This is a genomic window from Labrys miyagiensis (genome assembly GCF_030160835.1).
Lineage (GTDB): Bacteria > Pseudomonadota > Alphaproteobacteria > Rhizobiales > Labraceae > Labrys > Labrys miyagiensis.
Genome location: NZ_BSPC01000058.1, coordinates 169,630 through 213,680, shown reverse-complemented (window position 1 = coordinate 213,680; position 44,051 = coordinate 169,630). Strand labels below are relative to the sequence as shown.

Annotated in this window: 36 protein-coding genes and 2 pseudogenes (1 of these 38 running past the window's edge); 21 read left to right on the top strand and 17 right to left on the bottom strand. The window is 60.2% G+C overall.

What is annotated here, in order from left to right:
- Window positions 1-5,368 (top strand): beta strand repeat-containing protein (locus tag QQL24_RS26180; RefSeq protein WP_284315237.1); only part of this gene is annotated, 5,368 nt, incomplete at its 5' end.
- 155 nt (window positions 5,369-5,523) lie between these two features.
- On the opposite strand, the gene QQL24_RS26175 is transcribed toward QQL24_RS26180, so the two are convergent.
- Window positions 5,524-5,892, bottom strand: coding sequence for a hypothetical protein (locus tag QQL24_RS26175; RefSeq protein WP_284315236.1), 369 nt, complete (start codon window positions 5,890-5,892; stop codon window positions 5,524-5,526).
- A 396-nt stretch (window positions 5,893-6,288) separates the two neighbouring features.
- Here QQL24_RS26175 and QQL24_RS26170 point away from each other — a divergent pair, with 396 nt between their 5' ends.
- Window positions 6,289-7,011 carry a haloacid dehalogenase type II gene (locus tag QQL24_RS26170; protein WP_284315235.1) on the top strand — a complete coding sequence of 241 codons (723 nt, stop codon included), beginning with the start codon at window positions 6,289-6,291 and terminating at the stop codon, window positions 7,009-7,011.
- Between the two features lie 28 nt (window positions 7,012-7,039).
- Window positions 7,040-7,531: an Lrp/AsnC family transcriptional regulator gene (locus QQL24_RS26165; RefSeq protein ID WP_284315234.1), complete on the top strand. Its 492-nt coding sequence runs from the start codon at window positions 7,040-7,042 to the stop codon at window positions 7,529-7,531.
- A gap of 166 nt (window positions 7,532-7,697) precedes the next feature.
- Here QQL24_RS26165 and QQL24_RS26160 read toward each other — a convergent pair.
- Window positions 7,698-9,169: pseudogene (locus QQL24_RS26160) on the bottom strand (NAD-dependent succinate-semialdehyde dehydrogenase).
- Between the two features lie 111 nt (window positions 9,170-9,280).
- Between QQL24_RS26160 and QQL24_RS26155 the strand changes: the two are divergent.
- The 4 genes from QQL24_RS26155 to QQL24_RS26140 all read left to right on the top strand — a co-directional run bounded on the left by QQL24_RS26155 (window position 9,281) and on the right by QQL24_RS26140 (window position 13,417).
- Window positions 9,281-9,673 carry a tRNA-binding protein gene (locus tag QQL24_RS26155; protein ID WP_348536502.1) on the top strand — a complete coding sequence of 131 codons (393 nt, stop codon included), beginning with the start codon at window positions 9,281-9,283 and terminating at the stop codon, window positions 9,671-9,673.
- A 345-nt stretch (window positions 9,674-10,018) separates the two neighbouring features.
- Complete coding sequence (locus QQL24_RS26150; protein WP_284315233.1) at window positions 10,019-11,215, top strand: NAD(P)/FAD-dependent oxidoreductase; 1,197 nt, start codon at window positions 10,019-10,021, stop codon at window positions 11,213-11,215.
- A 111-nt stretch (window positions 11,216-11,326) separates the two neighbouring features.
- Window positions 11,327-12,631 carry a 4-aminobutyrate--2-oxoglutarate transaminase gene (gene gabT / locus QQL24_RS26145; protein WP_284315232.1) on the top strand — a complete coding sequence of 435 codons (1,305 nt, stop codon included), beginning with the start codon at window positions 11,327-11,329 and terminating at the stop codon, window positions 12,629-12,631.
- Between the two features lie 60 nt (window positions 12,632-12,691).
- A complete protein-coding gene (locus tag QQL24_RS26140) occupies window positions 12,692-13,417 on the top strand; it encodes a haloacid dehalogenase type II (RefSeq protein ID WP_284315231.1) in 726 nt (241 codons plus the stop codon).
- 333 nt (window positions 13,418-13,750) lie between these two features.
- On the opposite strand, the gene QQL24_RS26135 is transcribed toward QQL24_RS26140, so the two are convergent.
- Together QQL24_RS26135 and QQL24_RS26130 are read right to left on the bottom strand one after the other, a co-directional pair.
- Complete coding sequence (locus QQL24_RS26135) at window positions 13,751-14,464, bottom strand: SDR family oxidoreductase (protein ID WP_284315230.1); 714 nt, start codon at window positions 14,462-14,464, stop codon at window positions 13,751-13,753.
- A gap of 67 nt (window positions 14,465-14,531) precedes the next feature.
- Window positions 14,532-15,401 (bottom strand): SDR family NAD(P)-dependent oxidoreductase, encoded by an 870-nt coding sequence (locus tag QQL24_RS26130; protein WP_284315229.1) that lies wholly within the window; start codon window positions 15,399-15,401, stop codon window positions 14,532-14,534.
- Window positions 15,402-15,474: 73 nt separating this feature from the next.
- On the opposite strand from QQL24_RS26130, the gene QQL24_RS26125 reads away from it, so the two are divergent.
- Window positions 15,475-16,329, top strand: coding sequence for a helix-turn-helix transcriptional regulator (locus QQL24_RS26125; protein ID WP_284315228.1), 855 nt, complete (start codon window positions 15,475-15,477; stop codon window positions 16,327-16,329).
- A 352-nt stretch (window positions 16,330-16,681) separates the two neighbouring features.
- Here the strand turns inward: QQL24_RS26125 and QQL24_RS26120 are convergent, their stop codons facing one another.
- The gene (locus QQL24_RS26120; protein WP_284315227.1) at window positions 16,682-17,152 is read right to left on the bottom strand and encodes a winged helix-turn-helix transcriptional regulator; all 471 of its coding nucleotides are present in this window, start codon (window positions 17,150-17,152) and stop codon (window positions 16,682-16,684) included.
- A 340-nt stretch (window positions 17,153-17,492) separates the two neighbouring features.
- On the opposite strand from QQL24_RS26120, the gene QQL24_RS26115 reads away from it, so the two are divergent.
- The 6 genes from QQL24_RS26115 to QQL24_RS26090 are packed head-to-tail and all read left to right on the top strand — an operon-like array spanning window position 17,493 to window position 24,206.
- Window positions 17,493-19,166 carry a putative bifunctional diguanylate cyclase/phosphodiesterase gene (locus QQL24_RS26115; protein ID WP_284315226.1) on the top strand — a complete coding sequence of 558 codons (1,674 nt, stop codon included), beginning with the start codon at window positions 17,493-17,495 and terminating at the stop codon, window positions 19,164-19,166.
- Window positions 19,167-19,208: 42 nt separating this feature from the next.
- Window positions 19,209-19,733, top strand: a complete 525-nt coding sequence (locus tag QQL24_RS26110; protein WP_284315225.1) for a ubiquinone biosynthesis methyltransferase UbiE — start codon at window positions 19,209-19,211, stop codon at window positions 19,731-19,733.
- On the top strand, window positions 19,730-20,914 hold the full coding sequence (locus QQL24_RS26105) for a methyltransferase domain-containing protein (protein WP_284315224.1): 1,185 nt from the start codon (window positions 19,730-19,732) through the stop codon (window positions 20,912-20,914). Before QQL24_RS26110 ends, QQL24_RS26105 begins: the two co-directional genes overlap by 4 nt.
- Window positions 20,911-23,286: a SpoIIE family protein phosphatase gene (locus tag QQL24_RS26100; RefSeq protein WP_284315223.1), complete on the top strand. Its 2,376-nt coding sequence runs from the start codon at window positions 20,911-20,913 to the stop codon at window positions 23,284-23,286. The genes QQL24_RS26105 and QQL24_RS26100 overlap by 4 nt, the downstream gene beginning before the upstream one ends.
- Window positions 23,287-23,290: 4 nt before the next feature.
- A complete protein-coding gene (locus QQL24_RS26095; protein WP_284315222.1) occupies window positions 23,291-23,851 on the top strand; it encodes a slr1658 superfamily regulator in 561 nt (186 codons plus the stop codon).
- 4 nt (window positions 23,852-23,855) lie between these two features.
- A complete protein-coding gene (locus tag QQL24_RS26090; RefSeq protein WP_284315221.1) occupies window positions 23,856-24,206 on the top strand; it encodes a slr1659 superfamily regulator in 351 nt (116 codons plus the stop codon).
- A gap of 180 nt (window positions 24,207-24,386) precedes the next feature.
- Here the strand turns inward: QQL24_RS26090 and QQL24_RS26085 are convergent, their stop codons facing one another.
- Genes QQL24_RS26085 through QQL24_RS26070 form a run of 4 tightly spaced genes read right to left on the bottom strand, consistent with a single transcriptional unit; the run spans window position 24,387 to window position 28,054 of the window.
- The gene (locus tag QQL24_RS26085; protein WP_284315220.1) at window positions 24,387-24,917 is read right to left on the bottom strand and encodes a DUF4269 domain-containing protein; all 531 of its coding nucleotides are present in this window, start codon (window positions 24,915-24,917) and stop codon (window positions 24,387-24,389) included.
- Between the two features lie 34 nt (window positions 24,918-24,951).
- Complete coding sequence (locus QQL24_RS26080; protein WP_284315219.1) at window positions 24,952-25,962, bottom strand: aldo/keto reductase; 1,011 nt, start codon at window positions 25,960-25,962, stop codon at window positions 24,952-24,954.
- Between the two features lie 2 nt (window positions 25,963-25,964).
- Window positions 25,965-26,672 (bottom strand): GntR family transcriptional regulator, encoded by a 708-nt coding sequence (locus QQL24_RS26075; protein ID WP_284315218.1) that lies wholly within the window; start codon window positions 26,670-26,672, stop codon window positions 25,965-25,967.
- Complete coding sequence (locus QQL24_RS26070; protein ID WP_284315217.1) at window positions 26,669-28,054, bottom strand: aspartate aminotransferase family protein; 1,386 nt, start codon at window positions 28,052-28,054, stop codon at window positions 26,669-26,671. Before QQL24_RS26070 ends, QQL24_RS26075 begins: the two co-directional genes overlap by 4 nt.
- Before the next feature lie 295 nt (window positions 28,055-28,349).
- Between QQL24_RS26070 and QQL24_RS26065 the strand changes: the two genes are divergently transcribed.
- From QQL24_RS26065 to QQL24_RS26040, 6 genes and pseudogenes are all read left to right on the top strand, one after another.
- Window positions 28,350-29,348, top strand: coding sequence for a BMP family lipoprotein (locus QQL24_RS26065; RefSeq protein WP_284315216.1), 999 nt, complete (start codon window positions 28,350-28,352; stop codon window positions 29,346-29,348).
- 17 nt (window positions 29,349-29,365) lie between these two features.
- The gene (locus tag QQL24_RS26060) at window positions 29,366-30,913 is read left to right on the top strand and encodes an ABC transporter ATP-binding protein (RefSeq protein ID WP_284315215.1); all 1,548 of its coding nucleotides are present in this window, start codon (window positions 29,366-29,368) and stop codon (window positions 30,911-30,913) included.
- Window positions 30,913-32,064, top strand: coding sequence for an ABC transporter permease (locus QQL24_RS26055; RefSeq protein ID WP_284315214.1), 1,152 nt, complete (start codon window positions 30,913-30,915; stop codon window positions 32,062-32,064). The genes QQL24_RS26060 and QQL24_RS26055 overlap by 1 nt, the downstream gene beginning before the upstream one ends.
- Window positions 32,064-33,029, top strand: a complete 966-nt coding sequence (locus QQL24_RS26050; RefSeq protein WP_284315213.1) for an ABC transporter permease — start codon at window positions 32,064-32,066, stop codon at window positions 33,027-33,029. Before QQL24_RS26055 ends, QQL24_RS26050 begins: the two co-directional genes overlap by 1 nt.
- A gap of 53 nt (window positions 33,030-33,082) precedes the next feature.
- The gene (locus tag QQL24_RS26045; RefSeq protein ID WP_284315212.1) at window positions 33,083-34,042 is read left to right on the top strand and encodes a nucleoside hydrolase; all 960 of its coding nucleotides are present in this window, start codon (window positions 33,083-33,085) and stop codon (window positions 34,040-34,042) included.
- 29 nt (window positions 34,043-34,071) lie between these two features.
- Window positions 34,072-34,347 (top strand): annotated as a pseudogene (locus QQL24_RS26040) (alpha/beta fold hydrolase); the annotation flags it as partial.
- An 87-nt stretch (window positions 34,348-34,434) separates the two neighbouring features.
- On the opposite strand, the gene QQL24_RS26035 reads toward QQL24_RS26040, so the two are convergent.
- The 8 genes from QQL24_RS26035 to QQL24_RS26000 all read right to left on the bottom strand — a co-directional run bounded on the left by QQL24_RS26035 (window position 34,435) and on the right by QQL24_RS26000 (window position 42,965).
- Complete coding sequence (locus tag QQL24_RS26035; protein WP_284315211.1) at window positions 34,435-35,238, bottom strand: CPBP family intramembrane glutamic endopeptidase; 804 nt, start codon at window positions 35,236-35,238, stop codon at window positions 34,435-34,437.
- 751 nt (window positions 35,239-35,989) lie between these two features.
- The gene (locus QQL24_RS26030) at window positions 35,990-36,415 is read right to left on the bottom strand and encodes a cupin domain-containing protein (RefSeq protein ID WP_284315210.1); all 426 of its coding nucleotides are present in this window, start codon (window positions 36,413-36,415) and stop codon (window positions 35,990-35,992) included.
- Window positions 36,416-36,539: 124 nt separating this feature from the next.
- Window positions 36,540-36,872, bottom strand: a complete 333-nt coding sequence (locus QQL24_RS26025) for an NIPSNAP family protein (RefSeq protein WP_284315209.1) — start codon at window positions 36,870-36,872, stop codon at window positions 36,540-36,542.
- A gap of 20 nt (window positions 36,873-36,892) precedes the next feature.
- The gene (gene lhgO, locus QQL24_RS26020; RefSeq protein ID WP_284315208.1) at window positions 36,893-38,110 is read right to left on the bottom strand and encodes an L-2-hydroxyglutarate oxidase; all 1,218 of its coding nucleotides are present in this window, start codon (window positions 38,108-38,110) and stop codon (window positions 36,893-36,895) included.
- Window positions 38,111-38,163: 53 nt separating this feature from the next.
- Window positions 38,164-39,081, bottom strand: a complete 918-nt coding sequence (locus QQL24_RS26015) for a polysaccharide deacetylase family protein (RefSeq protein WP_284315207.1) — start codon at window positions 39,079-39,081, stop codon at window positions 38,164-38,166.
- A 67-nt stretch (window positions 39,082-39,148) separates the two neighbouring features.
- On the bottom strand, window positions 39,149-40,252 hold the full coding sequence (locus QQL24_RS26010) for a substrate-binding domain-containing protein (protein ID WP_431310762.1): 1,104 nt from the start codon (window positions 40,250-40,252) through the stop codon (window positions 39,149-39,151).
- Window positions 40,253-40,331: 79 nt separating this feature from the next.
- The gene (locus tag QQL24_RS26005; protein WP_284315205.1) at window positions 40,332-41,354 is read right to left on the bottom strand and encodes an ABC transporter permease; all 1,023 of its coding nucleotides are present in this window, start codon (window positions 41,352-41,354) and stop codon (window positions 40,332-40,334) included.
- A 69-nt stretch (window positions 41,355-41,423) separates the two neighbouring features.
- A complete protein-coding gene (locus QQL24_RS26000) occupies window positions 41,424-42,965 on the bottom strand; it encodes a sugar ABC transporter ATP-binding protein (RefSeq protein ID WP_284315204.1) in 1,542 nt (513 codons plus the stop codon).
- Window positions 42,966-43,117: 152 nt separating this feature from the next.
- On the opposite strand from QQL24_RS26000, the gene QQL24_RS25995 reads away from it, so the two are divergent.
- Window positions 43,118-44,051 carry the 5' portion of a helix-turn-helix domain-containing protein gene (locus QQL24_RS25995; protein ID WP_284315203.1) on the top strand. 5 nt of this gene lie beyond the right edge of the window, so 934 of the gene's 939 nt are visible here — the first part of the coding sequence; its start codon is at window positions 43,118-43,120; its stop codon lies off the right edge, out of view.

Genomic DNA, 44,051 nt, shown 5'->3' with positions numbered 1-44,051 from the left:
CTTCAGCCAGAACATCAGCGGCATCAGCACGACCGGTGCGGTGGGCGCCGCGACGGCACAGACCACGGTCGCCGGCGCGCTGACGGCGCTCGACGCCAACACCACGAACCTGGCCAACATCGCGGTCAAGTATGACGCCCCTGGCGGCAACAAGATCACGCTGGGCGCCACGGGCGGCGCCGGTGCCGGCGCGCCGGTGACCATCACCAACCTGGCCAATGGCGCGGTGACCTCGACCTCGACCGATGCGGTGAACGGCTCGCAGCTCAATGCGGTCGCGACGACGGCGAACAAGGGCTGGAACCTGTCGACCAACAAGGGTGCGACGACCAGCAACATCGCGCCTGGCGGCACGGTCGACCTGAGCAACACCGACAACAACATCGTGATCGGCCAGAGCGGACCGAACGCGACCTTCAACCTGGCGAGCACGGTGGCGATCGCCAGCAGCCTCACGGTCGGCGGCACCACCAAGCTGGACAACACCGGCCTGACCATCACCGGCGGCCCGAGCGTGACGACGGCCGGCATCGATGCCGCCAACACCAAGATCAGCAATCTGCAGGCCGGCACGGCGGCCACCGACGCGGTGAACCTCAGCCAGTTGAACGCGGTGGCCTCGTCCGCGACCACCAACCTCGACAATCTCGGCAATTCGACGGCCTCGACGCTGGGCGGCGGCACGACCTTCAACACCACGACGGGGACGCTCTCGGGCTTCAGCCAGAACATCAGCGGCATCAGCACCACCGGCGCGGTGGGCGCCGCGACGGCACAGACCACGGTCGCCGGCGCGCTGACGGCGCTCGACGCCAACACCACGAACCTGGCCAACATCGCGGTCAAGTATGACGCGCCCGGCGGCAACAAGATCACCCTGGGCGCCACGGGCGGCGCCGGTGCAGGCGCGCCGGTGACCATCACCAACCTCGCCAATGGCGCGGTGACCTCGACCTCGACGGACGCGGTGAACGGCTCGCAGCTGAACGCCGTCAACGTCACCGCGAACAAGGGCTGGAACGTCAGCTCGAACAACGGCACGACCACCAGCAAGGTGGCGCCGGGCGACACGGTCGACTTCAACAACTCCGACAACAACCTCGTGGTCAGCCAGACCGGCAACAGCCTGACCTTCAACCTGGCGAACACGGTGACGATCGGCAGCACCACGATCAACGCGGCCGGGGTGAGCATCGCCGGGGGCCCGAGCCTCACCACGGGCGGCGTCGATGCCGGCGGCAAGAAGATCACCAATCTGCAAGCCGGTACGGCTGCAACGGATGCGGTGAACGTCTCGCAGCTGAACGCGGTTGGTGGCAACACCAACAATCTGGGCAATTCGATTGCCACGAACCTGGGTGGCGGCTCGACCTACAACACCACGACAGGCACGGTGAGCGCACCGACCTATACGATTGGCGGCAACACCTACAACACGGTTGGCGACGCCTTCAGCGCGATCAACACCACTGGCATCAAGTATTTCCACGCCAATTCGACCAAGGGCGACAGCCAGGCCAATGGCACCGACAGCATCGCCGTCGGCCCCAACGCTGTCGCGACGGCGGCGGGCACGGGTGCCATCGCCATGGGCCTCGACAGCAACGCAAGCGCCGCGGGCGCCATGGCGATCGGCCAGGCTGCTGCGGCCAGCGGCACCAACGGCATCGCCATGGGTGTGAGCGCCGTCTCTGGCGCTACCGGCCAGAACGTCGCCATCGGTGCGGGCGCGAACGCCAATGCCGCTACGGCGGGCGGCGGGGCGGTGTCGATCGGTCTGGGCAACACGGCGCAGGGCGACGGCGCGGTCGCCATCGGCGATCCCAACTCTGCCATCGGCACGGGCGCCGTGGCGATGGGCGCCAACAACACCGCCAACGGCCAAGGCGCGATCGCACTGGGCAACACCAGCACCGCTACCGGCCAGGGCTCGTTCGCCGCCGGCAACAATTCGAAGGCCGGGGCAGCCGGCGCGGTCGCCCTCGGCGATACGGCGCTGGGCGCTGCCGCCAACACTGTCGCCCTCGGCTCGGGTGCCAAGGCCAACAATGCCAATGACGTGGCGCTCGGCTCCGGTTCCACCACAGCGGCGGTCGTCAACACCGCCGGCGCCACCATCGCCGGCACCGCCTATACCTTCGCCGGCACCAACGCGAACTCGACGGTCAGCGTCGGCACGGCAGGCGCCGAGCGTACGGTCACCAATGTGGCCGCCGGCCAGGTCACGGCGACCTCGACCGACGCCGTCAACGGCTCGCAGCTCTTCGCCACCAACCAGGCGGTGAATGCCGTGAGCACGTCGATCACCACGATCGGCGGCAACATCAACAATCTGGGCACGACCACGGCCTCCACCATGGGCGGCGGTGCGACCTTCGATCCGACCACCGGCAAGATTACCGGCTTTACCCAGAACATCGCACCGATCAGCACGACCGGCGGGGTCGGCGCTGCCGTGCCGCAGACCACTGTGGCGGATGCCCTCACGGCGCTCGACAGCAACTCTACCAATCTCGCCAACATCGCGGTCAAGTATGACGACCCGAGCCAGACCAAGATCACGCTGGGCGCCACGGGCGGTGCTGGCGCCGGTGCGCCGGTTTCCATCACCAACCTGGCCAACGGCACTGTGGCGGCGGGTTCGAGCGATGCGGTGAACGGCTCGCAGCTCTTTGCCGTGCAGCAGCAGGCGAGCGCGGGCTGGGATCTCGGTACCAATGGCGGCTTGGGGGTCAATGTCGCCCCGGGCTCCAAGGTCGACCTCAGCAGCACGCCCGATGGCAACATCGTCATCAGCCAGAACGGCACCAATGTGACCTTCGGCCTTGCCGCCAACCTTGCCGTCGCCGGCAGCTTGACGGTGGGCAACACCAAGGTCGACACCAATGGCCTGACCATCAATGGCGGGCCGAGCGTGACGACGAACGGCATCGATGGCGGTGGCAAGAAGATCACCAATGTCCAGGCCGGCACGGCTCCGACAGATGTGGCAACTGTCAGCCAGTTGCAGACGATAGGCAATGCCACCAGCAATCTCGGCAACTCTGTAGCGACCAATCTTGGTGGCGGCACGACCTACAACACCGCGACAGGCACGTTGTCGGGCTTCAGCCAGAGCATCGCGCCGGTCAGCACCACCGGCAAGGTCGGCGCCGCGGCGCCGCAGACCACGGTTGCCGGCGCTCTGGCGGCGCTCGACACCAATACCACCAACCTCGCCAACGTCGCGGTCAAATATGACGACCCGAGCCAGACCAAGATCACGCTGGGCGCCACGGGCGGTGCTGGGGCCGGTGCGCCGGTGACCATCACCAACCTCGCCAATGGCGCGGTGGCCTCGACCTCGACCGATGCGGTGAACGGCTCGCAGCTCTTTGCCACCAACACCACCATCAGCAATCTCGGCAACTCCACGGCCAACGGCCTTGGCGGTGGCTCGAGCTACGATCCCACGACCGGCACCCTCACCACGGCGCTGAATTATGGCGGCAGCACCTATAGTTCGGTGCAGGGCGTGATCGACCAGATCGGCGGTTCGCTCAATGGCGGCGGCATCAAGTACTTCCACGCCAATTCGACCAAGGGTGACAGCCAGGCCAACGGCACCGATAGCATCGCTGTCGGCCCCAACGCCGTCGCGACGGCTGCAGGCACAGGTGCCATCGCCATGGGCCTCGACAGCAATGCCAGCGCCGCGGGCGCCATGGCATTGGGCCAGTCGGCTTCGGCCAGCGGCGCCAACGGCATCGCCATGGGCGTGAGCGCCGTCTCCGGCGCCACCGGTCAGAATGTCGCCATCGGTGCGGGCGCCAACGCCAACGCCGCCACGGCGGGCGGCGGGGCGGTGTCGATCGGTGCGGGCAACATCGCACAGGGTGACGGCGCGGTTGCCATCGGTGATCCCAACTCTGCCATCGGCACGGGCGCCGTGGCGCTGGGGGCCAACAACACCGCCAACGGCCAGGGCGCGGTCGCACTGGGCAACACCAGCACGGCTAATGGACAGGGCGCTGTGGCGCTGGGCAACACCAGCAAGGCTACAGGCCAGGGCTCGTTCGCGGCCGGCAGCAATTCCAATGCCGCCGCAGCCGGCGCGGTCGCCCTCGGCGACACGGCGCTGGGCGCTGCCGCCAACACGGTCGCCCTCGGCTCGGGCGCCAAGGCCAACAATGCCAATGACGTGGCGCTTGGCTCCGGCTCCACCACGGCGGCGGTCGTCAACACCGCTGGCGCCACCATCGCCGGCACGGCCTATACCTTCGCCGGCACCAATGCGACCTCGACGGTCAGTGTCGGCACGGCAGGTGCCGAGCGCACGGTCACCAATGTCGCGGCTGGCCAGCTCTCAGCCGCCTCCACCGACGCAGTCAACGGCTCGCAGCTCTACGCTACAAACCAGGCCATCCAGGCCGTGGCCGACAACGCCGTCCAGTACGATACCTCGAACAAGAACACCATCACGCTCGGTGGCGCCAACGGTACCACCATCAGCAATGTCGCCAATGGCACGGTGAACGCGACCTCGACCCAAGCGGTGAACGGTTCGCAGCTTTATGCGGTGCAGCAGCAGATCAGCACCGCGGGCTGGAACCTTCTTACCCCCGACACGGCGAACAACCATGTCGGGCCGAATGGCACGGTTGAGATGACCAGCACCGACAACAACATGGTCATCAGCCAGACGCAGACAGCGACAGGCACCAAGGTCGATTACAAGCTGTCTAACACCGTAAATGTCGCCGACAAGCTCACCGTGGGAGGCGCAAACGGGACTTCGATCACCGCGACCGGCTTGACTATCGCAAACGGTGGCCCGAGCATCACCACCAGCGGAATCTACGCCGGCAAGCAGAAGATCACAGGTGTCGGCGCCGGGACGATCTCTGCGGCTTCAACGGACGCTGTGAATGGCTCGCAGCTCTACGGTACCGCCCAGTCCGTAGCGAATGCCTTGGGCGGTGGTTCGAAGGTTGACGGAAACGGTCAGATCACCGGCACGTCCTACACGGTTGGCGGCAAGGCCTACAACAATGTCGGTGGCGCCATCACTGCCCTAGACGCGCAGTTCAACGGTATCGGCAGCAGCATCTCCAACCTGCAGAGCCAGATCTCGCACAACCAGAACGAGGCTCGCAGCGGTATCGCCCAGGCGATGGCTGCCTCGGCCCTGCGCTATGACGACCGTCCGGGCAAGATCTCGGCTGCGGCCGGCATGTCGGTCTATCACAGCCAGGTCGGCATCGCCGCCGGTGTTGGCTGGACCTCCGAGGATGCCAAGTGGCGCGCCAACTTGGCCGGCACCTATTCGCCGAGCGCCCGCAAGCCCGATTTCGGTATCATGGGCGGCCTGTCCTACACTTTCAACTGACGCAGAAGATGTCAGAGCTCCTCAAACTGAAGAGCCCCGGGAAACCGGGGCTTTTCTTTTGAGCGATAGGCTCTCTTGTGGCCGCGATCATCAGTTCCAACAGCTCGATCTCAGCGGCGCAAAAACTTCGATCCCGTGGGCGCGCAGCAGGAACCTCAAGGTACCGCCGAACAAGCGCTCGATCCTTGGATTGGATCGGGAGGCAGCCAGTCTGTGGTCTCCTTGGGAGAAATCGTTCCCATCGGCAGAAAGCAGGCTTTGCCCAGCAACGATCGATCACCCTTGGCCAAACGGTCCTCAAATGCAGCACCCGGCGGTGCTCCTTGACGGAATTGAAGGCCGACGCCCGAAACAACGCTTTTACGCAGGTTGCGTGGCGAGGCGCCGATGTGATGAGTGGGGCATGCTGTGCCGATGCCCTCGTCCCATCCCTTCGTTCGCGGCGATGAATGAACCGCCACCGATCGGTTGAACAATAAAGCTAGCTGAAGGAATATTCTGCCGTATGGAATAGCCTTCATCATTTACTTGATTTAAATTCCGCTGCATCGGAAACACATTCTGATTGGTGAATTGCCCGCATATTCAGTAATCATCGACTCTCGGATGGCGTTCCTTTGAGTTATCGCGGTGTGTTTTGGGCGCAGCACATTCTGCCGTTGTGCAGCAATAATTGGCACAAATGGCCGTTTTGGTTGTCGTATTCGTGGCGACAGCGTCCTTTCCCAGGCACAGCATGTCGGCCCTGAAAAAAATGGATACTGCCTATGCTGTCCAATAGCCTTGTAGATGACGACCGTGCCCATCTTTTTCACCTCGTTTCCGGCTACCCCGTCAGCGCGACTATTGGCCTGGAGATCTGCCTCTCGACCGATTGAAAAGACGCTTCACCCGGTTCTCGATATCAAGGAACTCCGTTCATGAGATTGACCGACTTCAAGGTTCTGACATTCGACTGCTATGGTACGCTCATCGACTGGGAAACCGGCATGGTCGCAGCACTGGAGCCATTGACCAGCAGAGTGAAGCGTCCGCTATCCAGGAACGACATCCTGGAAGCCCATGCGCGCCATGAATCTTCCCAGCAATTACAGACTCCGGGCAAAATCTATCGCGATCTCCTGCCGATCGTTTATCGCCGCCTCGCTGAGGAGTGGGAGGTGCCTGTCGGCTGGAACGAATGCGTTGCCTATGGACGCTCTGTACGAAATTGGCCTGCATTTACAGATTCAGCCGGGGCACTCCAGTATCTGAAGCGATATTACAAACTGGCGATCCTCTCGAATGTCGACAACGAGAATTTCGCCGGCAGCAATGAAAGGCTGCAGGTGGATTTTGACGCCGTTTATACGGCCGAAGATGTTGGATCGTATAAACCTTCTGATCGAAATTTCGAATACATGATGGAAAAGCTGAAAGCGCTGGGCATCGAGAAGCATGAGATCTTGCATACGGCTGAAAGCATGTTTCACGATCATGGTCCTGCGAACCGGCACGGCCTCGCCTCCTGCTGGATTTTCCGGCGTTACGATCAAAAGGGTTTCGGAGCCACCATGGATCCAGGCGCGATGCCTAAATACAACTTTCGCTTCAACAGCATGGCCGATCTGGTGAAGGCGCACCAGGAGGATCTCAGGAGCTGATTTCAGGCCTGTGAAGGAACGCCGAGACATGGTTGGACTACCGAAATTAGACCGTATCGATATTAATATCCTGGCAAAGCTGCAGCAGAACAGCAGGCTGACGAATGTCGAGCTCGCCGGCGCGGTCGGCCTCTCGCCAAGTCCGTGCCTCTCTCGCGTGAAGCGGCTCGAGAAGGCGGGTTATATTTCCAGCTACAACGCCCGTCTCAACTTTTCCAAGTTGGTAGACCATATCACTGTCTTCACCGAGCTCACCCTGAAGGATCATCGGCGCGAGGATTTCATCAAGTTCGAAGCCGAGATCCGACGCTATGATGCACTCCAGGAATGCCACCTCGTTAGCGGCGGCTTCGACTACATGCTTAAATTCGTGACCCGCAGTGTCGCTCGCTACCAGGAACTGATGGAGAATGTCCTGGAGCGAAATATCGGTGTCGAAAAATACTTCAGCTATATTGTCATCAAGAATGTTTTCCAGCGCGACAGCGTGAATCTCAAGTCGCTCATGGCTGATGATTGATCCGTACAGAGGTCTTGCTCGCAGCGCTGCATTACCCTGGCCGAAAGATCTTGTCATCAGGTCGCCCGGAAGCGGTGACGACGGGTATAGGCGTCCGCCTCGTGTCGGGTGGCGACGGCATGTCGTTTTCAGGAAACGACATGCGGCTTTCCGCTTCGGCCTCCGATCAAATGCCTCCGATATGGAGTGTCTTCATCTCAAGGAATTCCTCCAAACCATGACGAGAGCCCTCGCGCCCAAGGCCTGATTCCTTGATGCCGCCAAACGGAGCAACCGCTGTGGAGACGGAGCCGCTGTTGATGCCGACCATGCCGAATTCGAGCGCCTCTGCCACGCGGAAGCTGCGAGAAAGATCGCGCGTGTAGAGATAGGCCGCCAGACCGTAGGGCGTATCGTTCGACATGGCGATTGCGTCCTCCTCGCTTGAGAAACGGAACAGAGGTGCGACCGGACCGAATGTTTCCTCGCCTGCGATCAGCATCGAGGCTGTCGCGTCGGTGAGCACGGTCGGTTCATAGAACAGGCCGAACCTGACCTTGCCTCCGGTCATGATGGTAGCGCCCTTCGATACCGCGTCGGCGACGTGCCCCTCGATCTTGCTGATGGCCGCCGGGTTGATCATTGGGCCAATCGTGGTGGTTTCCACGAGGCCATCGCCAACCTCGAGCCTGCCCGTCGCTTCACAGAGCTTCTGCGAGAAAGCTTCATAGATACCGTCCTGGACCAGGATCCGGTTCGCGCAGACACAGGTCTGGCCGCCATTGCGGAACTTGCTTGCCATGACGCCGGCAACGGCTGCGTCGATATCAGCGTCGTCAAAAATGATGAAAGGGGCATTGCCGCCAAGCTCCAGGCCCACTCTTTTTACCGTCCCGGCACACTGCTCCATCAGGAGTTTGCCCACGCGCGTCGAGCCCGTGAATGTCAGCTTGCGGACGACGGGACTTGCCGTGAGCGCCCTGCCGATTTCGGAGGGCGGACCGGTAACGATGTTGATGACACCAGCGGGAATGCCGGCGCGTTCGGCGAGTACGCCGAGGGCAAGAGCTGAGAATGGTGTCAGTTCCGCCGGCTTGATGATGATCGTGCAGCCGGCCGCCAGGGCGGGAGCGGCCTTGCGCGTGATCATCGCACTCGGAAAGTTCCATGGCGTAATGGCCGCTACGACACCGATGGGCTGCTTCTGGACGATGATCCGTGTGTCTGCGAGTGGAGAGGAAATCGTCTCGCCATAGATACGGCGCGCTTCCTCGGCGAACCATTTGACGAACGAGGCACCATGAACGAGGCACCATAGGTGATCTCGCCGCGGGATTCCGACAGAGGTTTTCCCTGCTCAAGGGTCATGATCAGAGCCAGATCCTCGCGATGCTCGATCATCAACGCATACCAGCGTTCCAGAAGAATGGCCCGTTCCGCTGGTGTCTTGCGGCGCCAGGAACGAAGGGCTTTCTCCGCCTCTCCAATCGCAGCCTCGGTTTCCGAGGCACCGCACTTAGGCACAGTCCCAACGATGGCGCCGGTAGCCGGGTTGTCGATCGCCATGACCTCGCCGGTGCTGGCGGCCTGCCAGGCACCACCAATAAGGCAGCGTTCGACGAAAAGGGATGGATCTGTCAGGTGACCGGCTGTCGACATGGCTCTCTCCAGATGACTGGAGAAGATCTTCGCCGATCGAACACGGCACGATATGCCGAATGCGGATAGGATCTTGGCAGCAAAAGGCGTTTCGAACCCCAGTTTGAATGGATGATTCCGGCCACCGCGCAGCACAATCTGCCGATTCTAACGCCGGGTGCCGAAATGGAAAAAGAACAGATTGTTTATGAGGACTTCGCCAAGATTGACATTCGCATTGGCCGGATCACGACGGTGCACCCTTTCGACCGCGCCCGAAACCCATCCTACAAAGTAGAGGTCGACTTCGGCGAGCTTGGCCGGAAATGGTCGAGTGCGCAGATAACCAAATATTCGCCCGTGGACCTGGTCGGTCGCCTTGTGGCCTGCGTCATCAATATGCCGCCGCGCAACATCGCGGGCTTTCAGTCACAGATTTTGATCCTCGGTGCCAAGGATGCTGGGGGTGAGGTGATCGTTTTGTCTCCGCTGAGCGAAGTCAAGATCGGCGAGGCCGTGTTCTAGACTTGGGCCAAGGATTCCAAGGCTTTGAGCGTTCTGATCCATAGTTCCGCGTAGGCGTCGTCGGTCATATAGGCTGGGTGAGCCGTCAAGGTGGCGTTCTCATAACGGATGCAGGGATTTTCCGCAGGCAACGGCTCAACAGGAAAGGCATCCAGTGCTGCGCGGCGGCATGATATGCCGTTTCGGGCGCTCACTCCAACGGCGACGCCATTTCGTCGGGCATACTTCAGTGCATTGTGCCGACATTCCAGGCCTACGCTCGCTGGCAAGCGAGCAGGGAAGTCGCGGCGATATCGCAAGATCTCACCCGCTCGCACATGAGGCACCTGCCAGGCGGAGTGGATGATGTCGTCGCAGAAAGTTGATTTCATCGTGGTCGGAGGAGGGATCGCCGGCGCTTCGGTGGCTTACGAGTTAAGTGCCAGGGCAAGGGTCATTCTCCTGGAGGCAGAGGGTGTGCCCGGCTACCATTCGACAGGCCGTTCCGCTGCCGTGATGTCCGAGAACTACGGGCCTGCGCTTTGGAGCGGTCTGGTCACAGCATCGCGTTCATTTTTGGAAAGCCCACCCCGTGGTTTTTCGGAAGTGCCCTTGGTATCGCCGCGCGGTGCCATGTTTCTTGCGCGAGAGAACGAGCAGGACAAGCTTCGAAGTCAGGGCGAGGAACTGGTCCGGCGTGGTGCCAGGGTCGACATAATGTCGGCAGAGGACGCTCTGTTTCATTGCCCCGTCCTGAAGGCGAGCGAGTTCGCTCTTGCCCTCTACGAGCCCGGTTGCAACGACATCGATACCGATGCCCTCATGAGCGGGTACCTCAAGGCATTCAAGGCTCGTGGCGGGCAGCTCGTAACCAACGCTCGCGTCGAGAAGCTCAATTATTCGTCGGGCCTGTGGACGGCAGAAACGCCCGCGGGCAATTTTGAGGCTCCGGTTGTCGTGAACGCGGCAGGCGGCTGGGTCCAGCAGGTCTCCAGGCTTGCCGGTTTGGCCAGTCGCAATGTCGTACCCTTCCGCCGCACCGCCGTGACGTTCGATCCGCCGGCGGGCAGCGATATCAGCCGCTGGCCGATGACCTTCGATGTTGCCGAGACCTTCTATTTCAAGCCGGAGGCGGGCCGTATCATGGTCTCGCCGATCGACATGGCGCCATCGGAGCCTTGCGACGCGCAGGCTGACGAACTGGAGGTCGCCATCGCCATCGATAGGATCCATACATACACGACCATGGATGTTCGCTCGGTGAAGCACAAATGGGGCGGATTGCGCACCTTCGCACCCGACCATGAGCCGGTAATCGGACCGGATCCCGAAGAGAAGAGCTTCATCTGGCTGGCAGGGCAGGGCGGCAACGGTGTCATGGCGGGCGCGGCCGCGGCGCGGCTGGCGGCAAGCTTCGCCCTGGGCGAGGGCGTTCCCGCCGACATTGCGGCTCTCGGTATCACGGAGGAGAACGTGTCTCCGGCCCGTGCATGCGTCGCCGGGGCGGAAGCGGGGCCGCCGGTTGTCGGCAGAATATGCTGCGGTTTCACACCCCTAGGATAAGCGAAAATTCCGAATTCGGCCGATCTTCGGCACCTTGCACTGGTCTTCCTCGACTACCGTCTGGTTCCAGATGGCGAGCGAAACGACGCTCGCAAAAGGGGAGAACTGCCGATGCCCGCCGCTTCCAGAACCACAGCACAGCTTTTGGCTGCCCGTAACGCCAGCGTTGCGCGAGGCGTTATGACGGCTCATCCGATCGTTGCTTCCCATGCCGAGGGTGCCTGCATGTGGGACGTCGAAGGTCGCCGCTATCTCGATTTCGTGGGTGGCATCGGCGTATTGAATGTCGGCCACAACCATCCGCGCGTGGTGGCGGCGGTAACCGAACAGCTCAAGAGCGTCAGCCACACGGCCTTCCAGGTGGTGGCCCATGAGCCTTACATTGCCCTGGCTGAGCGGTTGAACAGGCTGGTCGGCAAGGGCGCTGCCTATAAGAGCATCTTCCTGACCGCGGGTGCGGAAGCCGTCGAGAATGCCGTCAAGATCGCACGTGCACATACCAATCGTCCGGCGATCATCGCCTTCCGGGGCGGCTTTCATGGACGCACGCTTTTGGGCGTGAGCCTCACCGGTATGAGTCAGCCTTACAAGCAGAATTTCGGGCCGTTTGCTGGCGAGATCTTCCATGCCGCTTATCCCGACGACTATCGCAGCGTGACAACCGAAATGGCGCTCGCCGCGCTCGACGAGCTGTTTGCCACGGAGGTTGCCGCCGATCGCGTTGCCGCAATCATCATCGAACCAGTGCAAGGCGATGGTGGCTTCCTGGCGGCCCCGCCGGAATTCCTTCAGGCTTTGCGCGCGATCACGGAACGCCATGGCATTGTGTTGATCTGCGACGAGATCCAGACGGGATTTGGCAGAACCGGCAAGATGTTTGGCTTCGAACACGCCGGTATTCAGCCTGATCTCGTGACTGTCGCCAAAAGCCTTGCCGGTGGTCTCCCTCTTTCCGGCGTCGTCGGCAAGGCGGAAATCATGGATGCGCCCTTGCCGGGTGGGCTTGGCGGAACCTATGGCGGCAACGCGCTTGCCTGTGCCGCGGCACTCGCGGTGCTCGACGCCTTCGAACAGGATGGCCTCCTGGAGAAGGCCCAGAGTCTTGGCGATCAATTGAGTAGGGGGCTGGCCGAACTGCAGAGCAAGCATGAGGAGATCGGCACCGTGCGCGGTCGCGGCTTCATGCAGGCGATAGAGTTCGTGGCCGATCGCGAAACGAGGCAGCCGGACCCGGACCGGGCGCAGTTGGTGATCGATCGGGCTCGCGAAGGCGGACTGCTTGTCATCAAATGTGGCGTCCACCGCAACATCGTTCGCTTCCTGGCACCACTCGTGACTTCGGAGGCCGAGCTCCGCGAGGCCCTCGAAATCCTCGATGCCGCGCTGGGCTCCGAAAAGATATCCGCCGCCGCCTGACAGAGCCGGTACCGGAATAGGTCCCTTGCCCGAAATCAATCGCCATACAAGGAGCAGACAATGCGTCTCACCGATTTTGAAGCCCTGACCTTCGATTGCTACGGCACGCTCATCGACTGGGAATCGGGCATGGTCGAGGGCTTGAAACCCCTTACGACCAAAGTTTCCCGGGAGCTGACGCGGGATGCCATTCTTGAGGCCCATGCCCGGCACGAGTCCAGCCAGCAGCTCTACACCCCCGCCAAGCGCTACCAGGACCTGTTGCCGATCGTCTATAAAAGGCTCGCGGAAGAATGGGGCATCGCGGTCACGCACGAAGAGTGCGTCGAATATGGTCGGTCGGTCCAGAACTGGCCGGCATTCGCGGATTCCGCCGGAGCGCTGCAATATCTGAAGAGGCACTACAAACTCGTCATTCTCTCGAATGTCGACAACGACTCCTTCCGTCACAGCAACAAGAAGCTCGGAGTCGAGTTCGACGCGATTTATACGGCTGAGGATGTCGGCTCCTACAAACCCAATCCGCGCAATTTCGACTACTTGCTGGAAAAGCTGGACAGCCTCGGCGTCAAGCGGAACAAGATCCTCCATACCGCCGAAAGCATGTTCCACGATCACAAGCCGGCGAACGACTACAAGCTGGCCTCCTGCTGGATCTATCGCCGTCACGCACAGAAGGGGTTCGGCGCGACCATGAATCCCGGCCAGTTGCCGCACGTTGATTTCCGGTTCGACAGCATGGCAGACTTGGTCAAGGCACATCAGGAGCAGTTGTCGAAGGGATAAGCTGTTGACGTGTCTCCCTTTTCGAGCAGGTCCATGGCTCGATGCCGAGTTCTACTGGCCGTAGCGCCGCCACTCCGATCAGGAAATTTGGACGGCGGCGTTGATGCTTGACGAGGCGGATGCTCGATAGTCTGGACGTGATGGCAGAGCTGGAGCGTCGATATTCGCGCTTGATCGGGCCGGATCGCCTCGCTTCTGTTCTCGACCGGCTTTCAGTCTTCGTTGAGGGCAGCGAGCCGGATTGATGGGACACACCGCCGACATCCAGATTGCTCCGGGCTCGTGCGTTTGTCAGGAGCGGAACAGCCGCGACGTGGTAAGCGTCAGGACTATTTACGAGGCCCAGCGCAATCCGCCATCACAGAGGATGTTGTGGCCGCTCATGAAGCCGTTCTTGATTACAAACGTGATTGCCTGGGCAACATCCTCGGGTTTTCCAACCCGACCGACCGGCGTCTTGCCGGCATATTCGGCAAAGACACCCTTCCTTTGCTCGGGCGGCAGGAAATCCCACCACGGTGTATCGATTACGCCTGGTGACACGCTGTTCACCCGAAGCGGCCGCAGTTCTGCGGCGAGAATCGGTACGAGGGACGCGACCGCAGCATTCGCTGCGCTGATGCCCGCTGTTCCCGGCATGGCTGCGTGCGCCGATACAGATGAAATGAATGTGATGCTGCCATCCTTAGGCAGGAAAGGAAGGGCGGCCTGGGCGGCGGCAAATTGGGGATAGACCTTTTCCTCGAAGCCTTCGCGAACTTCTGAGAGACTGATCGAAGCGAACGGCCCAAGTCCCTTGCCGCTGCCGAAGGCGAGCACAAGATGATCGAAGCCGCCGATCCGTGAGAATGTTTCGGCGAGCTTATCTGTTGCGGCGGCGTCCAACACCACACACGTCCCACCTCCCAGCGATTGGCGAGCTTCGGCCAGCCGATGCTCGCTACGGCCGATGATCGTTACTTGCATGCCCGAGCCGAGCAACTGGCGTGCGGTGGCGAGGCCTATCCCGGAAGAGCCTCCAATAATGACGACATGTTGAGACGACATGGCTTTCTATCCTTCGTTGAGCTGTGAGGTGAAAGGGCGGATTACGTCTGCCGCGGCGTTCGCTGCTTCAGGGCACCCCGAGCGCCGGTGCGGACGGGCTGACGAGTTGAAAGCTAAGGGCGCGTAGACGCGCGCGGGCTGTCACGTCGTAGGCTTGTCCGTTAGCGCGCGAGGGCCGCATCCCATCGAAGTAAACCCCGCTTTTTCCGCTGGACTCGATGTTGTCGATGAGCTGCAGGACTGCGGTGGCACCTTCGTCGACGGACGTCATGGGCCGGATGCCATCCGAGCGCACCATGGCCGTATCCATGTAGGTGGCGGGGTGAAGGCAATTGGCGGTCACGCCCGATGCATGGAGTTCTTGCGCCAGATCGAAGGTGAACATGATCTGAGCGAGTTTGCTTTGGCAGTAGGCGCGCCGACCGTCGTAGCCGTGTGTCAGCATGACGTCGCCAAAGTCGATTCTCTCCTGTCCGGCGGAGGACACGTTGATAATTTTGCTACCGGGGCGTCTTGTCATGATCGGCAGCAGGAGCCGCGTCAGCAGAAAGCCGGACAGATAATTCACCGCGAAGCGCAGTTCGTAGCCATCCTGGCTCATCTGACGTTCGCCGCGATGCCGGCCAACACCAATTCCGGCATTGTTTATTAGGATATCCAGTGATGCGTGATCGCGTTTGATCGTCTCAGCAAGACCATGGACCTCAGACAGAGATGATAGGTCAGTGACGTAATGGCTCGCCGCGCCGCCAGCACGCCGAATGACCGCCGAGACTTGCTCGGCGCGATCCCGATCTCTGCCATGGACGAGAATGTGCGTGCCGCGACTGGCAAGGCGCTCGGCCAAGCGTCGTCCCAGCCCGTCTGTTGAGCCCGTAATGAGTATCGTCTTGTTATCTCTTGCCACGCCGTCACCGTTTCGAACCACGACTGCCATCAAGGATGTCTCAGATAAGAAGGGCCAAACAGTTTTAGCAGCATCCTAGTATTGATCCTGCTATGATCATGCGATGAGCGTGACCGTTGCCGACACCGAAGCCCGCCGCCGTCAGTCTGGCGCTTTCCTCCGTTCGCGCCGCGAGCGCCTAACACCGTCCGACGTCGGGTTGCCCGAGGGCTTCCGACGTCGCACGCCGGGGCTCAGGCGCGAGGAGGTGGCGCTCCTCGCAGGGGTTGGAGCCACCTGGTACACCTGGCTCGAGCAGGGGCGCGATGTTCGGCCTTCTCCGGAAGTCCTGTCGGCGCTGGCGGCTGCCTTGCGCCTCGATCCCGCCGAACGGCAGCACCTCTACATCTTGAACGATCGGCCACCGCCTGAGCCGCGTCCAATTGGACCAGAGAGGGTCGATGAGCCGCTGCGACGGATGCTTGACAGCCTGACGCGGCAACCCGCTTACGTCCTTGGCCGACGCTGGGACATCCTTGCTTGGAATAGGGCGGCCGCAATTCTCTTTGGGGACTACGAAAAGCTCGTGGGCGACGAGCGCAATATCATGCACCTTGTCTTCGCTGACAAAGCGCACAGGAAGCTGTTGACCGATTGGGACGATCTTGCTCCTACCGTGCTGGCGATGTTTCGAGCCGATAGTGCCCGATACGTCGGAGATCCGGAGTTCGAACGGCTTATCGCCAAGCTTACGAAGGTGAGCACCGAGTTTCGTCATTGGTGGTCGCGGCAAGATGTTCTGCGGTCTCTGACGGGGCTAAAGCGTATCAAGCACCCCAAAGCAGGGCGCATGACCTTCGAATACACCAGCTTGGCTGTAACCGATCAGGTTGGGCTCAAGCTGACGGTCTACACGCCGCTCACATCGGATCAGACGGCGGAGAAACTGAACAGTCTCCTGTCCGCCGAGGGACCCTAAAGCGTTTTGCGATTTGACGGACTCGGCAAGAATCGCAAAGACGCGTCGAAACAAAGAGTTAGAGCAAAGCGGCGTTTACGCTTAAACGCGCTTTGCTCTAGCAAGAGCCGATAGTTAGGAGATGAAGTCGGCCACTGACGCCGAGATTTCTGCCCCGCTGATCAGCAACTGCCGTACCCCGCTTGGCGCGCGCGAGGAGAATAGGGTTCCGGCAGGGGTGAACTGAGCAAGCAACAGATGCTCAGACTCATCCGTGACGGTTAGCACGCGAGATCAGCGGGTGCCTTTGCATCGCGCGATCCACTGTTCAGGACAGCCCGTGCAACAAGTGCTGTCGTGGTTGGAACCACTCTCATCGAGAGATTGCGGTCACCATTGCATCTTCTGGTCCAAGCACGCGCCCGTCCTGGGACCGAAGTTCCAGCCTTCGCACCGGCATGCCCTTTTTCTTGTCGACAAGGAGCACATGCGACTCGTCGGGTGCAAAAAAGAAATCCTCACCCCATTGCCTCAGCGCGACCAGCAGCGGAAACATCCCTCGCCCTTTCTCCGTCAGAACATACTCCTGATAGGGGCTGCCATCCGAGGCCGGAATGGTATCGAGAATGCCGTGGTCGACGAGATTGCGGAGCTGTGCTGAGAGGATGTTTTTGGCCAGCTCTAGGTTTTTCTGAAACTCGCCGAAACGGTGCAGTCCGTCAAAAACGTCACGAATGATCAGCAGGGACCACCAGTCCCCGACCGTATCCAGGGGTCTGGCAACGAGATTGTAAGGGGGTCTATCTGCTGGGTGGTCCAATTTCTGCAGGTGAATAGCGGACAAATCGCTAGCGCTCCATTGGTGATGCTACTAATGCGGTTTTGGAGCGATCCCAGGACTGGAACTGCACGGGGTGTCCAATCCTCCTTCGCCAGAAATGTGCGCCCTGATCCAATCAATACATTCCCATACGTAAACTACTTTAGTTATTTATTTGAACTGTTGCAGCGCGGTGACAGTTTTTCTGAAATTTATTGTTTATGAATCGGTAATATGAAGTCTTTTATGCCGTGCGAAGTTTCGAGTGAACATTTACAGTGGCTTTAGGTTATCTTAAGAATCGGCAGGGGATTTGGAATTGCGCCGCTTTTGGAGAAAGTTTAGGTTTCCCAAAGAGGTAGCAGTGAGGGCCGGCGATGTCGCGGACGGTGGCTTGGTACCTCCCGAATTCCTCGAAAATACGCGCGAGTTGGTCTCCATCTATGATCGTGAGCTGACGCTTACGCAGTGTGCAGCGCGTCTTAAGACTTTGCGTGGCGATCGGATGTCGATCGGTGCGAGTTTGTTCGACATCTATCCAGACTTCGCAACGGGCGATGCTCGGAAGGCGCTTGACAGGGCGCTCTTCGCCAAGGCTCCAGCGATCCTCAACCTTGCCACAGCATCTAGGCGGGAAGTGGAAGTCCGCGTGTTTCCAACCGCGGCTGGGATTGGCCTGATCGAGTCAGCGGAAGTCGCGATGGCCCCCGCAGAAGCTGACCATAGCGAGCTGCTGCACCAGGCTACCCACGACGTGTTGACCGGTCTTCAAAATCGGCAACGCTTGAGTGACCGGCTCAAGGAGATCTTGGCCACGCGCAACGGTATGCGTGAGCGTTCAGCTCTGCTTCAGATCGATCTTGATGATTTTAAGTCAGTCAACGATACACTGGGACATGGCACCGGTGACGCCCTGCTCAAGCTCGCTGCGAACCGCATACGCGGCGTGCTACAAGAGGGTGACTCTGCTTATCGCTACGCTGGCGATGAATTTGCGATCATCCAATATGGCAAAGATCCGAGCGAAGCAGAGAGCGTGGCGCATGCCCTTGTCGATGCTTTCAAGGTTCCTTTTATCATCAACGAAATGCCACTCTTCGTGGGTGCCAGCGTTGGCATCGCGTTCGGCCCGCAGCATGGTGGGCAAGGCGAGGAACTTATGAAGGCGGCGGACATTGCCCTTTATGCCGCCAAGGGAGATGGTCGGGGCTGTGCCCGGGTCTTCAATCGCTCAATGTTGCTTTTGATCGAGCAACGAGAAAATCTCCGGCGCAGCCTGCGATTGGCGTTGGAACGGCAGGAACTTCTCCTTGAGTACCAACCGCTGCTACGCTCATCGGGACAGGTTGTCGGCTTCGAAGCGCTGGTTCGCTGGGACCACCCAGAAGTTGGACGGATAACACCAAACGTGTTCATTCCCATCGCCGAAGCAGACGGATTGATGGAAGAGATCGGGCGCTGGGTGTTGGAGGAGGCTTGTCGACAGGCGATGACCTGGCCGGACTCTCTCAGTATCGCCGTCAACTTATCACCAGCCCAGTTCCTCAGTGGCACCCTTACCGACGTCGTGGCCCAGGTCATCGACAGCACTGGTATCAGAGCCGACCGAATAGAGCTGGAAATAACCGAATCCGTTTTGCTGGAAGAGACGGTCGATAACCTGGACACCCTAAACACGCTTAATGTGTTGGGCATTCGTATCTCCCTGGACGACTTCGGCACACGCTATTCATCGCTCAGCTATCTCAAGAATTTTCCTTTCGACTCGTTGAAGATAGACCGGTACTTCATTCAAGATGTCGAGCGAGAACGGAAAAGTCAGACAATTGTGCGGACAATAATTGGCATGGCGCATGGTTTGGACATGATTGTGACGGCCGAGGGGGTCGAGACGGCCCCGCAGGCTCAATGGTTAATCAACGAGGGCTGTGACCTACTCCAGGGCCTCCATCTCGGCCAAGTCATGAGTGCGGAGAAGGCGCGGATGTACGCATCCAAGGCTGGAACCTCACGCAGGCGCCGCGAGCGTATCAATTGAAGTCGACACTACCCGCCGGGCATCGCAACAGCAGAGAGTGATATGTCGCCGCAAGCCACGCACGACACTAAAGCGGATCATGATTTCCGCATGATGGTCCAGATCGACATGGAAATGGCGGCGTTCCACTCCAACTGGACGCATTGCGATTATATTGCCACCTATCTGGCGCGCACCATAAGCCACAATCGTCCGGATTCCGTGTTGTTCGCCAACCTGTTTTCGTCCGCGCTGAACGAGTTGCTGGAAATCACATTCAGAAGCCGCCATGCCGGCGGCGCCTTCGCCTGCAGGATCTCGCGCCAGGGCAATATCGACAGGGTTGAGCTTACCTTCACCTCCAAGAAGGACGAGCAGCGCTTCTTTGAGCATGCCGTGGCCCGCATACGGGGCGGTGACGCCGAAGCCGACTACATGAGCTCGTTGTCCGGCGACCCGGGCCCCAGCCGCGACATATTGCTGGTCGAACTCGCCGTCAGCTACAATGCGACAGTCAGCATCAACACGCACGACAATGACACTATCACGCTCGTCGTGGACCTCCCACTCGGGGGCCTGACACATTGACCGCGGTAACCTTCGCCAACAAAGCGCGATTTAAGGCGCAGTTCGACCTGAACAATCAGGAGTTTTCGCTTGCCGGTACGCTGCGCCCGCAGTCCATCGACGAGATCGCGCCAAGCCTAGCGCTGTTCAAGGACTCGATCGATCGGGTAAGCGGTGTTCTCTACGTCAATGTCCGGCGCCTCGGACAGATGAACAACACCGCCTTCCATGCCTTCGCGCGGGTGATGCTGGACGCCAGCCGTGTCAGGCCAGACCTGCGGTTCGTCGTCGTGACGTCCAGCGTTGTCGGCTGGACGACGGAGAAATTCGGCCGGCTGGGCCTGATCGAGCCGGCCATCAAGGTCGAGGAGTACGACGCCGACTTCTACCCCTTCCAGAGTATTCTCGAAGAGAGCCGCTTCTTCCCGGTTCTGCGCACCCAGACCAAAATGACATGGCGCCATGAGCGCAACATCCTGCCGCGGCACGGCCTGAAAGAGAACGTGGCGGTCGCGGATATCTGCTGCGGCATCGGTGATTTCGCGGCGCTCCTATACAAGGACTTCAAGCCCTCGCGCCTCGTCGCGCTCGACCATTCCAAGCCGAGCTTGGCGTATGCGCGCCGGGTGGCCGCCGATTTCGGCCTGCACGGCATCGAATATGTCTATGGCGATGCAGCGGAACTGCTGCTGGAAGACAATCAGTTCGACTTCGTTACCTGCCGGCACGCCCTGCAGGTTTTCCCCAAGCCCCACATGATCCTCAAGGAACTCTTCCGGATCTGCAAGCCGGGCGGCCGCGTCTATATCACCAACGAAAAGGTCTCCCATTGCGTCGGCGAGCCGCGCGGCGAGTCGATCAAATGGACCTATGAACAGGCAGCCAAGGTCTGGGCGCATTTCGACATGGACATCGAATGCGGGCCGAAGAGCCGACGCTACATGGTCGATTGCGGCTTCGAAAATATCAAGATGGAGACCTTCATGGTTAGCAATCTCGATGGGGATCCGCAGGATTTCGCCGATATCGTGCAAGCCTGGGAAAATGCTTTCGTCGACCAGATGTCGACCCGCCGCGGCGACACCCAGGAGTTCATGGACCGCTTCCGTGGCGGCTTCCAGGATCACATCTTCGCCGCGCTGCATCCCAGGGGCTATGCGGGCTGGCCGATCTGGGTGGCGTCCGGGACCAAGCCGCAATGAGCGACAGCGCTGTCTCCCCGCCATGGCACCGGCGCTTTTCTCCCAGGAGCTTTCGCGGCAAATTCATTCTCGTCGTCGGAGCGGCCGTCCTGTTTGACATGCTGCTTGGTGGCGGTATCGCGCTGTGGAACGTGCAACGCCTGTCGCGCGACGCCGCGCAACAGGTCGGCGCCGGCCTGACCAAGGCCAGCCGCGAATATCTGCAAACCTACATCGATGCGACGGCGCTGCGGGCCAACCTTCTGTTCGAGCGCGTGCATTCCGAAGTCGGCGTGCTGTCCGGCACGATGCAGGCGATGATCGATCATCCCGAGACCGCGAAGGCAATCGGAGACGCCATCGCCAAGGACCGCACCCTGTCGACGCCCCTGGTTTACAACGCAGCGGGCGATTGGGCGCAGAACCTTCCGGGTGCCCCGGGCACGACCAGCGTCTGGAGCTATCTGCTCGACTCCAACCATCAGCCGATACCGGGCGCCCAGGATCGTGTGCGTGAAAGCGCGCTGTTCGACATTCTCGGCCCAACGCTGATGCAGACCGGATCCAAGAAACTTCAAGTCTATTATGTCGGCCCGAAGACTCTGCCTGTGATGCGCGCCACACCGGCCCCCGAGCTCGCCCAGACCTTCGATAAGCTCTATCCCGGTCATAACAAGGCGAATTTCTGGGACTTCTTTTTTCCCGGCATCTATGAGGACTGGCAGACTTGGCTGGACAAGCCGTCGAGCCGGCCGCTCGATGACGTCACCACCATCACCGCACCCTATATCGACGCGAATTCCGGCAAGCAGATCGTCTCGTTCTTTCGTCCGCTCTGGACGGCGGACCGAAAATCTGTTGCCGGCATGGCCGCGGCCGACGTCACCCTCGACCAGCTGATCGACCTGGTGCAGAGCGTGAAAGTCGCCGAAACCGGCTTCGGCTTCCTGGTCATGTCCAACGGCAACGTAGTTGCCGTGAATTCAGCCGGCGAGCAGACGCTCGGCGTCGTCACCGCAAGCGGCGCCGCGGGACAGGGCGTCACGGGCCTGGACCGCTCGTTGAAGAAGAGCGACCAGCCGGCGATCGTCGCCTTGAGCATGCCCACGGACAACAAGCCGGATATCCAGCACATCCTCCTCAAGCAGAATGGCGAGGATGTCCCCTACATCGTCGTGCTCAAGCAGCTCGAGCCCACGAATTTATGGGACAACGGGCCGATCGTGAAGGAGACGATGACGCTGGGTTTCGTGGTACCGGAACGGGAGATCTATGCCTCGCTGATCGCGGCGCAGTCCGACATCTCGGCCGCGACCAACCGCATCCTCAAATATCAGATCATGACGGTGCTGATCAGCTTGTTCGTGGTGTTCGTCGCGATCTTCGGCATTTCGAAGCGGATCACGGCAGGCCTCAGCGCCCTGGCCGCAGCAGCACGCCAGTTGCAGTCCAAGGACTACTCGGTCCGCGTTGACATCCCCACCAAGGATGAGGTCGGCGAGGTCGGCGTTGCCTTCAACCGCATGGCCGAGGAGATCAGCTACCATACGGAAAACCTCGAGCAGCTCGTCGAGGATCGCACCCGCGACCTCGAGAACGCCAACTCGGAGATTTCGTCGCTCAACGAGAAGCTTCGCGGTGAGAATATTCGCATGGGCGCCGAACTCGACGTGGCTCGCCAGATCCAGATGATGGTGCTGCCAAAGGAGCGCGAGCTCTCGACGATCTCGGGGGTCGAGATTGCAGCCTATATGCGGCCGGCGGACGAAGTCGGCGGCGATTATTACGATGTGCTGCGCGACGGGCAGAGGTTCAAGGTCGGCATCGGCGACGTCACCGGCCACGGCCTCGAAAGCGGGGTTCTGATGCTGATGGTGCAATCGGTTGCGCGAGCGCTGCAGGAAACGGGCGAGGGCGGCCCCCTGCAGTTCCTTGACTGGCTCAACCGGGCAATCTTCAAGAACCTCGAGCGGACCAATTCAGACAAACATCTATCCCTCGCCTTCCTCGACTATGAGAACGACAAGCTGACACTTTCGGGCCAGCATGAAGAAGTTGTCGTGATACGCGCCGGCGGCGGCGTCGAACGCATCGATACGATCGACCTGGGATTTCCAATCGGACTCGAAATGGACATCGCGCCTTTCGTCGCGACTTACGACATACCCTTCACAACCGGCGACGTCGTCGTGCTGCATACCGATGGCGTGACGGAGGCAGAGGGCGCGAAAGGCGAGTTGTTCGGCTTGGACCGCCTCGTCGAGAGCACGCGCCAGCGTCACGCCTCGAGTGCCCAGGAAATAAAGGACGGGATCGTCGAGGACCTAATGACCCATATTGGCAGCAGAAAGATCCACGACGACATCACACTCGTCGTCATGAGGCACAGGTAACGCCATGACCACACTGTATGGACCAGCAGAGATCGTGATCGGCATGAAAGAAAGCGTCAGCCGCGTCAGGCTGTTCGATGGCCCCCTCGACCTGAGGTGGCATCATTGCGCAACAACGTCGGACTTCATTGCCGACCTGTTCGCGCTGCCGTTTCATGCCTCGCGCAACGATTACCGCGAGGTGCGGCACAATATTGGCTACCTCGTCAATGAGTTGATCGAGAACTCGATCAAATTCCGTGAGCCCGGCGAGATCAGGGTCGAGGCGGCAATGGATGTCGACTGCTTCAAGGTCAAGGTTTCCAACGTCGTCAGCACCGAAGCGGCCGCATCGTTCCAGGCCCTGCTCGCAGAGATCACCACCGGCGATCCGGGCGACCTGCTCATCGAGCGCATCGAGGCCAACGCAGCCGATCCGGAGACCTCAGGCTCGGGCCTTGGATTGCTGACGCTGATGAGCGACTATGGCGCCCGCCTGGCTTGGATCTTCAGTCCCGTCGATGATGGCAGGCGCGTCTATGTCGAAACCTTCGCCGCCATTCCCGTCACCCAGTCGCAGCAGTGAGAGCATGAAGCCGAATTTTGAGATCAAGTCGGACGAATACCGGGTCTGGGCCGAAGACAGCGTGGTCCACTTCGAAGGCACGATGCGGTTGTCGGGAACGGATGCCTATGCACCGATCATGGCCTTGATGACCGAGGTCCTGGCGACTGCGCCGGATACGATCACGCTCGACCTGACAGGTCTTGAGTTCCTCAACTCCTCGGGCATCAACCTGCTGGCTAAATTCACCATCGAGGTGCGCAAGCATCCGAGCGTGGCGCTGGTCGTGCGAGGCAGTTCCGAGATTCCGTGGCAGAATAAGTCCCTGCCCAATCTCAAGAAACTGCATCCGGCAGTTTCCCTGCAAATCGACTGACACGGCTCTTCAGCGCTAATCCGGTTTGAAGTTTGTTCCGACCCCTGCTGCGGACACGGCGAATTCTTCCGCCAGTGTCCCCTTTCGCGCCGTCTTCCTTTAGACGAAGGCCGGAGGCCGGTCGGTGACACCTGATCCGCATAACGAGGTTTGTGGTTCGCTTGAGCAGCGATGTGGCTCTCAACGTCGAGCGCGACCACGCCCTCGATGTGGGTGTCGACGTGTACGCAGCAACCTTGCTTTGAGCTGATCGTCGGTTTCGTCGAACAAGCGAAGCATCTGCTCATAGGGATCGCCTTCAAGTCCGAGTGCGGCCGCAAAGGCCGGCTCGGTCTTCATACCTGAGTATCGGAGGCGCATGATGCTCTCCTTGAGCATTTGCCCGCCCAGCCGGAGTAGCCGTTGCTCGACGACGAAGTGCCGCCACCCCTCCTGCTCAGCCACCGCTCTGCGGTCGCCGAATATACCAAACAGCCAGTCGTGAGACCGGAAGCTCGCCACAATTGTTCGACGTCCGCCTGTCCACTGATGCATCGAGAAAGTGTCGCAGGCCGACAGACGGGCCCAGATCTGTGCGGCAAATAAGAGCGGATCAGGCATCTGACACAAGATATCGATGTCACTTTCAGGCACATCCAACCCGAGGGGCGGGGTTCCCGCAATGTGCGGGTCGAAATCCGCCAGGGTTTCGAGGAGTCTCGTCTCGCGCAAAGCCTGTTCGTATGAACACCGATGTCGTTCCATGTCAGGGCGCTGACGGGTGGATAAGGCCGCTTCGCCGCAACTCGCGCCAGAATTCATCCGGAATCGCAGCGTCTAGCAGATGAGCATTCTCAAGCGCCTGTTCTGGCGAACCTGCACCGGACACGACACTGGCGACTGTAGAGTGGCGCAGAGGGAACTGGAAAGCGGCTTGCTTGAGCGAGACACCGAAATTCAAACAGAGCTTCTCGATTGCCGCTGTCTTAGCCAAAGCACGCGGCGTGGCGGGCAGGTAATTGTAGAACGGCTTGGGAACGGAGGTACCGGTCGCCAGGATGCCGGACGCAAACGGAGATCCAACAACGATTCCGACACCACGCTCTTCACAAAGAGGAAATTCTTCGTCCAGTACTTCCTGGTCGAGCAAGGTGTAAGGCATGGCGACGAGAAAGAAATCGAGATCGAACCGTCTCAGAAATTCCGGGATAGTCCCAAGGATATTGACCCCCGCCCCGACGCCGGCGATCTCGCCATAGCGTCGAAGGCTCTCCAGGGCTCGCCATCCCGAGCGCTCAAGATCTGCGAAGTGGTGCGCGACCAAATCAGCCGAACCGATTTCGGCAATATCGAGGTCATGGATCAGCAGGAGGTCAATCTGGTTCAGACCGAGACGCATGAGGCTCTGCTCGTAGGAGCGCATAATGCCATCGTATGTGTAGTCAAACCGATGCTCGAAGGGCAGTCCGCCTCGCCAGAACTCTCCTTTGAAAGATGTGGCATCGGCAGGACGCCGAAACACCCGCCCCACCTTGGTCGACAACGTGAAGGCGCTGCGGGGATGCTGACGAAGCATTTCTCCAAAGCGCAATTCGCTCAGGCCGCGACCATACCACGGAGAAGTGTCGTAATAGCGGATGCCCTGATCCCACGCGGCTTGCAACGTTGCCCGGGCCTGTTGCTCATCGATCTTCTTATAGATTTCGCCGAGCGGCACGCCCCCAAGGCCAACGGGAGAAAGGTCGACGCCAGTTCGGCCCAGCTTGCGTTTGCTCATAATCATGATGCTGCCGAACCTTTGGCTGGAACAGCATCTACCTGATGCGCTTTTCGGCGAACATTGCTGATGATGTGGCGCTCGATCTCTCGATCCAGCGCCGCCTGCCTGCCGCTCCTAATAAGCTCGACCAAGTAGACATGTTCCTCGATCGATTCCTGATAATCGAACAGCACGTTTCTCTCCTGCATCAGGAAGACGAGAACGCCCCTCGACAGAGAAGCCCAAAGGGGCACAAGCAGATGACTTTGTGACAGCTCGACAATCTTTTGATGGAAGGCGAGATCGGCCTGGCAATAACTCAGTTGGTCGTTCAGACGTGCGGCACGACGCATGGCATCGATCGCAGTCTCAAGGATGCCGAGTTCTGTCTCGCCCTGGGCAACCCGATCCGAAAATCGGCGCAGCGCCAACCTCTCGACGCTGAGGCGCACTTCCAGGAGCTCTGCCGTCTCGACCGAGCCGAACTCATTGACGAAGCTACCGCGGTTGGGTTCGGTAGCAATCACTCCTTGGGCCTGCAGGATCCGAAAGGCTTCCCGCACCGGCACTCGACTCACACCGAGACGGGCGCAGATATCCTTTTCAAAGACACGTTGGCCGGGCTGCAGTTCCCCACTGGCAATCAGCAGGACGATATGGTCCGCGCATTGATCCGCGAGGTTGCGATGCTCGAAATTCGGCGTGAAGCTGATAGAGGGAGCTGTCATTGGGATTGTCCGTTCACTCCGACATTTGAGAGCAGGGGGCTGCGGCGTTCGAGAAACGCCTGTACGGCCAGGACAATAGTATCGAATTCTTTGTCCCCCATCGGCAGACTGAGGTTTATCTGGCCACGCCGTGCTGCATAGATACCGTTCTCCATAAGATCAAAGTGAAAGAGCTGAAACAATTGCTGCGGTTCGACCGCAATGTCCTCCGGGCAGCGTATTTCTCCGTTGTGGAAGTGAATGTTCATGGCTGAGCCGACGCCCGTAAACTGAACCCCAAGCCCATGAGGCGCGGCCAACTCGTTGAGGCGAGACCGCAGTCGCTCCCCAGTGCGGAGGAATGCCTCTGCCCGCTCGGCGGCATAGATCTTTTCGAGCCCGACGACACCGGCCCGCATCGAAAACAGATTGTTGTTGAACGTGCCTGCGTGAGGCAGCGCATTTGGACGCATGGGATTCATATGGTCGAGCAGGTCAGCTCGACCGCCGAAAGCACCAAAGGAAAATCCACCTCCCAGGTATTTTCCGAAGGTCGTCAAATCCGGGCAAATGCCATAGAGCCCTTGCAGCCCGCCCGCCCCCATGCGCGAGGTGACAACTTCGTCGAAGATCAGGATGGCGCCGTGCGCGGCGGTTCGCTCACGCAACACTTGCAAGAACTCCGTTGTTGCCGGGATGCAGCCACCGTTCGATAGCATCGGCTCGACGATCACAGCGGCGAGAGATGGTCCCAATTGGTCGATCACATGCGAGGCTTCTTCTGCATCGTTGTATCGGCAAACCGTCCAATCGAAAGGGGCGTTCATGGCACTTCCTCCGTCAGCGAAGACGAAGACCCCACCATGATAGGCTCCTCTGAAGCACACCAGGTTGGTGCGGCCCGTCGCCGCCCGGGCCAGGGTCAGCGCATAGAGGTTTGCCTCCGTTCCCGAGTTGCAGAAGCGGATGCGCTCCAGGCTCGGAAATCTTTGGCGCATGAGTGCGGCCAACTCGATTTCAGCTTCACCCGGAGCGCCGTTGGAGATGCCGCCCTCAAGGGTCTGTGTAACCGCTTCTCGAATGAGAGGATCGTTGTGCCCGTAAAGACCGGCGGTAAACTCACCCAGCACATCCAGATAGCGGTGCCCATCGACATCCTCAACAAAGGCGCCGGCGCTCGAGGCCATATAGAGGGGGAACGGATCGAAGTGCAGGGCCGAGCGGGTATTTCCGCCCGGCATCACATCCTGAGCCCTTTCAAAGAGAGCGCCGCTGAACGTATTGCGCGCAACGTAGGACTGCCGCGCTTCAGCGAGAGCGTCATCGATCGCGTGGTTGTGTCCCTGGCGTCGCAAGCTTGGGTCCGCCAGCGCATTCTCGGGCGGTCCAGAATTGACAGGCATAGGCGTCCTCGACGGTCGAGTTCGAATCGTGACTCGCCATAAAGTATACATTTTCGTAGCGATGTCCAGCATCGGGGTTCGCCAAATGATGCTGGAAAGAATCGACTATTGCATGGATGGTATACATTTTATTGTGTAAAATCAGCTATTTATCGCTCTAGTGGACAATTTTGGCGGTGAGACACAAGGCGCTGAAAAAAGTGCTTGCGGTGTCTCAAAAAGTATACTTTCATACATAAAGGCAGGAGGTGACCTTAGTCAGCCTGCTTCCAAGCCACCTAGGGGACATGCGATTATGAGAAAGCCATTGGTGCAGCTGTTGCTGCCGGCACTCGCGCTGATGCTGCTCGGAACCACAGCAAGCCGGGCAGATCCGGCGGTAATCTACGATCTTGGCTCCAAATATGATCACTCGTTCAATGAAGCGGTCTTCAATGGCGCGAAGTCGTGGGTCGCCAAGAACGGCGGGAGCTTCGCGGAGTTCGAGATCTCGAACGAGACTCAAAGGGAACAGGCAATCCGCTCCGAAGCCGAAGCGGGGCATAACCCGGTCATCGTTGTAGGCTTCGCATTCGAGGATGCTCTGTCCACGGTCTCCGAGGAGTTTCCCGATAGCCATTTCGTCATTCTCGACGACGAACTCGACAAGCCGAATGTGCAGTCAGTCGTGTTCAAGGCCGAGGAGGGGTCGTTTCTGGTCGGCGCGCTCGCAGCCATGGCTTCCAAGTCCAACGTGATCAGCTTCGTCGGCGGTATGGATATTCCGCTGATCCGTTCCTACAGCTGTGGATACAAGCAAGGGGCGAACTTCATAAATCCAAAGATCCAGGTCATCGAAAACATGACCGGCACGACACCCGAGGCGTGGAATGATCCGACCAAAGGTGGCGAACTTGCCCGCAGCCAGTTCGACCGTGGTGCGGACGTCGTTTACGCAGCGGCCGGCGGAACGGGTGTCGGTGTGCTCCAGGCGGCAGCGGATGCAAAGAAGCTCGCGATTGGCGTCGACAGCAACCAAAATGGCCTCCATCCCGGATCCGTCCTTACGTCGATGGTCAACCGGCTGGACGTTGCCACCTATGACGCCTTTGACGACGCCAAGAATGGCAGCTGGAAGCCAGGCGTCAAAGTCATGGGATTGGCCGATAAGGGCGTCGATTGGGCCCTGGATGACGACAACGCCAAGCTAGTCACGCCAGAAATGAAGGCCAAGGTCGAAGCGGCGCGGGACCAGATCATCTCCGGAAAGATCACGGTGACCGACTACGTCAAGACCAATTCCTGTCCCAACTGAAGCCGAAATTGACAGCGATGAGCGCGACGCCTCCCGATACATCCACCTCTCTTGCTATCGAGCTGCGCGGCATCTCCAAGAGGTTCGGCAAGGTGCGTGCCAACGACAACGTCTCGCTTGGTGTAAGGCGGGGCGAAATCCACGGCATCATCGGTGAGAACGGCGCGGGCAAATCGACCCTCATGTCAATCCTCTACGGTTTTTATGAACCGGATGAAGGCGAGATCTGGGTAGGGGGAGCGCAGCGCCAGATCCGAAGCTCAAGCGATGCCATCGCGGCGGGCATCGGCATGGTCCACCAGCACTTCATGTTGGTGGAACCCTTCAGCGTCGTCGAGAATGTCATGCTAGGCGCCGAGGGGCATTCGATCATCACAAAGAGCCGGCGACGTGTTCGAGAGAAACTCCAGGAGATCGAGGCCGACTACAAGCTGGAAGTTTCTCCCGACGCTCTCGTACGCGATCTGCCGGTGGGCGTTCGTCAGCGCGTCGAGATTCTCAAGGCCCTGTTTCGCCGCGCCGACATTCTTGTACTCGATGAGCCGACTGGTGTTCTTACCCCAGCCGAGACCGACCATCTCTTCCGAATTCTTGCGGCGCTTCGGGAGGAAGGAAAGACCGTTATCCTCATCACGCACAAGCTGCGCGAGATCCTGGCGATTACTGACTCCGTTTCGGTGATGCGGCAGGGAAAGCTCATCCAGACGCTGCGAACCGAGGCGACCAACCAGGCCGAACTGGCATCCTTGATGGTTGGGCGCAGGGTCGCAGCCACGAACAGGCCAGCGCGGTCTGAACCGGGAGAGGCGCTGCTCGACGTTCGAAACCTGGACTATGTTGATGAAATAGGTGTCCGACGTCTCAAAGGCGTCTCGTTTAATGTGCGTGCGGGTGAAATCGTCGGTATCGCCGGAGTCTCCGGCAATGGTCAAACCGAGCTGCTTGCAGTGCTATCCGGTATGGTGCGGCCAACCTCCGGGGACTTTTCGGTCGGAGGGCGCTCGATCGCCGCAATGCGCAGTCCAAATGCCCGCACCTTGCGTAACCTCGGAGTTGGCCATATCCCCGAGGATCGACATCGTGACGGTCTGGTTGGCCGGTTCAGCGCCAGTGAATGCGCAATTCTCGGCCGCCAAGACGCCCGAGGGTACAACCACCGCATTCTCAGCAATCGCCTGGCCATACTCGCGCACACGCGCGCGCTGATGCACGCGTATGACGTGCGACCGCCGGATCCGTTTCTTCGTGCCTCCAATTTCTCCGGCGGCAATCAACAAAAACTGATCGTCGGGCGCGAGGTCGAGGATGACCCGCAAATTCTCCTTATTGGCCAGCCCACTCGGGGCGTGGATATCGGCGCCATCGAGCAGATCCACCGTCGAATGCTCGACCTCCGCCAAGCCGGAAAGGCCTTGCTGCTGGTCTCGGTGGAACTCGATGAGATCCGTGCTTTGTCCGATAGAATTATCGTGATGTTCGATGGCACGATCGTTGGGGAGCTCGACGGTGAGGATGCGGACGAACAGACTATCGGCATGATGATGGCCGGTGTGAGGCCCCACTGATGCTTATCAAGCTTGCAAGGGTACCAGTCTGGGCCTCGACTATCGTACTTCCACTCGTCAATTTTCTCTTGGCTGCGCTGGCCGCTGGCGCGGTCGTGCTCATCATCTACTGGCAACCCTTTAGTACTGGCACCTTGCCTTTCGCTGATTACCTCATGACGCCTTTGCGCGCAGCCGGTATCTTGTTCACCGGCGCGTTCGGCGATGGGCGCAACCTCAGCTACACGCTGTTTTATGCCACCGACTTTATCTTCGCCGGGCTGGCGGTGGCTGTCGCCGCCCATGGCGGCTTGTTCAATATCGGTGTCGAGGGCCAGGCCTATGTATCAGGCCTTGGCGTAACGCTCGTATGCCTGCATCTCGCCTTTCTGCCGGCGCTGATCCTCTTTCCAGTCGCAATTATTGCCGCGCTTGCTTTCGGCGCCGCATGGGCATTCCTCCCAGGTTACCTGCAGGCTCGCCGCGGCAGCCACGTCGTAATCACGACGATCATGTTCAATTTCATCGCTGCGTCGCTCATGGTCTACGTGCTCGTGCACGTCCTCGCGGCGCCTGGCCGTATGACGCCTGAAAGCCCGCACTTTGCGCCGAAGGCCTCGCTGCTCACGCTCACTGACGTCATGCGTTGGTTTGGCCGGTCGTTCTCAAAAGTGCCGCTCAACATCTCATTCGTACTGGCGCTCGCCTGCAGCTGGGCGGTCTGGATCTTCATTTGGCGAACGCGATGGGGCTATGCGCTTCGCACCGTTGGTTTCAGTGCGCGCGCGGCGACCTATGCCGGAATACGAGTGGATCGGGTCGTCATCGCCATCTTGTGCCTGTCTGGCGCACTGGGAGGCCTCATCGCGGTCAACGAAGTCATGGGATCGCAGCAGAGGCTCGTTCTGAATTTTGTGGCAGGCGCTGGTTTTGTCGGGATCGCAGTCTCGCTGATGGGGCGCAATCACCCTTTCGGTATCGTGCTCGCCAGCCTTCTATTCGGAGCTCTCTACCAAGGAGGCTCCCAGCTCAGCTTCGCCATGCCGGCGATCACGCGTGACCTGACGGTCGTGATCCAGGGTGTCATCATTCTATTCGCCGGCGCGCTTGAGCATATGTTCCGCGCGCCGATCGAGGCTCTCTTCAAGACTGGCGGGGGAGGGAGTGAGTAATGGATCAACTCGGTCTGATTTCTATATTGGATGCGACCGTCCGAACATCCACGCCCTTGCTGCTCGCTTCGCTCGCGGCGCTCTTCTCAGAACGAGCAGGCATTGTGGACATCGGTATAGAAGGCAAGATGCTGGCAGGGGCCTTTGCGAGCGCGGTTGTGGCGGCGCAGTCCGGCTCCGCACTTTTGGGTCTGATAGCCGGTATGATCGTCGCCATCCTGATGGCCATGCTTCACGGCTTTGCCAGCATCACCCATCGCGGCAACCAGGTAGTCTCAGGCCTGGCCATCAACATCCTGGCGTCGGGCCTGACATCGACATTAGGCAATGCATGGTACCTTCGTGGCGGCCAGACGCCTCAGCTAATTGGAGATGCGCGCTTTCAGGCAATCACGTGGCCATTTGCTGATCAGATCCGCGAGTTGCCCATCCTTGGGTCACTCTATGCGGGCTTGCTCTCGGGACACCCGGGCCTCGTCTATGTTGCCTTCCTGGCCGTGCCGCTTACCGCGTGGATCGTTCGCGAGACACGCTTTGGCCTCAGGCTCCGTGCAGTCGGGGAACACCCTGCGGCCGTCGACACTGCCGGCATCTCGGTAACCCGCATGCGCTACCTTGCTCTCGTGATTACTGGCGTTCTGTGCGGGATGGCTGGCGCCTACCTCTCCACCGCGCAGAATGCTGGCTTTGGACGCGACATGACCGCCGGACGTGGATACCTCGCTCTTGCCGCTCTCATTTTCGCCAACTGGCGACCCTGGCCGGTCTTGGTGGCCTGTTTGTTGTTTGGTTTCCTGGAGGCGTTGCAGGCCCGCCTGCAAGGCACCTTTGCGTTCGGCTTCGAAGTGCCGGTCGAGCTCGTGCAAGCCCTGCCTTACATCCTCACAGTTGTTCTGCTCGCGGGCTTGATGGGCCGCGCTGAACCGCCCCACGCGTGCGGAACGCCTTACGTCAAAGAGCGCTGAATCTGCACTGCCCTTGACAATTCCACTTACCCTTTTTCTTACGGAGTTGAACGATGAAGACCAAAGTGATCGTGGATACCGATACCGGTGTGGACGATGCCATGGGATGCGCTCTCGCCCTGCGCTCTCCCGAGTTGGACGTGGTCGCATTCACTTCCGTATTTGGAAATGTCAGCGTGGAACTGACGACTGAAAATACGGCCTATCTGATGGAGGTCTTCGGCCGTGAGGATATTCCGCTTGCCAAGGGCGCCGGGCGAGGCCTGGTGGGTAATCCAAACTACTCGCCATTCGTGCACGGCGACGATGGCGTCGGCAATGCCGGTTTTGACAAGCCGAAAACGATCAAGCCTACTCGGGAGTCCGCGGCTGAACTGACGATTGCACTTGCGCGCGCTCATCCTGGAGAAATTACCTATATCGCTTTAGGACCGCTCACTAATCTGGCTTTGGCGTTGGCCATAGATCCTGAGCTCCCGAAATACCTTCCCAGAGTGGTTTGGATGGGCGGCGCCGTCTACGTGCCAGGGAATGTTACACCTGTTGCTGAAGCCGATGCCTGGCACGACCCGGAGGGAGCCCAAATGGTCCTGCAGCAGGCAGGGTGGCAGGTTGATATGGTCGGGCTCGACGTCACGGACGACACCATTCTCGAAGAGAAAGATCTCAAGCGCCTACAGGCTGGTGGCGCAGAGGCTCGCTACATCGCAGCAATGATGCCGTTCTATATGAACTTCTATTCCAAGAAATTGGGGCGATACGCCTGCGCCGCTCATTCTGCCCTCACCGTGGCAGTTGTGGCCGAACCGGCGATCATCGCAGCGAGTGAACAACTCCCGATCCAGGTGGAACTCAGAGGAACTTTCACGAGGGGGATGACGGTAGCGGATCGCCGAACCAATGCGTCAAATGGGCAGGAGCGGGAATGGACGCAGACACCGCTGACGAATGTGCTTACAGACGTCGATCGCCCGCGGTTTCGCGAGATGTTTCTTCAAAGATTGGGAGTCTGACAGGTGTTGTGAGGATAATTGGGAGTATCCGCCAGGGCATGATGGGCGGCGCCAAGGCTCTTAATGATGGCATGAAGGCCTTCTCTGAAACTGATCAAACGGAAGATCTCAAGGCGATCAAGGCGCCTACGCTTATCTTGCAGGGCGATGACGACCAGGTCGTTCCCTACAAAGACGCCGCGGTCTTGCAGGCTAAACTGCTCAAGAATTCCACACTCAAAGTCTATCCTGGCTTTCCACACGGCATGTGTACGACCAACGCAGACGTGATCAATTCCGATCTGCTCGCCTTCATACGTTCGTAAGCATCCTCGCCGAGCGGGCCCGAGGCAGCTCGATGATCTTACGCCTGGTCCAGACAAGTGGGAGTTGCCTGACAGCACCCCAATTCGTCATTGATTGTCTTTCAACGCCGCCATTCGATCGCGCGTGAGGGCCGGCCCGGTCAGGGTCACCACGGCCGCTACGGTCACCAGCCACAGGCCACTCCAAAGCCACCAGAGCGCGATCTGCTCGCCGCCGTCGAACATTCGCCAGAAGAAGGCAGCGGTGTTGTTGGAGGCATGCATCAGCATCGGCAGCAACAGGCTGCCCTGCGTGTGCAGCCACATCCAGGTCACGACGATGCCGAAGCAGAACACGCTCATCAGCCAGGGCAGGATATTGCCGGCGTCATATTCCACACCAAGAAGCGGCAGGTGCCAGACGGCGTGGAGGGCGCCGAGGATGAGGCTGCCGCCAAGGGCGGTTCGGCCGACCAGAAGCCGCGGCAAGGCAAAGCCGCGCCAGGCTGGTTCCTCGCCGAGCCCGATCAGGAGAAATATGAAGACGAAGCGGACGACGAGGTCGGACCAGTTGGGAAAGGCGAGTTCCGCCGACAAAGTCGCCCCAAGCCAGAGATTTAACCCCACCGCTGTCAGTGTCAGCGCCGGCGGCAGAAGCAACGCCAGGGCGTACCATTTCAGCCCGACCCGCCAATGGCCAATCCTGGCGAGCCAGGTCGTGACTGCCGGCCAGCCGCCGATGAGCGCCAACGTCAGGCCGGCGGCCAGCAGTGGCCCAAGCGGGAGAATCGGTGCATCCGCATGGCCCGGATCGAGCCGATACCAGACCCAGGCCCACCAGGAAAAAGCATAGGCGAAGACGAAAAAGGCCAAAAGCTGATGAGTCCGCGTAAAGCTCGCGAGCGGCGTCATGGCGATGCCTCCTGGTCTTTCGCAGGCTGTAAGGCTACCACGGCCAAAGCACACATCACAAGGAACGCAAAAGACGGGCGGATGGCCCCCTCGTTACGCCGTGCCTGCCTGCTTGAATTTTCACTTCTCTTCCGGGAGGCGCACCCAACCGACCGCTGTTGCCTACTTTCACATGGCGCAATGGATTGGGCCAGGATTGACTGCTGCCGTGCGGCACCTCAGGGACGAAGAGCAGCTGCGCCATGCGACCGTTGTCTCGACCAAGGATGAAATGGATAGGCATGAACCGCAATGAATGAGGGAGTAACCCTTGCCGGAGGTTATGATCTCGGCGGAAACACTCGAGCTGCTGGTCAGCGCGGCCGAAGACGTGTTGGAGCGCCGGCGCGGACCAGGCATGCGGATGCGATCGGCGTGGCGGTCGAAGCACTAGAGCAAAGCGCGTTTAGGCGCAAACGCTACTTTGCTCTAACTTTTTGTTTCGACGCGTCTTTGCGATTCTTGCCGATTCTGTCAAATCGAAAAACGCTTTAGCACCTCTGGAAACGGCGGAAAACCAGTGGTGAAAGTCTGACGCTTGGCACCGACTCCGAATGGCCGGAAACCACCCCGGGACTAAACCGCTCGCGCGGTATGGAGGCGCGGCGAGGGGGCGGGCAGCGGCCAACATTGATGGGCGTCCTATCCGCAGTTGAGAGGTTGCCAACTCACTACAGACTGGAGCATCCCCATGTCCAAGCACGCTCGGATCTCAGGGCCGTAGCACCGTATTGCCGATGGCGGCCTCCGGCACTTGGTCGATCACCAGAAGGCGCACGGGAACGGCCCCGGTATTTTGTCCAGAGTGCCAACGGTCGACCATCTCAACAATGAAGTCGCCGGCTTTGTACGTCGATTGCGCACCACTCTCCTTGTCAGTCACCGTAAGATCTCCGGCCAATACATAGCCATAGCGCGGATAGGGGTGTTCATGGACCGGCAGTGACACTCCCGGGGCGATCTCATACATCGACGCTATCAGCCGAACGTGGCCTGTTGGAAGGATAATCGGCTGACCTGCAGCCGTGACTGTAGTCGCCAAGATTGTGGAGACCACAACTTGCTTCGAAACGGCTTCATCACCGTTTGCAGCGGTAGCCGCAATGAAAAGCATGAATACTGCAATGATCGCGCGCATGCCGGCCAACTCTCCAATTGACCGACTGGCAGTTCCGGCGCCAGTCGAAACTTTTTATCTTCGGGTTCAAGGCAGACTTTGACTAATTCACTAGCATATTGAGACTGAGCTGCAAAACGGACGCCTAGCCTGCAGAGGGCCCCGGCCGCCAGAACGGCGCGGGCCTCAAAAGTGTGTTCGTCTGCTCAATCTGATACGCGGCTTCGGCACTCCGCTGTCGATATTGAAGCCAGGCCTGGTCGCTGTAGAGGGCCATTCGCTTGCGCTCCCGGTCCGCGGCATCCTCGAAGTGCCAGAGATGCACATAGGCGTTGACGTCGCCGGTCTCGACCGTACCGTAAAAGATCGGGGCGCCGAGGTACCGGCACTGCACCGCATAGCCCTCTCTGGCATAGATCTCGAGCTGCGCCGTGAGCGTGCCTGGTCGGACCCGGTAGGTTCTGAGATCAAACAGCATTGGGCTGTCTCCGTCCTGGTTCAGCTCGCCAGACTCTGCCGCCAGCCAAAGCGCGCTGCGGCGCGCTGGGCCAACTCCCTCGCGATCGGAATGGCCGAGGTGGCGGCGGGCGAGGGAGCGTTGCAGACATGAATACTGCGTGCTGTCTCGCGAATGAGGAAATCATGCACGAGCGTGCCGTCCGCCAGCACGGCCTGGGCTCGGATGCCGGATCGGTGGGGCTCAAGGTCATCCAGCGTCAGTTCTGGACAGTATCGCCGGCAGAGAGCCAGGTAGCGGCGTTTGCTCAGCGAATTCCACATTTCCGAAAGTCCGGACCGCAGATTGGCGCGGATCACCCGCCGAAACCCCGGATAGGCGATCATCTCCGAAAGGTCCTTCGGGCTGATGTCGGTGAAGCGGTAGCCCTCGCGGGCGAAGGCCAGCACGGCGTTCGGCCCTACCGTCACATATCCGCCGATCATCCGCGTGAGGTGCACGCCAAGAAAGGGTAGTGCCGGGTCCGGAATCGGATAGATCAGGTGGCTGATAATGTCATTCTTGCCGGCGCCCAGGCGATAATATTCACCCCGGAACGGCACGATCTGGAAATCGAGATCGAGGCCGCACAGCCTGGCCATACGATCTGCCATGACGCCGGCGCAGACGATGAGATGGCGGGCCTTTATCGTTCGTCCGCCGGCGCCGATCGTAACGCCGGCCGGCTCCTCGCGTATGGTATCGACACAGGTTCCGGTCAAGATCTCGCCGCCGCGCTCGATCACAAGCTGCCCCATCGTGCGGGCCACAAGACCATAGTCGACGATGCCTGTCGTCGGCACGAACAACGCTCCTACGCCGCGTATATGTGGCTCGCGCCGAACGAGCTCGGCTGCATCGAGACGCTCGACGGGAAGGCCGTTGGCGAGGCAACGCTCCTGCAGCGCAGCCATGCGGTCGAGCTCTGGCCCCTCGGTCGCGACAAGCAGCTTGCCGCATTGGTCGAAGGGCAGGGCGTGATCCTTGCAGAATCGGATCGTCGCCTCGACGCCCTCCTTGCAGAAACGGGCCTTGAGACTCCCGGGCTGATAGTAGACCCCTGCATGGATCACGCCGCTATTCCGGCCGGTCTGGTGCAGGGCAAGGTCCGCTTCCTTCTCGATGACCGTGATAGAAAGGCTAGGAAAGCGTTCAGTCACCTCCCGGGCTGTAGCCAATCCGACAATGCCGCCGCCTATAATCGCAAGGTCATAATTCATGAAGCGAACTCTCGACTTGGCGGGATGCAACCGCCGCCGGCCGGTTCCCTCGGTCAGGCGACCGGCACGATCTTCTGCTTGCCATGTTTGCGTTCCCAATCGGCCCATGCATCGTGCTCGTTGATGTCGCGGAGGGGATCGCTGTCGGAGTAGATGATGTCTGCGATCTGATCCTTGCGCATGAAGGTCACGCCCTTGTGCCGGCTGGCATATTCGAGGAAGCGGCCGAGCGAGCGCACGCGATAGGGGCGGCCCTGGATGCGGTCATGCGTCGAGATCGCCATCATGCGGCGGCGGGCAGCCGCCTCCTCGTAGAGCTGGTCGAACTCGTCCTTGAGCTGCTGCTCGAACTCGAGGCTCGAAAACTTGTAGGATTCGAATTGGATGATGTCGTTGAGGTTCAAGGTATAGGGGATGATCGCCATGTCCTTGTCACGAACTTTGATCAGGAAGGGCTCGTCCCTGCTGACGTCATCGATGAAATATTTGAAGCCCAGGTCCTGGAGAATCTTGAGCGTATTGATGGTACCGCGCATCGCCGCGCCATTGTATCCGATCGGAACCTGACCGGTTGCGCGCTTGACGCTGTCGATGTTGTCCTGGATGAATTTCTTCTCGGCGTCGTAGTCGAGATCATACTGCTGAACCCAGTCACGGCCGTGAGCGGCGGCCTCATGGCCGCGGTCGACAATCTCCTTGGCGACCTCCGGCGCGCGATCGACCGCGGAGCCGACCATGTGGGAAGTGACCTTGACGCCGAAGCGGTCCCATAGATCCAGCATGCGCTGGATACCCTCGCGATAGCCGTATTTATACCAGGACTTGGTCGGAAAATCGGGATAGGCCGGATCCATGTCGATGAAGCCGGAGAACGGCCCGCCCGGGCCGTAGGGGGCCTCCCCGCCCGCTTCCATCTGCATGGAAATGGAAATGACCAGGCGGCTGCCATCAGGCCAATAGCTCTTGCTCATCTTCGAAATCTCCGTTTTTGCGCCAGGACGTAGGTCGCGAAGTCCCCATCGGGGCCTTCGTCGCCAGTTACTTGCCGTTCCAGATCTTGGTGTAGGCGTCGCGGTAGCCGTCATCGGGGTCGTAGGCATTCTTCGGGCCGCCATCGGAGCCGATGTTCTTCGAAGTCACGAGATGCACCGGCGCGACGAAGCCCGAAGGTGGAGCGCCGGCAAAGGCGCGGTTGAGTTCGTCGACCGCCTGCCAGCCATGAAGGCTAAGCGGCTCGGCGACGGTTCCGGACTGATAGAAATTGTCGCGTATGCGCTGGAACGCCGCTTCGCTCCCGTCCCCGGCGGAAATGTTGCGGGGTTGGCCATCCTGGAGGATACCGGCTGATGACAGCGACGCGGACATGAAGTCGAAGGTCAGGTCGTTGATGCTGAGGGAGTAGGTCCATTCGGCGCCGAAACGCTGCAGCAATGACGTCGTGAGCTGAGGCATGCGGGTGCTTGCCTCGGCCAGGGGCGTGTCCTCGACATCGAGGACCTTGCAGCCGAGGCAGGCCTTGATGACCTCCGCCATCGCATCGGACTTGGCGACGGCAATCGCATAGGTGGAGTCGGTGAAGATGACGACGCCTGCCTTGCCGTTGGAATCGGCGACCGCGTAGGAGGCTGCGGCCTTCGCGACATCCAGAGGATCCGTGGCAATGTTGGTGAAGAGCTTGTATTCGTCGGACGGCCCCGGTTTGGTCGCCGAATGCCAGCCCACGACCTTTATCCCGGCGGCGGCCGCCTGGCTGATAAGCTCGGCCTGTTCCTTGGCGTCGACCGTCCCGAGCACGATGCCGTCCGGCTTCAGCGCCATTGCCTGCTGCAGGGCGGAGGAGCGGCCCGACACCGTTCCCTGTCCGTCCAGGACGCGGACGGTCCAGCCGATGGCCTTGCCTGCTTCCTCGACACCTGCGCCGACGCCCAGGGCGCCGCCGTTACGCTCGTCGGCCGAAACATAGACAATGGTCTTGTCTTTCTGAGCGGGGGCCCCGGACGTTGGCCCAGTCCATGGCGCATTGGGCTTGGTAATATTGGCGATGTAATCCCGGGTGGCCGAAATGCCCGCATCTTGAGCGAATGCGGCGATCGGCGTGAGCATGGTGGCAGCGAGACCCAGAACGAGAATGCGCTGCTTCAGGCAATTGAATTTCATAGGACTTTCCTCCTTTTTTGATTTCAATTTGTTCAGACAGGGAGTTGCCGGCGTTGGATCAGCGTCATGCTCGTCCGGTGGAGCGGCGGCGCTGCGAGTATCCAGCAATGCCGATCGCGACGAGCAGGGTCGTCCCGTTGAACAGGGGCTCGATATAAAAGGCGCCCCCGAATTGCTGGATGCCGGCTATACCGACAGCGAGGATGCCGACGCCGATGACGGTGCCCCAGACGTTGACCCGGCCCGGCTTTATGGTCGTCGAGCCGAGAAAGGCGCCAACCAGTGCGGGGAGCAGGAATTCCAGCCCAACGCTCGCCTGGCCGATCCGCAGCTTTGCTGCCAGCACGACACCGGCGAAGGCACCGAGCAGACCCGAAGTCACAAAAGCGCCGATCACGAAGCGGCGGGTGTGGATGCCGTTCAACGACGCGGCCCGCTGGTTGGCGCCGATGGCGTAGAGCATGCGCCCTATCGGCAGGTAGTCCGCGACGACCCAGAGGACCAGGCTGATTGCGAGCACGTAGAAGGCGGCAATCGGCAGTCCAAGAACATTCGTTGAATAGATGTCGGTGAAGCCGGAGGGCAACGATCCGATGACCTGCCGCCCACCCGTATGCCAGAGCGCGAGGGCATACAGGACGGTTCCGGTCCCGAGCGTTGCTATGAAGGAATCGATTTGTGCAATCTCGACCAGCACACCGTTGATCAGGCCCATGAGCGCGCCGAGGGCCAGGACCACCAGGACGGCGACCAGCCAGTTGCAGCCGAATTGTGTCTGCAGGCTGATCGCCAGCACATGCCACATCACGATGCCATAGCCGACTGTCAGGTCGATCCGGCCCGCCATCATGGGCACCATCGCGGCGAGGGCGAGCACGCAGATGATCGACTTGTCACCGAGTATCGAGCGAAAATTGAGAAGTGTCGGGAAGGTGTTGGGCAACAGGCTGCAAAACAGTGCAATCAGTGCGATGGTCAGCAGCGGCAACCCATAGACTGGCAGTACCCTTGTCAGGCGCTGCATTGCTGACAGAGGTGCCAGTTCGCGTGGTGTGGGCTCCAGGGCAGTCGATCTGATGGATTCCATTGGGTTCCTCCCTCCGGCTGGCGATGAGCGTCCGTGGCTCGTTGTGAGATTTTTGCTTGTCCGGTGCGATCAGGCGGCCGACGAAAGCGATGCGGCGTTCAATAGGCCGGCGATCGACAGCTCGGTCCCGGAGAGCTCGGCCACGACCTTGCCGGCCCTGAAGACGTAGGCTCGATGGCAGATGGCGGTGACTTCTTCGAAGTCGGTCGAGATCAGCAGCACGCCAAGGCCAGTATTCAGGGCGTCGGCCAGAAGCCGGTAGATTTCGGCCTTGGCGCCGACGTCGACGCCGGCGGTTGGGTCTTCAAGGATGAGCACCTTACCGCCGATACGCATCCAACGCGCCATCACGACTTTCTGCTGGTTGCCACCCGACAATGTCTCGATGGCGGCCGAGGGCATATTGGGCCTCAGACGCACCGTTGCGCCCATTGTCTCGGCTTCCCGGCTCTCCGAGGTGACCGATCTCAATGTGAGCAGGCCGCGCCCGCTGGCTTGCGGGTTGAGGAACATGTTTTCCCGGATCGTCATGCCTTGGGCGATAGACTCGGCGTTGCGGTCGCCGGCCACCTTGAGCACGCCTTGGGAGATAGCATCGAAAGGGTCCTTCGGCAGGTAAGGCGCGTTGCAAAGCGTGATCCGGCCGGAGAAGGCGGTGTCGACCCCGAACAGCGCCTTGCCGATCTCATCCTGGCCCGCGCCACGCAGGCCGACGAGGCCGACGACCTCGCCACGCCGCAGGGTCAGGTCGACGGGTCCCGTCATTTCGGTCTGCAGCCTCTCGAGGCTCAGGAGATCGCGAGTGTCTTGAGGAGCAGGGGGGCGGACAAAGACTTGTTCGCGAGGCCGGCCTATGATCGCCTCGACCAGCTCCTCCGCGCCCATCTCGGCCGCGCGTCTGCTGGCGGCAACCATGCCGTCGCGCAGAACCACGACGCGATCGCAGAGCGCATAGACCTCGTCGAGGCGATGGGACACGTAGATCATGCCGACGCCGCGATCCCTTAGCCGGCGCAGCACCTCGTGCAGGCGATCGACCTCTGACTGAGGCAGGCTCGCCGTCGGCTCGTCGAGCACGACAAGCTCTGCGTTGCTGCTCAGCGCCCGCGCGATGGCAACGAGCGACTTGTCTGTCCGGCTCAGGGACTCGATCCGGTCGTCCGGATCGATATCTCCGCCGATTTCCAAAAGCGCGTTGTGCGCCTTGGCTCGGCCCATGGCCCAATCAATCAAGCCGTTGCGTCGGGGATAGCCTGTTCCGAGCATCATGTTCTCTGCGACCGTCATCCATGGGATGAGGCCAAGATCCTGATGGATGAAAGCGATCCGGCCCGCCTTCGCCGCGGCCAAGACAGGAGCATTCTTGAAGCGCAGGGAGCCGGCATCGGCAGGGAAGACACCAGCCATGATCTTGATGAGAGTGGACTTGCCGGCGCCATTCTCGCCAAGCAAGGCGACGATTTCGCCCGCTGAAACCGTGAAGGAAACGTCACGCAGAGCGACCGTACCGCCAAATCGCTTGCCAACGCCCGATACTTCGAGAATGGGCGTCGTGGCCAGCGATGTCTTAGGGCGATACTGGCCAACAGCATTGTTCTCGATACCAGACATGGTCCTCCTGCCGAGGCTTACTTGTCAGCACTTTGGCTGCCGACCTCTTGTGCAAGGGACATTGTCACGCTATTGAAAGGCCGTCATTCGGAAATAGGCCACGTATTTCTTAAAATCGGACAAAATAGCGCAAGCGCTGATGGAGGCCAAAAATGACCCGGACCAAGACACCGATCGATTGTCCGCTCAGCGGTGACGCCGGCACCCTCGTGCGCTTTACCCTCGGTCGGTATGACGAACGCTTCGCCGTCAGCCAGTCTCGCCCGACCCATGCGGTTGAACTGCATATGCCATCATTCGATGCCAGCTCCGAGCGGGAGGCGGGCGGCATGCTGGTCTGCATCCATCATGGCGAAGTGATGCTGTTCGGCCATGCGGGACGATGGACGCTTCCGAGCGGACACATGGTGTATATCCCGCCGGAACGATCCTACCGGCTGGCCGCGACCGGGCCAGTGGATATCACCTTGGTGAAGTTCACGTGTGGTGAAGCCGCCTGGCACCATGTCGGCTGCTGGGCCGTTGCGATGCCCGCGCTTGCGGTCGAAATGATATCGTTTGCGCGCCGATGGGGGCCGGACCGCGATCCAGCCGATGCTCTCGCCAATGATTACTTCCGAACGATGGGGCAGCTTTTCGCCGTCTGGTTCGACACCAAACGCAAGATGTGGACGCCCTTTGGCAACGCGCCCGACATGGAACGCGCGATCGCCTTTGCACGCGACCACATCGAGACGGCATCCATAGCCGATACGGCCGCTGCGGTCGGCATGTCGGAACGCACCCTGCGGCGCCGATTTAGAGATGAGCTTGGCATCAACTGGCGCGAGTTCATCATCGAGGTTCGGATGAGCAAGGCGCTGAAATTGCTCAGTCAAAAGAATTCCAGCGTGACGCAGACCGCCTACGCTGTCGGGTTCAACAGTATTGGCGCATTTACCGTCGCGTTCACGAGCTATGCCGGCATGACCCCCAGCACCTTCGCGCGCAGACACACTCAGTCCAATGCCTCGGCATCATGGCCTCAGAGCGCCGAACAGCGCGCCAATGTCGATGAGGAGGCCCTCTCGTACTCGGCCCGGTCGC

Bases quoted from the DNA above. Each gene is read 5' to 3' on its own strand.
- QQL24_RS26130 (WP_284315229.1), bottom strand. From the start codon at position 15,401: ATGGCAGTCGTGGTTCGAAACGGTGACGGCGTGGCAAGAGATAACAAG.
- QQL24_RS26135 (WP_284315230.1), bottom strand. From the start codon at position 14,464: ATGTCGTCTCAACATGTCGTCATTATTGGAGGCTCTTCCGGGATAGGC.
- QQL24_RS26140 (WP_284315231.1), top strand. From the start codon at position 12,692: ATGCGTCTCACCGATTTTGAAGCCCTGACCTTCGATTGCTACGGCACG.
- QQL24_RS26015 (WP_284315207.1), bottom strand. From the start codon at position 39,081: ATGAGCAAGAGCTATTGGCCTGATGGCAGCCGCCTGGTCATTTCCATT.
- lhgO (WP_284315208.1), bottom strand. From the start codon at position 38,110: ATGAATTATGACCTTGCGATTATAGGCGGCGGCATTGTCGGATTGGCT.
- QQL24_RS26155 (WP_348536502.1), top strand. From the start codon at position 9,281: ATGATTCCGGCCACCGCGCAGCACAATCTGCCGATTCTAACGCCGGGT.
- QQL24_RS26150 (WP_284315233.1), top strand. From the start codon at position 10,019: ATGTCGTCGCAGAAAGTTGATTTCATCGTGGTCGGAGGAGGGATCGCC.
- QQL24_RS26035 (WP_284315211.1), bottom strand. From the start codon at position 35,238: ATGACGCCGCTCGCGAGCTTTACGCGGACTCATCAGCTTTTGGCCTTT.
- gabT (WP_284315232.1), top strand. From the start codon at position 11,327: ATGCCCGCCGCTTCCAGAACCACAGCACAGCTTTTGGCTGCCCGTAAC.
- QQL24_RS26025 (WP_284315209.1), bottom strand. From the start codon at position 36,872: ATGCTGTTTGATCTCAGAACCTACCGGGTCCGACCAGGCACGCTCACG.
- QQL24_RS26095 (WP_284315222.1), top strand. From the start codon at position 23,291: ATGACCACACTGTATGGACCAGCAGAGATCGTGATCGGCATGAAAGAA.
- QQL24_RS26060 (WP_284315215.1), top strand. From the start codon at position 29,366: ATGAGCGCGACGCCTCCCGATACATCCACCTCTCTTGCTATCGAGCTG.
- QQL24_RS26045 (WP_284315212.1), top strand. From the start codon at position 33,083: ATGAAGACCAAAGTGATCGTGGATACCGATACCGGTGTGGACGATGCC.
- QQL24_RS26070 (WP_284315217.1), bottom strand. From the start codon at position 28,054: ATGCCTGTCAATTCTGGACCGCCCGAGAATGCGCTGGCGGACCCAAGC.
- QQL24_RS26110 (WP_284315225.1), top strand. From the start codon at position 19,209: ATGTCGCCGCAAGCCACGCACGACACTAAAGCGGATCATGATTTCCGC.
- QQL24_RS26125 (WP_284315228.1), top strand. From the start codon at position 15,475: ATGAGCGTGACCGTTGCCGACACCGAAGCCCGCCGCCGTCAGTCTGGC.
- QQL24_RS26000 (WP_284315204.1), bottom strand. From the start codon at position 42,965: ATGTCTGGTATCGAGAACAATGCTGTTGGCCAGTATCGCCCTAAGACA.
- QQL24_RS26005 (WP_284315205.1), bottom strand. From the start codon at position 41,354: ATGGAATCCATCAGATCGACTGCCCTGGAGCCCACACCACGCGAACTG.
- QQL24_RS26170 (WP_284315235.1), top strand. From the start codon at position 6,289: ATGAGATTGACCGACTTCAAGGTTCTGACATTCGACTGCTATGGTACG.
- QQL24_RS26165 (WP_284315234.1), top strand. From the start codon at position 7,040: ATGGTTGGACTACCGAAATTAGACCGTATCGATATTAATATCCTGGCA.
- QQL24_RS26030 (WP_284315210.1), bottom strand. From the start codon at position 36,415: ATGCGCGCGATCATTGCAGTATTCATGCTTTTCATTGCGGCTACCGCT.
- QQL24_RS26100 (WP_284315223.1), top strand. From the start codon at position 20,911: ATGAGCGACAGCGCTGTCTCCCCGCCATGGCACCGGCGCTTTTCTCCC.
- QQL24_RS26050 (WP_284315213.1), top strand. From the start codon at position 32,064: ATGGATCAACTCGGTCTGATTTCTATATTGGATGCGACCGTCCGAACA.
- QQL24_RS26090 (WP_284315221.1), top strand. From the start codon at position 23,856: ATGAAGCCGAATTTTGAGATCAAGTCGGACGAATACCGGGTCTGGGCC.
- QQL24_RS26065 (WP_284315216.1), top strand. From the start codon at position 28,350: ATGAGAAAGCCATTGGTGCAGCTGTTGCTGCCGGCACTCGCGCTGATG.
- QQL24_RS26075 (WP_284315218.1), bottom strand. From the start codon at position 26,672: ATGACAGCTCCCTCTATCAGCTTCACGCCGAATTTCGAGCATCGCAAC.
- QQL24_RS26055 (WP_284315214.1), top strand. From the start codon at position 30,913: ATGCTTATCAAGCTTGCAAGGGTACCAGTCTGGGCCTCGACTATCGTA.
- QQL24_RS26080 (WP_284315219.1), bottom strand. From the start codon at position 25,962: ATGAGCAAACGCAAGCTGGGCCGAACTGGCGTCGACCTTTCTCCCGTT.
- QQL24_RS26175 (WP_284315236.1), bottom strand. From the start codon at position 5,892: ATGATGAAGGCTATTCCATACGGCAGAATATTCCTTCAGCTAGCTTTA.